Source organism: Micromonospora sp. NPDC048842, assembly GCF_040649935.1.
Classification (GTDB): Bacteria; Actinomycetota; Actinomycetes; order Mycobacteriales; family Micromonosporaceae; genus Micromonospora; species Micromonospora hortensis.
This window is the reverse complement of record NZ_JBEZGK010000004.1, coordinates 341,220-386,112: the sequence shown is the minus strand read 5'-3', so window position 1 is coordinate 386,112 and position 44,893 is coordinate 341,220. Positions and strand designations below refer to the sequence as shown.

Sequence of the window (44,893 nt, the reverse complement as noted above, 5' to 3'; positions counted from 1 at the left end):
AGGGTGTCGGTCTGCTTGGCGTCGGCGTCGGGGGTGCTGATTTCCACGGACCGGTAGGCGTTGGTCTTGCCGGTTTCCTTGTTCAGCACGGGGGTGATGTCGTTGATGGAGTTGGTGCCGGCCTCGGTGGTGCCCATTTCCTTGGCCATGTCGTCGACGTTGATGTTCTTGCCCTGCACGGACAGGGCGTTTCGGGTGGCGGCGGGTCCGCAGTAGTAGAAGTTCGGCTGGGCTTCGTAGCGCACGCCGAGTTCCCGCTCGCCGTGGCTCTTGCGGTCGGTCTGGGTCTGCGTGGCCGGCTTGCTGGTGGTGGGTGCGGCGAAGGCGGTGGTGACGGGGCCGGCGATGGCGCCTCCGGTGAAGGCGAGGCCGGCGGCGGTCAGGGCGGTCTTACGGATCAGATCGGTACGCATGATGGCGTGCTCCTCTGCATCGGGGGTGTGCCCGCACGGCACTCAACGGGGGGTGGTGCGTGCGGGGGAAGTTCGAGGGGTTCTGCCCGGTGACCCCGCAACGGGGGGTCGGCGTCGGGACAGGGTGTAACCATCCGCGGTGGCAGGCCATTCCGCCTACCCGCCCGGGGTCGGCCGTGGTGGTGCTCGGCCGTGCGGGGGATGTAACCGAGGCGGCCTGGCGGGTGTTCCCGGCGGCTGCCGCGCCCCACGACAGGGACTGTTGCGGTGGTCTGCCAGGTATAACGACCCCGCCCGGCCCACGATTCCGCCGCCGGGGTGGCCCCGACCACCCGACACCCGACGTCAGACCCGACATACGGCCCACCCCGCTCAGCCGGCCAACCGGACATGGCGGCCAGGGTGACCTGATCGACTCGGGTTCCTGAAAGTCGCGGTGTCCGGGTGCCGGGGATGCCCCGACGTCATGAAAGCCGAGTGGATCATGCGGTTCAGCGCGGTTCGCGCGCCCCGTACCGGTCCGAGGCGGGGCAGAACGTGACGCCGGATCGGCCGGCAGCGCTCCGCACGGAACCTCGCGTCCCACCAGGTCGTGCTCGATCCGGGGGGATAGTCCCCTCCCGGCGGCACGAGGCCACCAACTCCCGGATCGAGCACGACCAGGGAGGGCGCGATCGCCCATGAAGGGGGCGAGCGGGGCAGCCCAGCGTGAAAATGGTCGGCCATTCCCGGCCTGCGCCGTTGGCGGGGCCTGGGCCGGGCCGGCGCTGGGGCAGGGTGCCGTGTGGACTGGGCCGGTCTCGGGTAGGCGCCCCGAACGGGCCCTTCATGATGTGTGAATTGGTCCCATTGGTGCGGGCGACAGCGGGATTGCGCCACGCGAGGTTGCGGCGGCGACCAATTCGTGTATTCAACAATGCTCTGCTGCCGGAAGAGTCTTCGCCGCATCCCGCGCCACACCATCGGAAACGGTCGAATTCGAGCGATTCGCACTGTCTGGTCGCCGTATGTTTGCTGCGGCACGACGGGAGGGGTTGCCGCCTTCCGGTGGGCGACGCCGCCGGTACGGCCGCTTATCGCGGAGCGCCAGCGGCCCAATCCTGACCATCGTTGCCAACCGACCAAAATGGTATATCTGCCCTGGATTCGGCCTCAATAAATATTGCCAGAATTGCGTATGGTTAAACGCAGTGGATCTATGTATTGTCTGCCGCAAGACTTCTTGGGCTGCTCTACGGGGGTGCGGCTGTGGTTCTACTTCGTCATGCCTGGCTGGCAAAATTTACGGCCGGCACCCTTTTGGCGGGCGCGATAGCGGTTGTCGGGGCGAGCGGTCAGGCCACCGCTGCCCCCGAATCGAACCCTTGTTCCGCAGCCGCCGCCGACGGTGCGGCAATGGCGCCGTCCGAGGACGCAGCCATCTCGCTCGCACGCACCTGCGACACGGCGGTCGAGGTGCTGGCGGCAGCCTCGGAGACCACGAAGGTCTTCGCGCAACCCTCCGGTGAGCTCACGCTTGAGTCGTGGGCCGAGCCGCAGTGGGCGAAGGTCGGTAGCCGTTGGCGGGGGATCGACACGACGTTGGTGGTCGGCGGCGACGGTCGCGTCCGTCCGGTCGCCTCCACGGCCGACGTGGTCTTCTCCCAGGGCGGGCAAGGCCCGTTCGCCGTCATGACCGGCGCTGGCGCGGACTTCTCGCTCGGGTGGCCGAGCGCGCTGCCGCAGGGCGTCATCGATGGCGACACGATCACCTACCCGAACGTCTACCCGGACGTCGACCTGGTGGTGCGGGCCGAACGCGGGGGCTTCTCGCACCTGCTCGTGGTCAAGAGTGCTGTGGCGGCGAAGAACCCGGCAGTCCGGGAGACGCGGTTCGTCCTCGGCGGATCGGCCGACGTGGCGGTGACCGACAATCGCGTCACCATCTCCGGTCCGGGTGGGTTGTTCGCGGCTGCCCCGCCGGCGATGGCATGGGACTCGACGGCGGCGACTGGTGAGCCCTCCGTCGGGAAGCGGGGTGCCGGGACCCTCGACCCCAGCGGGGAACGCCCCGTGACCAGCTCGAGTGTCCGTGGTCCGTCCGACGCCGCTGCGGTGGCTCGGGTCGACGTTCGTGTCGACGAAGGATCACTCACCGTGGCCGTGGACCCGGCGGTGTTGAGCGGGGGCCAGTTCCCGGTCTTCATCGACCCGAGCTATGACATGAAGTGGGCCAGGTGGGCCCCCGTGAACGATTCCGACCCAGACCGTCAATGGACCTCGGGTAGTTCCTGGCCCCGAGAGGTGGCCCGCGTCGGCTCAAATTGGGACAGCCATGGGGACATCTGGCGGTCGCACTTCTACTTCGACATTTCCGCGATGTCAGGCCGGCGCCTCGTGAATACGACTAGTGTCGACGCGTACCTGGTGCACACGGGGAACTGTACTGAGTCTCTCGGTATCTGGCAGACGAACTCATTGGCAAGCGCCACTCCCAGCTGGAATGGCATGGCCAATACGTGGCTGCATGGAGGCCCGCTGCAGACCAAAACCGTCGGGGCCAACTGCGGTCAGTCGGCCAATTGGCAGAGTTTCAATGGGGCGAACGTCGGCTACCACGTCCAGCGGCACGCCAATGCGGGCGCTGCCTCGATAACCTTCGGTCTCAAGATGGGAAGCGAGAGTGGCGGACACTGGGCCAAATTCGACCCGGCCAACGTCAAGCTGAAGGCAACGTACCAGTCCCGGCCCTCCGCGCCGGTGGCGATCCGCACGTCGCCGGGCGGCAACTGCAGCACGACGTCACCGGGGCCATGGGTCAACGTCCCCACCCCGACGCTCTACGGCAAGGCCAACGACGGCGACGGCTCGGTGAAGGTGCAGTTCGACATCAACGGTCCGACCAACCCCGCTGACCACACCTCGGCGTGGACCACCTCCGGCGTCGAGCGCGGATGGGCCGCCCCCGCTCTCGCCGACGGGGCCTACAACTGGCGGGTGCAGGGTTATGACGACGTGGCTGGCGAGGGCAGCGGCTGGACGGGATACTGCTATTTCCGGGTTGACCACACCGCTCCCACCGCGCCAGTGGTCACCCGCGTTTCGGGCACCCCGGTCGCGGGCGCGCCTGTGACACTCAGCTTCACCTCTGCTGACGCCATGTCCGGCGTCAAGCAGTTCGCCTACGGCATCGGGACCGACGCGATGCAGGCCTTCCAGGCATCCACCGGCACGACGACAGTCACCTTCACCCCGGAGGTCGGCCGAACTGTCGTCTACGTCTGGGCGCAGGACAACGCCGGCAACTACTCGGCACGGACCGCGTTCAACTTCTTCACCGGACGGATCACCCAGGCCCAGCCACAGGCCACCTGGCGGCTCGATGGGAACGGACTCGACGACTCCGGACAGGGACGGAACCTGACTCTCGGCGGTGGGGCCAGCTATGGCACCGACCGTAAGGGAGTCCCGGGTACTGCGCTTGCCGTGGACGGCACGGGCTGCGCGCAAAGTGCGCCAGTGATCCGCACCGACGCGGAGTACACCGTCTCCGGTTGGGTGAACCTGGCCGACAAGTCCTCCCTTCGTACCGTTTTCGCTCAGGTCGGGACGGTACGGCCCTCGTTCTACCTCCTGTACCACCACGTGCGGGATCGCTGGGAGCTGGGCCTGACCGCCGGCGACTTCGAAACGGCCGCCTTCACCGGCATCTATGCGCCGACGTCCACCCCGCTTGGCCAGTGGCAGCATGTGGCGGCCACCGTGGACCCGGTCGCGCGGATGATGCGGTTGTACGTGAATGGACAATTCGCGTCCGAGGGTGAGATCCCGTTCACGCCATGGGACGCGAAGAGCCGCTTCCTCGTCGGTTGTTTCGGGAACGCAGATTCGGAGCTGCACCACCTGATCGGCGAGGTCGATCAGGCCGGCGTCTGGCAGGGTCTGCTCTCCGAGGAACAGATCGCTCGCGCCGCCACCGAACTGCCCGCCGGCCTGGTCGGCGACTGGCAGCTGCGCGGTAGTGGCGCCGAGGCCACTGGCCGATCCTCCGACGCTGTGGTGCCCGAGGGTGCGTCGTGGGTCGAGGACCAGTACGGCCGGGTCGCCTCGGCGATGAAACTGGACGGCTGGAAGCAGTGCGCGGCGACGGACGGGCCCTCGGTGCGCACCGACGAGTCGTTCACTGTGGCGGCGTGGGTCAAGCTGGACGCGGCGGGCCTCGGCAACCAGACGGTCATCGGTCAGGACGGCAATCAGTACAGCGGTTGGTATCTCGGCACCCGGGTGGTGGACGGCACTCATTACTGGGCGATGATGATGATGGATGCCGATACCAACGTTTCCTCGGGGCCGTGGCCAAGATCCCCCAACAGTATCGCTGCCGACGTGGGTAGGTGGACTCATCTGACCGGGGTCTACGACGCCACCGCCCGGCAGATGAGCCTGTACGTCAACGGTGTCCTGGCCTCGTCGGCCCCCAGGGTCGCGACCCCGTGGCAGGCCAACGGCCCCACCACCATCGGCTGTGCTATGTGGTTGGGCAATCCAGTGGATCACGTCCTGGGGGCAGTCAGCGGCGTACAGGCCTGGCAGGGCGCACTCACCGCCGCCCAGGTGGCCACCGCGCACGGAGGTAACCCGGGGGTGAAGCTGGAGGGTCTGTGGCCGCTGGACGGCCCGGCCAGCGACACACCGACCTATCTGACCGACACGTCCGGCAACGGCCGCGACCTGACCATCACCGGCCCGTACGCCTGGGCACGCGATCGGGGCTTCGGTCGGGACGGTGCCCTCGGCCTGGAGTTGGCCGAGAACTCCTGTGCGGAGGCCCCTGGTCCTCTCGTGCGTACCGATGCCTCGTTCACACTGACCGCCTGGGTGCTGCTCGAAAGGACCACCGGGCACCACACGGTGATGTCGCAGATATCCAGTGGCAATACCGGCCTTTATCTCGGCTACCACCCGGGCGCCAATCGATGGCACTTCGGAATGCCGGACTCGCCCGCAGCGAATGCCGCCTGGCACAACTCGGAGTCGCAGCAGCCACCGACGCTCGGCAAGTGGACGCACCTCGCCGGTGTCTACGACCTCGGCGCCGGCAAGGTCCGCCTGTACGTCGACGGAGTCGCGCAGGGCGAGGTTGACGGTCCGGTCACTCCTTGGATGGCGGGCGGACCCACCCTGATCGGTTGCGGCGGGGACACCAGCGGGAGCCGTCACTCGCGGCTCGGTGGTGTCGTCGACGACGTACGGATCTGGACCTCCACGCTTGCCCCGGAACGGATCGCCGACCTCGCCGCTGGCTGATCGTGCCCCGACGGGGTGTGACCTGCCGTCCTCATCACATCGCTTGCACCCGAACTCTCCTGCCTCCCCCCTTGTGTCAGGAAGGTGCCATGTCGCAGCTTCGAACGGCCCTGTCCCGTCCACGCCGGATGATCGCCCTGAGCATGGTCGCGGTGCTGGTGGCATCGACACTGACCGTGGCGCAGCCTGCCGAGGCTGCCGAGGTGCCATCGGGTGACCGCGCGGTGAAGGCTGCCAAGGCGGCTTCGGCCCGCCCGGTGCCCATCGACCGCACACCGCTGCCCGACGACGGTGGCAGGTGGACCACGCCGAAGGACGCCGTGTGGCCAGCGGCCGGGCAGGCGACGTTTGCGGTTGCCGGAAGCCCGGGGAAGAGGGCCAAGGGCCTGGCCGGTCACCTACCCGTCACGGTCTCGGCCGCGCCGGACGCCCAGGCTCCGCAACGAGTTCAGGTGCGGGTGCTGGACGAGCGGCACTCGCGTCGATTGGGCGTCACTGGCCCTGTTGTCGTCGTCGACGGCGATGCGGGAGCGGCTGAGGCGACCTTCGACTACGCCGGAATTCGGCAGTTGTACGGGGCGGGCTGGGGCGAACGGCTGACTCTCAAACGGCTGCCGGCCTGCGCGGTGACCACTCCGCAACTGTCGGACTGTCAGCAGGTCGTGGCGGTGGAGACGACAAACGATGGGACAGCGAAAACCCTGTCGACCGAGCTGGCTCTGTCCGGCGCGGCCCCGATGGTGTTCGCCATCACCGCTGAGGACGCCTCGGCGGAGGGTGACTACAAGGCAACGGACCTGAAGGCGTCCGGGTCGTGGACCGCGGGGGATGGTGCCGGGGGCTTCTCGTACGCCAACCAGGTTCGGCTTCCTCCGGCGGAAGGGCCACTCCCGGAGGTTTCACTCAACTACTCGTCCCAGGTCGTGGATGGCCGGATGGCCGGCGCCAACAACCAGGCCTCGTGGATCGGCGACGGCTGGGAGTACGCGCCCGGCTTCGTCGAACGCACCTACGTCACCTGCACTGATGACCGCGACGCTGTCGCCGGTAAGGATCCGAACAACAAGGACAAGAAGACCGACGACCAGTGCTGGAAGGGTGACTCGCCGAACGTCACCATCTCGCTCAACGGCGTCAACGCCTCCCTCATCAAGGACGACACGACGGGTGTCTGGCGCGCACAGAGCGACAGCAACTGGAAGATCCAACTCGCGGGCACCCCGGCCGCAGCGAGCAGCGCGACGTCCGAGCGTTGGACGGTCACCACGCCGGACGGCACGCAGTACTTCTTCGCCAGCGAGGTCACCTCGGCGAACTCCCGGTGGACGATCCCGGTGTTCGGCAACCATCCGAACGAGGACTGCCACGCCAGCGCGTTCAAGGACTCGTCCTGCAAGCAGGCGTGGCGCTGGATGCTCGACAAGGTTGTGGACGTACACGGCAACACGGTCCGCTACTACTATTCGGCCGGCGAGACGGGCTACTACGGTGCCGCGGGCGACAAGGACAACCGGGTGTCGTTCACCCGGGGCGGAAACCTGGCCAAGATCGAGTACGGATTGCACGCGAATCATCCCACTGTCGCTGCCACCGCTCGGGTGCTCTTCAGCACTGCTGACCGTTGCCTCGTCGCGGAATGCTACAAGGACGGCAAGCCGGTCAAGGCGAACTGGCCGGACGTGCCATGGGACCGGGAGTGCGCCGAGACCCCCTGCACGGACAAGCTGGCACCGGTGTTCTTCAGCACCAAGCGACTCACGAAGGTCACGACGCAGGTACGGACCGGCGCCACTTTCACCGACGTCGAGTCGTGGAGCCTGAGCCATGAGTTCAAGGCACCGAAGGTCGCCGGTTCGGCGTCGCTGTGGCTCAAGGAGCTGGTCCACGCCGGGCACGTCGGCGGCACCGTCACCGACCCGCCGGTGCGGTTCACCGGTGTGGAGTTGGCCAACCGCGCCAATGTTCTGGCCGGGGCGCCCCTGTTCTCTCGGTGGCGGATCCAGAACATCCGCACCGAGTCGGGTGCCGACATTCACGTCACCTACTCGGATGCCGACTGCGACCTGAACGACCTGCCGGGCTCACCGGAGACCAACTCACGGCTCTGTTACCCCGTGTACTGGACCCCGGATGGCTACACGGATCCGAAGCGGGACTGGTTCCACAAGTACGTCGTCACCGAGATCTCCGAGATCGACCGCACCGCCGATCAGCCGGCGATCACGACGCGGTACGAGTACAGCACCGCTGGGGGTGGCACGACCGTCCTCTGGGGCTACGACGACGGCGAGTTCACCAAGAAGAAGCACCGCACGTACGGGCAGTGGCGCGGTTACTCCCAGGTGGTCACCAAGGTCGGTGAGCCGGGTCGGGGCGTACCGCTGACCACCCAGAAGCGGTTCTACCGGGGCCTGCACGACCAGCCGCTCCCCAATGGCACCAGGCGCAGCGTCGAGGTTTCTGACTCGGAGTCCAACAGGTACACCGACCACCCGGCGCTGGCCGGCTCCCCACTCGAGGAGGCGACCCTCGACGGGTCGACCGTCGTCGAGGCGTCCACCACGCAGTACTGGACCCGCCAGACGGCCGCGCGGACCCACACCGGGGGCACCGACCGCGCGTACCTCAGTCGCCCGTCTGTCGAGAAGACCCGCAAGCTGCTCGCGGCGAACAAGTGGGCGCGGACCGAAACCCTTACCACCTCCAACTCCGACGGCCTACCAGAGGTGGTCTCCGACCTGGGCGACACCGGCCGGGCGGGCGATGACACCTGCACCCGCACCACGTACGTCACGAACACCGACAAGTGGATCCGCGAGGCCGTGTCCCGGGTGGAGACGGTCGCCAAGGCCTGCGCTGACGCCCCGTCCCGACCGGCTGACGTCATCTCCGACGTGAAGACCTACCACGACGGATCGGACACTCACGGCTCCGCTCCCAGCAAGGGCCTGGTGACCCGCGAGGACACCCTCGACACCTGGGGGACCGGCCCCAGTTATGCGGTCACGTCCCGTAGTTCCTACGACGCGCTGGGCCGAAAGCTGACCGTTACCGACGCGCGGGGCGGCGTGACCACCACCACCTACACTCCGGCTGGTCCCGGGCCGGTGACCGAAACGGTCACCCTCAACCCACTCCAGCACAAGACGACCACCACCCAGCAGCCGGCCTGGGCCGAACCGACAGTGATCGTCGACGCCAACAACAAGCGCACCGTCCTCGCTCATGACCCGCTCGGCCGGTTGGCCAAGGTGTGGCTCCCAGGCCGCGCTGAGCTGACCCAGACCCCGAACATGGAGTTCGGGTACGTGGTCCGCAACGACGGGCCGCTGGCGGTCACCACCAAGCGACTCGGACCCAACGGCACGTACCTCACCGAGGTTGGTCTCTTCGACTCGCTCTACCGGTCCGTGCAGACGCAGGAGGACGCCCAGGGCGGGCAGCGCCTGGTGGAATCGACCGGCTACAACGACCGGGGCCTGGAGGCGTACAAGTCCGGCCCCAACCACATCACGGGAGCGCCCTCCACCGTCTTCATGCTGCCCACTCTCGGCGGGGATCGCGTGCGGACCGTGTTCAGTCACGACGCGCTGGGTCGGGTGATCAACGAGGGCACCTGGTCGAGCAGCGGCCAGTTGTGGGCGACAGCCACCACCTACGGCGGCAACCCCGATGGCTGGCAGGTCGCCGTCACCCCGCCGCAGGGTGGCACCGCCACCGTCACGATCAGCGACGTCGACGACAAAACGACCGAGCTGCGGCAGTATCACGGCGCGACCCCGAGCGGTGGCTTCGACGCCACGACCTACACCTACACCCCGCGTGGCGACCTGGCGAGCGTGACGAATTCGGCGGGGAAGGTCTGGCGCTACGAGTACGACCTGCGCGGCCGGGAGGTGAAGACCACCGACCCGGACAAGGGGGAAACCACCCTCACCTACGACAACGCGGACGACGTGACGTCGTCCACCAACACGTTGGACGAGGTGGTCTCCACCGAGTACGACGCCCTGGGGCGGCAAAAGCTCCGTCGGGTCAACGGTCAGCTGACCGCCGACTGGACGTACGACACAGTCGCGAAGGGGCACCTGACCAAGCAGCGCTCGATCGTCGGCGGGCATCAGTTCACCCGCGAGGTGTTCGCCTACAGCAGCGCGTACCAGGTCGCCGACGAGGAGTCGGTGGTGCCGGCCATGCCCGGCCTGGAGGGTGCCGCCGGCACCTATGTCTCCACCTACACGTACAAGGCCGACGGCTCACCCGACCGGATGAACGTTCCGAAGGTCGGCGCGCTCGAGCGGGAGACGATCGCCCACACCTACGACGACCTGGGCAACGTGACCCGACTGGTCGGCACCTCGTACCCGTCGGGGACGAACACCGTCTACGTCGACACCGCCACCTTCTCGCCCTACGGCGAGGTGCTGAGCCGCAAGCTCGGCGTCGACAACAAGCCGCAGGCCTACCAGACGTACGTCTACGACGACGTCACCCGTCGGCTCCAAGAGTTCTATTTCGACCGCGACGCCACGGTGACCAACGTCGCCGCGCTCAGCTACCGCTACGACCCGGCGGGCAACGTGCTGTCGATGGCCAACCGGCCGCTGGACAACGCTGACAACCCGCGGCCCGCCGACAGCGACGTCCAGTGCATGAAGTACGACTACCTGCGGCGACTCACTCAGGCGTGGACGCAGGCGCTTCCCACCTGCGCGGACGGGGTGACGGCCGGGGACGTGGGCGGCGTCTCCCCGTACTGGAAGTCGTACGAGTACCACAAGTCGGGCTCCCGGAGCGCGGTGACCGACAAGCGCACCGGCGTGACCTCAAGCTACGGCTACGGCCAGGAGGGCGCCGACAAGCCGCAGGCAGTGCGGACTGTGACAACTGGCGAGCGGGTCGATCATTACGACTGGGACGACACCGGCAACCTCACCTACCGACGGGTCGACGGGGTCAGCGAGACCCTCGACTGGAGCCCGCAGGGCAAGCTCACCGAAATCACCGGACCCGCCGGCACCACGCGGATGGTCTACGACGTCGACGGCAACCGGATCGCCCGGATCGATCCGAACGGCCAGGCCACGGTGTTCGTCGCCGGGCACGAGCTGAGCGTCGCGGGGCAGGACAAGACGGCGACCCGCTACTACGACCACGCTGGTGACACTGTCGCCTCCCGCACGTCGTCCACTGCCACCGGTTCAAAGGACGTCGTCTGGCTGGCATCCGACCAGCACGACTCGGCGAACTGGGCGGTCAACTCGGTCACCCGGGTCGACACGATCAGATACTCCGACCCGTACGGCAACTCGCGTTCCGGCGGCGTTGGTGGCACGTGGCCCTCGGGACAGCGTGGCTTCGTCGGCGGTATCAGCGACCCGACCGGGCTGTCGCTGCTCGGCGCCCGGTTCTACGACGCGGCGCTCGGCGCGTTCATCTCGGTGGATCCGGAGACGGACGAGTACGACCCGCAGCGCCTGCACCCGTACGCGTACGCCAACAACAACCCGGTCACGTTCGCCGACCCGGACGGCCTCTTCTTCGGCAAGATCAAGAACGCGGCGAGCCGGGCCGGAAACGCGGTGGCCAGCGCCACCAAGTCGGCGGCCAGGGCCGTGGTCAACAACGCGGGCACCATCTCGACGGTCGCCAGCACGGTGGCGATGGTGGCCGCCGTGCTGCCACCACCGGCGCAGGTGGTGGCGGTCGCCGCCGGTGCGGTGGCCGCGGTGGCGGGGGCGATCGACACCGCCAAGACCTGCGCGGGCGGGGACACCGCGGGCTGTGCCATGGGCATCGCCTCGATGGTCCCGGGAGTCCGGCAGGCCAAGACCGCCGCGCGAGGTGCCGGCGCGGTGAAGAACGCCGCCAAGAACAGGCCGGACCCCCTCGACAGCTGTCTGACCCCCAACAGCTTCCTGCCAGGCACCTCCGTGCTGATGGCGGATGGTACGTACAAGGCCATCGAGAAGATCGCGATCGATGACGTGGTGCGGGCCGTGGACCCGGAGACCGGCGAGGAGGGGGCCCGCCCGGTCACCGCATTGATCACCGGTGTCGGAGACAAGCAGCTCGTCGAGATCAGCGTCGACTCGGACCGGGACAGCAGGGCCGACGGCACCCTGACCGCCACCGACGGGCACCCGTTCTGGGCCGACAACCGGCGGGAATGGCTGAGCGCGGAGGCCCTGCGGCCAGGCGACGTGTTGTTGAATCCCGACGGAGTTCGGGTCAGTGTGATCGCGGTCGTCGCGTACGGTGCTGTCGCGACCGTCCACAACCTCACTGTCGACGACATCCACACCTACCTCGTACGAGCAGGCGACGACCCGGTCCTCGTTCACAACTGCGGGGGCAAGCATCGTGCCAAGGGAAAGTCCAGCCAGGACGCGGACTACGAGCCCACTCACGGCCGGGAACTGCGCAGTCACGGGTCAACGAGTCTCGCCATGCGACTGCTGCCCCCCTGGGTACGCGCAGGGCTCAACGGAGCCGTCGAGGGCGCCTCGGAGGTCTACGACAAGAGCGTCTACAGCAAGCTCCTGGGTTGGCTGCCCTCCAACCATTGGTCCAAGCAGGCGGCGGAGTACGGGGGTCGGGCCTACTACGCGGCCCGCACCGCGAAGAAGAGTTATCGGGCTGGCGGTGGGGGCTACGCTGCACACCGCAAGCCCAAGGTCTATCGCGGGACGCACCGTTACTCTCCGCAGCATCGGGTCACGTACAACCCGTTGAAGATGACGGGTATCTAGCCACGGTCGGCCAGCCAACCAGGCACTTGATCAGGGTGCGGGGGACGGGGGGGATCGTGTCCGTCACGATCGGCGGTGGCCTCTACGCGGTGCTACGCCGTGCCGCAGACGAGGCTGCCCGGCTCAAGCAGGTCAGCATCGGCTCCGACGACCTCCTCTTCGCGCTGTTGGGTCGGTATCCGCGGCTGCGCCCGGCGGTTCCGGTACGGGCACAACCGCGGGAGCCGGCAGCCTCGGATGCCACGGACGACGTGTTCGGGCTGTCGGTCGAGGTCACGTTCGAGCTGGTTCGAGCGCAGCGCGAGGCGTACTGGCGCTCATTCGGGTGGCCGGGTCCGGCCGTTGACCGACTCGCCCGAGCAGTCGGGTGGGAGCTCGAGGCAGAGTCCGTGCTACGGATGGCCGCTCAACTGGCCCTACACCGTCAGGCTCGGTGGGTGGGCAGCGATCACCTGCTGGAGACGCTTCTGGAGGGGCCTGGTGACCGGGCCCAACGTTACGTCGACCTGGATCGTCTGATCCCTGGTCGGCTCGACGACGCGGTGGCGCAAATCTGGCCCCGGGGTGACCAGGAGCCGCCGTGGTTGGGGTTGGCCGCACCACTGCGGCAGCTCGGGGTGCTCACCGGGCCCGGCGCCGGGGCCGTGCGGAGCGGGCGGCTGGCGACGCGCCTGATCTCCTCGGCCAGCCGGTTGTTCAGCCAGACCACGCCCGCGCTTGGCTGGTTGGAGTTGGAGGCGGTGGCCGAGACGGTACGTGTCGGACACGACCGCACCTCGCCGGCCCATCTGATCCTGGCGGTGTTGGTGCTGGAGGAAGAGATGCGCGCGGGGGAGCTGCGTCCCGCAGGACCCTCCGGCAGCGGGAACGAAGCCCTGCTCGATCATGTCGGGCTCACGCGGCAGGAAGCAGGTCTCGTCGTGGCGGCGGCGAGATACGGCGGGGAGTTCGCCGGGCCGCGACCCAAGCGGGCCTGGCGCACCGACCGGACCAACCCGCCGTGGACAGTGGCGGCGGCCCGGATCGCCGAGCGTGCGCGTGAGCTGAGCACCCTCGGCGCCCGACTGCCGGCCGGCAGCATCCACCTGCTGCACGCTGCGCTGACCGACCCGGACGAGGAGGCCCGGCGGTTGCTCACTGAGCTGGGCGTAGACCCGTCAGTGGTTCGCGACCTGGCGGCTCGCCGTCTCGGCCTGGTCCAACCATGAGCTTGCGCTGCCGGTGTCGCTAGCGATCGGACGTCGTCCCGCTGGTCGCGCCGCGCGGTGCGGGAAGTGCCGGCCTCGTGGGCCAGGGGATCTCGGGCGCGCGGTGGAAGGTGATCCCGGCCGTCGTCCAGCGTGGGCCCTGGCCGGCCAGGCGGTCGCGGAAGCCGGCCCAGTCGTGGCTCGCCCGGGGTGACCAGCCCAACTCGGCGATGGCCGGGAGGCGGGGCAGGAGCAGCAGTTCGATGTCGGCCAGCGAGGTGACCGATTCGGTCCAGAGTGGGGCCTCCACACCGAGAACCGCTTCGGCGGGTACGCCGACTACGTGCGTACCCGGATCCCAGTCGTACGCCTTCCGCACGTCGATGAGGCCGGCCCAGTCGTGCCCGATCGGGGTGTCCGGGGCGTACTTCATGTCCAGGTAGGCGTGGTTGCCGGGGGAGACGATCAGCCGAGCGCCCCTGCGTACCGCTTCGGCGGTGGTGTGGTCTTCGCCGCTCGTGCCCCACCACTGCAGGACCCGCCCGTCGAGGTGGGCGGCCGGCGCGAGCTGGTGCCAGCCGACGACGGTCTTGCCGAGGTCGGCCACGATGCGCTGGACCCGCTCGACGAAACCGGTGTAGACCTCGCCCTTCACCTTGAACGCCTCGTCGCCGCCGATGTGCAGCCAGGGGCCGGGGGTGAGCGCGGCAACCTCGCCCAACACGTCGGCGACGAAGTCGTACGTCCGCTCGTCGGCCGGGTCGACGTAGCTGAAGCCGACCTCGGTGCCGGTGTACGGCGGCGGGGCGATCTTGTCCGGCGCCAGCTCCGGGTACGCGACCAGCGCCGAGTTGGTGTGCCCGGGGAGGTCGATCTCCGGAACGACTGTGATGTGGCGGGCTGCCGCGTAGGCGACGATCCGCTGGTAGTCGGCCTTCGTGTAGTGCCCGCCGGGGCCGCCGCCGACCTCGGTCGTCCCGCCGACGGTGGTCAGCCTCGGCCAGGATTCGACGGCGATCCGCCAACCCTGGTCGTCGGTGAGGTGCAGGTGCAGGTGGTTGAGCTTGTAGCGGGCCAGGTGGTCGACCACCCGCAGCACGTCCTCGACGGCGAAGAAGTGCCGCGCGACGTCGAGCATCGCGCCCCGGTAGGGGAACCGGGGTGCGTCGGTGATGGTCCCGCCGGGCAGCGCCCAGCGTTCGGTGACCGGGCTGGGGCTCTCGATCCCCGCTGGCAACAGTTGGCGCAGCGTCTGTACGCCGTAGAAGAGGCCCGCGGCGGTGGTGGCGGTGACGCGTACTCCGTCGGTGGCGATGTCGAGGCGGTAGCCCTCCGCGCCGAGGTCGGCGCTGTAGCCCTCCGCCCCGAGGTCGGCGCTGCCGTCGAGCACGAGCGCGATGCCACCGGCGGGCTCCGGCGTGGTGGCGTCGGTGACCGGCAGCGGGTAGCCGGTGGCCGGACGCAGGAGCTGGGCGAGCTGCTCGGCGACAGCCAACGCGGCGGGGTCGGCGCTGGCCACGACGACCGCGTCGGCCGGGAGCGCCCAGTCGGCGGTCGGGTCCGGCTGGACCTGGTGGGGGGCGGGCACGACGTCGGCCAGCCGGTGCGGGGCCGCCGGGGCGAGCAGGGTGCCCGCTGTCTGCTCGGCCGCGCGGGCCAGCGTGGCCGCGTCCGGTTCACCTGCTGAGAGCGGCGTGGGGACGGCGGTGGGGCCGGGGGAGGAGGTGGTCGACACGGCGGCGACTCCGGGGGGTGTATTCGCGTCGGTTATGGCAAAAGTGAGGTTCACCGGCTGGCGTGGCGTCAAGCGTACGACGCTCGGCCGGGATGCGTGATGGTGCGCATGGAAGCGTTCCCAAAAACCGGTACGAACACGGATAGTCGTGATGGCTGTGCCAATTGTCACCGAACGGTCCCAGGTCACTCGATGTTCGCTTAACCTTCGCCCACCGATCGACGTCGACCCCGGGATTGCCGGCGGTCCGTCCCGGGGAAGAAGAAAACTGAACCTTCGTTAAGTGTCAATCCGGCGCGTGTGTTGTGGAGGCTCTGGTGGCAGCGCAAGAGACCGTCGATCACAAGTACGTCTACGACTTCTCCGAAGGCAACAAGGAACTCAAGGAGCTGCTCGGCGGCAAGGGGGCAAACCTCGCCGAGATGACCAACCTGGGCCTGCCCGTCCCGCCCGGCTTCACCATCACCACCGAGGCGTGCCAGGCGTACCTCGCGACGGGACGGGAACCGGACGGGCTCGCCGGTCAGATCGAGGCGCACCTGGAATCGCTGGAGCGCACGATGGGCAAGCGCCTCGGTGACCCGCAGGACCCACTGCTGGTCTCCGTCCGCTCCGGTGCCAAGTTCTCCATGCCCGGCATGATGGAGACCGTCCTCAACGTCGGTCTCAACGACCAGAGCGTGGTCGGGCTCTCCGCGCAGGCGGGACAGAACGACAGGTTCGCCTGGGACTCCTACCGGCGACTCATCCAGATGTTCGGCAAGACCGTCTGCGAGGTGCCGGGCGAGGAGTTCGAGCACGCGCTCGACGAGGCCAAGCGCGCCAAGGGCACCCACAACGACCTGGATCTGGACGCCGACGACCTGCGTGGGCTGGTCGACGCGTACAAGAAGATCTTCTTGAAGCACACCGGCCGGGAGTTCCCGCAGCAGCCACGCGAACAGCTCGACCTGGCCATCCGGGCGGTCTTCGAGTCGTGGAACGCCGAGCGCGCGGTGCTCTACCGCCGCCAGGAGCGCATCCCGGCCGACCTGGGCACCGCTGTCAACGTGGTGACAATGGTCTTCGGCAACCTCGGCCCGGATTCCGGCACCGGTGTCGCGTTCACCCGTGACCCGGCCAGCGGCGCGCAGGGCATCTACGGCGACTACCTGGCCAACGCCCAGGGTGAGGACGTGGTCGCCGGCATCCGCAACACAGTGCCGTTGCAGGAGTTGGAGCAGCTCGACAAGGCCTCCTACGACGAGCTGCTCGGCATCATGGCCCGGCTGGAGGAGCACTACAAGGACCTCTGCGACATCGAATTCACCATCGAACGCGGCAAGCTGTGGATGTTGCAGACCCGGGTGGGCAAGCGCACCGCCGCCGCCGCGTTCGTCATCGCCGGGCAACTGGTCGACGAGGGCCTGATCGACCTGGACGAGGCGCTACACCGGGTCAACGGCGCGCAACTGGCCCAGCTGATGTTCCCGCGCTTCCAGCTCGACCACGAGTTCCAACCGGTCGCCAAGGGCATCGGCGCATCGCCCGGCGCGGCGTCCGGCACCGTGGTCTTCACCTCCGCCCGAGCCGTCGAGCTGGCCGCCGAGGGCAAGTCGGTGATCCTGGTGCGCCGGGAGACCAACCCGGACGACCTGAACGGCATGATCGCCGCGCAGGGCATCCTCACCTCACGCGGCGGCAAGACCAGCCACGCCGCGGTGGTGGCCCGGGGCATGGGCAAGACCTGCGTCTCCGGCGCCGACGAGATCGAGGTGAACGTCCCGGCGAAGCGCTTCACAGTGGCCGGGCACACCGTCACCGAGGGCGACGTGGTGTCCATCGACGGCACCACCGGCAAGGTCTACCTCGGCGAGGTGCCGGTCATGCCCTCAGAGGTCGTGCAGTACTTCGAGGGCAGCCTCGACCCCGAGCACATCGACAACGCGCTGGTCCGAGCCGTACACCGGATCATGACGCACGCCGACGGGAAGCGGCGGCTCGCGGTCCGCACGAACGCCGACACCGGCGCGGACGCCGCTCGGGCCCGGCGCTTCGGCGCCGAGGGCATCGGGCTGTGCCGCACCGAGCACATGTTCCTCGGCGACCGGCGGGAGCTGGTCGAGCGGCTGATCCTGGCCCGGGCCCCGGGCGAGCGGGAGGCGGCGCTGGCGGCGCTGCTGCCGTTGCAGCGGGCCGACTTCGAGGAGATCTTCCGCGAGATGGACGGCCTGCCTGTCACCGTCCGGCTCATCGACCCGCCGCTGCACGAGTTCCTGCCGCCGTTGGAGCAGCTCGCCGTCAACGTGGCTGTCGCCCAGGAACGCGGCGAGGACGTGGCCAAGGAGGAGGCGCTGCTCGCCGCCGTCCGGCGGATGCACGAGGAGAACCCGATGCTCGGGCTTCGGGGCGTACGCCTCGGCCTGGTCATCCCCGGCCTGTTCGCGATGCAGGTCAGGGCCATCGCCGAGGCGGCTGTCAGTTGCGCCCGCAACGGGGGCGTGGCCAAGCCGGAGATCATGGTGCCGCTGGTCGGGGCGGTCCAGGAGCTGGAGACGGTCCGCGCCGAGGCCGAGAAGATCATCGCCGAGGTGGTCGGGGACAGCGGCGTCGAGGTGCTGATCGGCACCATGATCGAGGTGCCCCGAGCGGCGCTGACCGCTGGGCAGATCGCCGAGGCGGCCGAGTTCTTCTCCTTCGGCACCAACGACCTGACCCAGATGGGCTGGGGCTTCTCCCGCGACGACGTCGAGGGCGCGTTCTTCTGGCGCTACCTGGAGTTGGGCATCTTCGGCATCTCGCCGTTCGAGTCGATCGACCGCGACGGCGTCGGTCGGCTGGTGCGGATCGCCGCCGAGGAGGGCCGGGCCGCCCGCCCCGGGCTGAAGCTCGGTGTCTGCGGTGAGCACGGCGGTGACCCGGACTCGGTGCACTTCTTCCACGAGGTCGGCCTGGACTACGTGTCCTGTTCGCCGTTCCGGGTGCCGGTGGCCCGGCTGGAGGCCGGCCGGGCGGTGGTGGAGACCGGCGGGTCGGACAGCCGCTGACGCACGTCGGCGGCGGCTGGTCACCCGGCCGCCGCCGGCGCTCAGATCGGCGGACGACGCCAGGTCGGCCGGACCGGGCGGCCCAACTGCGTCGGCAGTGTCGCCATCGGGGTACGCACGGCGAGTGGCGCGTGCGCGTCCGGAACAGCCGTGGCGCCGATGCCGCCGCCGCGAACGTCCAGGAACGACCCCGCCCGACGGGCCACCGCCCGCGCCTCCTCGTGCAGCGCCTCCAGGTCACCCGCCGCCGACATGGTGACGAGGGTCAGCAGGGCGCTGCGCCCGGCCGGATAGGTGACCACGCAGCCTGCCGTGGTGCACACGACCGACTCCCGGAACTCACCCTGCCGGACGGTGTCGGCCACCCGGTGCCCGAGCCCGAAACTCGCGGCGGCCAGCGCGGCGAGATGGGTGGCGTCGGTGCTGGGTAGGTCGCTGGAGATGAGCAGGCCGTCGGTGCCCGCGAGCACCGTGCCGGCGATGTCGGGTCGGCGTTGGCGCAGCCCACGAAGCTCCGTTCCCATCACCGTGTCTGCGTCCACGAGCGATACCCCTCACCGGTCGGCTCTGCGTGTCAGTCGGATGGTTACTTTCCGCGCTGGGAACGCTACCGGTGGCGACTTCCGGCCGCGAGCCCGTAACCCTCGGCGATCGGTCGGCAACTGGGGGCCAATCGGTGGTTGTGTGCAGTTCGTCGATGCGTCGTGAGCCTGTCGAGCAGTGGTGGCGGGCGTAATCTTGGCTCGCTCGCACACGGCCGATTGGGCGCCGCGTCGAACGGGAAGAGGTGACTGCATGACCAGTGTCTGGGAGAGCCTGACTGTCGACGCCCGCGATCCGGCCCGGCTGGCCCGTTGGTGGGCCGAGGCGCTCGGCTATCAGGTCGTCACCGAGACTCCGAGCGGCGTGGAGATCCGCCAGTCCCCGGACCAGGTGCCCGCCCTGTTCTTCGGCCCGGTGGCCGAGGGCAAGGAGCGCAAGAACCGGCTGCACCTCGACCTGCGCCCCGCCAATCAGGAGGCCGAGGTCGAGCGCCTGGTCGACATGGGTGCCCGGCACGTCGACATCGGTCAGGGCGACGTCGAGTGGACGGTGCTGGCCGACCCCGAGGGCAACGAGTTCTGCGTACTGCGTGAAAAGTGAGCCGGGGGCGGCGGACGCGCGGTTGGTCGAGGAGCCGCCCAAGGACACCGGACATCGCCGGTCGCCGTACGAGCGCGACCGGGCCCGGGTGCTGCACTCGGCGGCGTTTCGCCGGCTGGCCACCAAGACCCAGGTGCACACCGCCGGCACTGACGACTTCCTGCGTACGCGGCTGACCCACTCGTTGGAGGTGGCCCAGATCGCCCGGGAGATGGGTGCCCGGCTGGGCTGCGACCCGGACGTGGTGGACGTCGCGGGGCTCGCGCACGACCTCGGGCACCCGCCGTTCGGGCACAACGGCGAGGCCGCGCTGGATCTGCTCGCCACGCCGTGCGGCGGCTTCGAGGGCAACGCGCAGACCCTGCGGGTGTTGACCCGCCTGGAGGCGAAGGTGCTCGCCCCGGACGGCTCGTCCGCCGGGCTGAACCTGACCCGGGCGTCGCTGGACGCGATCGGCAAGTACCCCTGGCCGCGCCGGGCGGGGGAGCGCAAGTTCGGGGTGTACGCCGACGACACGGCCGTCTTCGACTGGATCCGCGTCGGCGCGCCCGGTGACCGGCGCTGCCTGGAGGCCCAGGTGATGGACTGGGCCGACGACGTCGCGTACTCGGTGCACGACGTGGAGGACGGCATCCACGGTGGTTACGTCACGTTGCACCCGCTGCTCACCGACGCCGACGAGCGGGCCGCGCTCTGCGCCGACGTGGCGGCCGTCTACTCCGGGGAGTCGGCGGCCGACCTGGCCGAGGTGCTCGTCGATCTGCTGGCCGGTCCGCTGCTCGCCCCGTTGAGCGGGTACGACGGCAGCCATCGCGCGCAGGTCGCGTTGAAGGCCACCACCAGCGGGGTGACCGGGCTGTTCGTGTCCGCGGCGGTGGCGGCGACGGAGGAGCGCTTCGGTCCGGGCCCACACCGCCGCTACGCCGCCGATCTGGTGGTGCCCCGCCTGGTGCGGGCACAGTGCGCGCTGCTCAAGGGCATCGCGCTGCGGTACGTGATGCGTCGCAGTGGCTTCCGGGGCCGCTACGAGCGGCAGCGGACGATGCTGGCGGAGTTGGTGGCCGCGCTGGTCCGGCGTGCCCCGGAAGGGCTCGACCCGATCTTCGCCCCGCTGTGGCGGGCCGCCCCGGACGACAGGGCCAGACTGCGGGTGGTGATCGACCAGGTCGCCTCGCTCACCGACCCGGCGGCGGTGACCTGGCACACCCGCCTGGTCGGCAAGGGGACACCCCCGGCCGACCACGAGGCAGCTTAGGCTAACCTAACTGACATGACGGAACGCTCCAGGAACGTCACCACGGCCCAGGTGCTGCGCACCGAGCGGCCCACCCCGCATCTGATCCGGCTCGTCCTCGGTGGGGACGAACTGGTCGGCCTGCCGGTGGGAGAGTTCACCGACCACTACATCAAGGTGGTGTTCCCGCAGTCGGGGGTCGCGTACCCGCAGCCGTTGGACCTCGCCGCGATCCGCCGGGACCTGCCCCGGGAGCAGTGGCCCCGGCTGCGCGCGTACACGGTGCGGCGCTGGGATCCGCTGTCCGGCGAGCTGACCGTCGACGTGGTGCACCACGGCGACGAGGGGCTGGCCGGCCCGTGGGCCGCCGCGCTGCGTCCCGGCGATCCGGTGCACTTCGTCGGCCCCGGCGGCGCGTACGCCCCGAGCCCGGACGCGGACTGGCATCTGCTGGTCGGTGACGAGAGCGCCCTGCCGGCGATCGCCGCCGCGCTGGAGCGCCTCCCGCTGGGCGCCCCGGCCCACGTCTTCGTGGAGATCGCCGACCCGGCGGAGGAGCAGAAGCTGCTCAGTCCCGGGGCGGTCGAGCTGACCTGGTTGCATCGCGGCGACCGCCCGGTGGGCGAGGCGCTGGTCGAGGCGGTGCGGGCGTTGGAGTTCCCGGCCGGCCAGGTGCACGCGTTCGTGCACGGCGAGGCCGCCTTCGTCCGGGAGCTGCGCCGGTTGCTGCGCGGCGAGCGGGGCGTGCCCCTCGACCGGCTCTCCATCTCCGGCTACTGGCGGCGCGGCATGGACGACGAGGGCTGGCGCTCCACCAAGGCCGACTGGAACCAGCAGGTGGCGGCCGAGGAGACGGCCATTCCGGAGCCCGCCGCGGCGGCCTGAGCGCCGCTCACCCCTCGGGTGTGTGGTTTGCCTCGCCGGCCTTGGCCAGTCGCCGGCTGACCAGGACGGCGTACCCGACGACCGCCAGGGAGAGCAGCGACAGCATCAGTCTCGGTTGGTGCACCGTCGCGGTGATCAGCGAGACCGAGACCACCCCGTAGACGGCGATCGCCAACCGGGCGCCGCTCGGCCGTGTCCACAGCCAGTACAGGGCAAGACCACATAGCGTCCAGATCACCATCGATGCGCCCAGTAGCAGCCGCAGCTCCAGCGGCAGGTGGTTCGCGTTGTCGTCGACCAGCCGGACCACCTGCCCGAGCGCCCAGCCGAGCAGCAGCAGCGCACCGCCGAGCGGTATGTGCAGGTAGCTGTACGCCTGCCCGCCACGTAGCTGGCGCTGGAGCAGCCGGGTGGTGACGAAGGTGGTGTAGACCCACCAGACGGCCGCCGGGATCAGGAAGGCCATCGCTGCGGTGAGGATCATGTGGGGCGGGGGATGGTCCGGCACGGCGAAGAGCAGGCTGGCCAGCGCGCTGCCCAGCACGATGATGGTGAACTGGCCGATCCGTTCCGGCAGGTGCCTGTTGTCCACCGGCCAGCGGTTGAGCCAGCGCACCCCGACCCAGGGCGTGGCCAGTTCGATCACCATCGCGACGATCCACAGGACCGGCCGCAGTTCGGTGGGCACCGTCAGCGACACCAGCCAGATCAACCAGCCCGACCCGAAGCCGATCAGATAGACGGTCGTCACCATTCGGGCCTTCGCGCTGGTCGGCCAGGCACGCAGGTACAGCAGGAGCAGCACACCCCGCACGATCAGGTACCCGACCGGCAGGAGCACGCTCTCCGGGACCTCGTCGACCCCGAGTGTCATCGCGCCCGCGCCGACCAACGCGACAAGCACCAGCACTCGGTGCAACGCGTCGTCCGGATCGAACCTGGTGTCGTAGTACACCTGCCCCATCCAGGCCCACTGGATCACCACGAAGAGCCCGATCACGGCCAGCACGGCCCTCGGCGACGGGGCCGGTTCGTTGCCCAGCCGGGCCACCACCGCCGCCAGCGCGTACACGAAGATGAGGTCGAGGAAGAGCTCCAGCCAGGTGGCGTGCCGGTGGCCGGCCTCGTCCGTCTGCGGGGTCTGCCCGGGTAGCCCCATCCGAACAGCCAGCCATCTCGGCAGGCGGGGGGCTTCGGTCCGTACCCGGCGCATCTGGTCATGGTCCCCGGGCGGACCCGGCCTGCGGGCCGGAACCGCCCAGCCGGCAGCGGCCGCCGCCACACCGGCGTCCCCCGGCCGGCGTGTCGTCGGTCGGGCAGGGCAGGATGTACGGCGAGGGGGTGGCGCATGGCTGGGCGGATCCGGGACGAGGACATCGCACTGGTCCGGGAACGCACCTCGATCGGGGATGTGATCTCCGAGACGGTCACCCTGAAGTCCGCCGGCGGCGGCAACCTCAAGGGTCTGTGCCCGTTCCACGACGAGAAGAGTCCGTCGTTCAACGTGTCCCCGGCCCGCAACGTCTGGTACTGCTTCGGCTGCGGGGCCGGCGGGGACGCGATCAAGTTCCTGATGGACGCCGACCACCTCAGCTTCGTGGAGTCCGTCGAGCGGCTGGCCGGCCGCGCCGGCATCCAACTGCGCTACATCGAGGACGACAAGGGCACCCCGCGCCCTCGCCCGCAGCAGGGTCAGCGGCAGCGACTGGTCGCCGCGCACGCCGCCGCCGTCGAGTTCTACAGCGCGCAACTGAGCACTGCCGGCGCCCGGCCGGCACGGGAGTTCCTGGCGCGACGGGGCTTCGACAGGGCCGCCGCCGAGCGCTACGGCTGTGGTTTCGCGCCGGAGGGTTGGGACCCGCTCACCAAGCATCTGCGCCAGCAGGGCTTCACCCACCAGGAGCTGGTCACCGCCGGGCTGTCCCGGGAGTCCCGTTCCGGCACCCTGATCGACCGGTTCCGTCGCCGGCTGCTCTGGCCGATCCGCGACCTCGCCGGTGACGTGATCGGCTTCGGCGCGCGCAAGCTCTTCGATGACGACGACGGCCCGAAATACCTGAACACCCCCGAGACGCCGATCTACAAGAAGTCGCACGTGCTCTACGGCATCGACCAGGCCAAGCGGGAGATCGCCAAGCAGGGGCGGGCGGTGATCGTCGAGGGTTACACCGACGTGATGGCCTGTCACCTGGCCGGGGTGACCACGGCGGTGGCGACCTGCGGCACCGCCTTCGCCGCGGACCACATCTCCGTCCTGCGTCGGCTCCTGTTCGACAGCGACGAGGTGGCCGGCGAGATCATCTTCACCTTCGACGGCGACGCCGCCGGGCAGAAGGCAGCGCTGCGCGCCTTCGAAGACGACCAGCGCTTCGTCGGGCGCACGTTCATCGCGGTCAGCCCGGACAACATGGACCCGTGCGACCTGCGGCTGGCCAAGGGCGACCTTGCGGTGCGTGACCTGGTCGCCCGCCGCGAGCCGCTCGTCGACTTCGCGCTGCGACACGTGATCAGCCGCTTCGACCTGGACACCGTCGACGGCCGGGTCGAGGCGATGCGCCACGCCGCGCCGCTGGTCGCGCGACTCAAGGACCGGGAGAAGCGCCCGGAGTACGTCCGCAAGCTCGCCATGGACCTCGGCATGGAGATCGAGCCGGTGCAGCGGGCGGTGCTCGCCGCCGCCAACACCCCGCCGCCCGGCACCCGCGACGCCGCCCCCGCCGCCCGGCCAACCTCGGCCCGCCCCGAGCCGGCGGTGGACAGCCCGCAGTCGATGGTCGAGCGGGAGGCGCTCAAACTCGCCCTCCAGCAACCGGTCCTGGCCGGGCCGATGTTCGACGCGGTCGAGGCCACCGAATACCGCCACCCGGTGCACGTCGCGGTGCGCACTGCCATCGCGGCGGCCGGTGGTGCCGCGTCGGCGACCGGCGGCGCGGTCTGGATCGAGTCGGTCCGCGACGCCTGCGACGACCTGGCGGCCGCGGCGCTGGTCGGTGAGTTGGCAGTCGAACCACTGCGGATCGACGGCGAACCGGACCCGCGCTACGTGTCGATCACCATGGCCCGCGTGCAGTTCGGGTCGGTGACCGCGCGGGTCCGGGACCTCAAGTCACGCATCCAGCGCATCAACCCGGTCAACAACAAGGACGAGTACTTCGCCGCCTTCGGTGAGCTGCTGTCCCTGGAGCAGCACGCCCGGGCGTTGCGCGAGCAGGCTGCGGGAGGCCTCTAGATGGGACTGTTCAGCCGCAAGCCGAAGCTGCCGCCGGCCGACCGGCCGCCGCTGACCGCCGACGAGCGGGTGCTGGCCTGGGCCGCCGCCGGCAACGGCGAGGGCGACGGGGTGGTGGTCGCCACCAACCTCGGCCTGTGGCTGCCCGGTCGAGGGCACCGGTTCGGTTGGCACAGCATCCTCAAGGCGGTCTGGTCCGGCCGGGAGTTGACAGTCACCCCCGCCGAGCCCCTCGTCGAACGGGACGGCTACACGGTGGTCGCCGACGGTCCGGCCGAGACGTACCTGCTGCTCGACCCGGGGGAGTTGCCGCACCAGGTGCGGGCTCGGGTGACCCGTTCGGTCGCGTACACCGAGCACCAGCCGGTGCCCGGCGGCGCGGCGCGGGTCGCGGCCCGGCGCGTGGCCGGGGTCGACGGTCTGACCTGGACGGTTCGACTCGACCCCGGCACTCCGGCGGACGACGAGGCACTGCTCGCCGAGACCGACCGGCTGGTCGGTGTGGCCCGCGCCGCCACCGCGCCGGCCGACGTCTGACCGGCCGGGTCAGTTCGCCCCGAGGTCCGTCAGTGCCTTCTCGGCGCCGCGGTGCAGCGGCACCGGGTCGGTCTTGCGGGCGGTCTCCAGCGAGATGCCCCGGGCCGCCGGGTTCGCCTGGGCCAGCGTGTCCCGCTTGTCGAAGACCGTCCGGGTGATCGCGCAGGCGACGTTGGCGTCCAGGTCCTTACGGACCAACAACACATTGGGTACGACGATCGTCGGGGTGTCGGTCGCCGTCCGGTACGCGTCCCGTCCGATCGTCCCGGCCTGGTAGGCGGGGCTCAACGCTGTCATCTTCGGCAGCAACGGCGAGATGTCGACGAACTTCACCGAGTCGCCGGCAGTGGTGAACAGGTCGGTGAGGCCCCCGGTGGGCAGACCACCGGACCAGAAGAAGCCGTCGACGCTGCCGTCCTTGATCCCCTCGACGGTCTTGGTCAGGTCCAGTCGCTGCGCCCTGATGTCCTTCGCCGGGTCGAGGCCGGCGGCCTCCAACAGCCGGTTGGCGATCACCTCGGTACCGGACTTCGGTGAGCCGGTGGAGATCCGCTTGCCCCGCATGTCGGCCACCGAGGTGATCCCGGAGTCGTTGCGGACCACCACCTGGGTGTAGTTGTCGTAGATGCGGGTCAGCGCTTCCACCGGCTGCGGCGCGGTGAAGCTGCCCTTGCCCTGCACCGCGTTGACCGCCGTGTCGAACAGCGAGAACGCCACGTCGTACTGGCCACCGACCAGTTGCTCGACGTTCTGCACCGAGGCGCCGGTCTCGGCGGCGGTGCCGGTGAGCTTGCCGCCGGTCGCCCCGGACAACTGCCCGGCCAGGGCGTTGCCGACCACGTAGTAGACGCCTGTCGCGTTGCCGGTGGCGATGCCGACGCGGGTCTCCTTCGTCACCTCGCAGGTGACCTCGCTGGCCGTGTCGTCTTTTGCCGCGCCGCCCTGCTGACCTCCGCAACCCGCGGCACCGACCGTGACGAGGGCGAGCACGCTCAGGCCGGCCGCGAGCCGTACGTCGATTCGTCTCACAGGTGTTCCTCCACAGGATTGGCTGGTGATCCGGACGATGACCGGTTGGCGGCGCCGCGTCGGATGAACACGCCCGCCGCCGCGACGACGGCCAGCGCCACGCCGACAGTGACCGGCACGGGTTCGAGCCAGAGCAGAATCACGCCGGCGAGGGCACCCAGGACCCGTTCCGGGGCGCCGGCCGGCCCCACGCCGGGCAGCCAGCCACCGGCGGCGACGGCGAGCACCGCCACGCTGAGAGCTGTGACTGCGGCGGCGAAGGCGATCCGCTGGACGCCACCGATGCCGAGCAGACCGAGCCCGGCCGGCGTGATGACGAACGCGATCGGGGTCAGGTACGCCGGCAGCGCGTACCGCAGGGTCTGCCACATGGTCGGCACCAGCCGGCCGCCGGTGACCGCGGCGGCGGCCACCGCGGCGAGCGCTGTCGGCGGGGACACCTCGGACAGCACCGCGAAGTAGAAGACGAACATCGCCGCCGCCGGCGCGGTGACGCCCAGGTCGAGCAGGGCCGGACCGACGATCACCCAACCGATCACGAACGACGCGGTGACCGGCACGGCCAGGCCCAGCAGGCTGAGTGCGACGGCGGCGAGCAGCGCGGTGAGCACCAGCACCAGCGTCGGGTCCGATGTGGCCGCCTGCGCCCCGCCGATCAGCAGCGCCGCCGCCTGCGGCCCGAGGCCGGTTTTCGTCGTGGTCGCCGTGATGATGCCGGCGGCGGCGCAGACAGCGGTGACGGCGAGGACGCCGCGCACGCCGGTGACCAGCGATGTCACCAGCCTGCCCGGGGTGAGTCGGTGCGCGCGGTCCTCGTTCCTGGGAGCCAGGAACGACAGCGCGACGGTGAGCACGATGGCGAAGACGACAGCCCTGGTCGCTGACACACCGATCGCGAGGAACACGATGATGGCGATCAGCGAGGCGAAGTGGTAGCCGAACCGGGCCAGCAGCCGCCAGGGCGAGCCGACGTCGATCACCACGGGGCGTACGCCGGAGCGGCGGGCGTCGATCTCCACGGCGAGCAGGATGCCGAGGTAGTAGAGCACCGTCGGTACCGTCGCCCAGCCCAGCACCTGGAGGTACGAGACGCCCAGGTACTCGGCGATGATGAACGCCGCCGCGCCCAGAGTCGGCGGGGAGAGGATGGCGCCCACCCCGGCCGCGGCCAGCATGCCCCCGGCCCGCTCCGGCGGATAGCCGGCGCGGCGCAACAGCGGCCAGGTGACCGCGCCGATGCTCACCGTCGTCGCCGCGCCGGAGCCGGAGACGGTGCCGAGCAGGAAACCCGAGGCCACCGCCGTACGGCCGGCGGCGGTACGGGAACGTCGGAACGCCGCGGCCGACAGCTCGACGAAGAACCGCCCGGCCCCGGACAACTCCAGCACCGCGCCGTAGATGGTGAACAGCACGATGTACGAGGCGGCCACGTCGAGTGGCGTGCCGTAGAAGCCGCTGTCGGAGTTGTAGAACGCATCGACAAGCTGACTGAAGTCGAGCCCGGCGTGCGCGACCGGCCAGGACTGCGGCAACAGCCCGCCGTAGTAGCCATAACCGAGGAACAGCAGGCAGACCGCCGGCAGGATCCAACCGGTGGTACGTCGACACGCTTCGAGCAGCAGGAGCAGCAGGACGGTGCCCAGCACCAGATCCGTCGGCGCCAGCAGGCCCTGCCGGTCGAGGAACGCGTTGTAACCGCCGCCGCCGCTGCCGATCCGCATCGGCAGGACGGGGTAGAGACAGGCCGCGACCGCCAGGACGACCAGAACCCAGTCGGCCACTGTGGGCCCCGACGACGCCGGTGCCGGGGCACGCCTGTCGCTGTCGCTGTCGTCGGCGCGGTTGGTGGCGTCGGCGCGGTTGGTGCGTCGTCGCCGGGCGCGGAGGCGGGCCGGCAGCCGCAGGTCGGCCGGGTAGGCGAGGAAGACCAGCGGGAGTACGCCGGCCAGGAAGATGATCAGGTAGTACTTGCTGCCCTGCGACAGGGGGCGGAACACCTGCCACAGGGCGAGAGCGCCGACCGCCAGCGCCGCAGTGGTGAGGAGCGGACCCGCCGGCCCGGAGAGCACCCGTCCCGGTTTCTCGTCCTCGAACTGGGCGGCCAGGTCCCGAGTCGCCCGCTCGGCGACGCCCGGGTCGGGCGTGCCCGGGTCGGGTGTGCTCGGGTCGGGTGTGCTCGGGTCGGGCTTACTCGGGTCGGGCTTACTCGCGCCGGGCTCTGTCGGCTCGGCTTCCGGTCGTGGCCGGGGTGGCCCGCCGTCGGGGCTCGCTGCGGACCCACCGGCGGGAGAGTTGGCTGGTAGGGCAGGTGAAGGCGAACCATCGGGCGAGCTGATGGGCGACACGAAAGGACGATACACGTCGATTGGCTGACGGGTGGGGCATCGATCGGCGTTTCGCTGCCCGTGGTTGGGGTGACCGGAGGGTCGCGGGCGTGGTCGCCCTGCGCGGTGCGCGTCGCAGGTCCTGGCACGTCCAGCGTATTTGCGTGGAGGGCTGTCGGACTCGGCGGTTAGGGTCGGGCGGTGACTTCGGAGCGGCCACTGATTCAGGCTCGCGGGCTGGTGAAGCGGTTCGGCGATTTCACCGCCGTGAACGGCATCGACGTCGACGTTCGCCAGGGTGAGGCGTTCGGCTTCCTCGGGCCCAACGGCGCGGGCAAGTCGTCGACCATGCGGATGGTCGGCTGCATCTCCCCACCCAGCGGGGGTGAGCTGCGCATCCTCGACATGGATCCGGTGGCTGACGGGCCGGCGATCCGGGCGCGTCTCGGGGTGTGCCCCCAGCTTGACAATCTCGATCCGGAGTTGACCGTCCGGGAGAACCTGACCGTCTACGCCCGCTACTTCGGCATCTCTCGCCGGGCGGCCCGGGAGCGCGCCGCCGAACTGCTCGACTTCGTCCAGCTCACCGAGCGGGCCGACAGCAAGGTCGAGCCGCTCTCCGGTGGCATGAAGCGTCGGCTGACCATCGCCCGCGCGCTGGTGAACGATCCGGAGATCGTGCTGCTCGACGAGCCGACCACCGGGCTGGACCCGCAGGCCCGGCACCTGGTGTGGGAGCGGCTGTTCCGGCTCAAGCAGCAGGGCGTCACGTTGGTGCTCACCACGCACTACATGGACGAGGCCGAGCAGCTCTGTGACCGTCTGGTGGTGATGGACAGCGGCCGGATCGTCGCGGAGGGCTCGCCCAGGGCGCTGATCGAGCAGCACTCGACCCGTGAGGTGGTCGAGTTGCGCTTCGCCGCCGAGTCGCAGGAACCGTTCGCCGGCAAGCTCGACGGGCTGGGGGAGCGGGTCGAGGTGTTGCCCGACCGGGTCCTGCTCTACGTTCCCGACGGCGACGCCGCGGTCGCCGAGGTCGCCGCGTTGGGGCTTCAGCCGGCGAACGTGCTGGTCCGGCGCAGCGGCCTGGAGGACGTCTTCCTGCACCTGACCGGCCGCACCCTTGTCGACTGACCGGCCCGAATGATCGACTCGGCTTCCGGAAGGTCGGGGTGACACGGCGAAGTGGACAGTCCGACTTCCTGAAACCCGAGTCGATCAGGCACCAGCCAGGACCGTAGGGTGACGGCGGTCTGTCGTAAACCGGGGGAGTTTCATGTCTGATCTGGTGACCGCCAACCGACGTCAGGCCGGGCTGACCGCCCTCTACCTGGGCATCTTCGCGATGGTCTGGTTCAGTGTGCCGGCGGCGGAGCAACCGCTGCGTGCCCTGCTCGTGGTGGGCAGCATCGTCGCACTGCTCACCGCCGTGCTGGGCGGTGTGCTGTCCTCCCGCCTGCGGGGTGCCGGCAGCCCTCGGGACCGGGCCGCCGACCGTCCGTACCTGCTCATCGTCGTGGCCGAGTTCGCCGCCGCCGGGCTGGGTGCAGCCGTGCTGGTCGCTGCCAACTGGTCCGAGTACGTTCCGGTGCTGGTCTGCCTGGTGGTCGGTCTGCACTTCTTCCCGCTCGCCCCGCTCCTGCGGGATCCGTTGCTTCGCCCGCTCGGTGCCGCGCTCTGCCTGGTGGCGGCGGTGGGCCTCGTCACCGGCCTCGCCTCGGCGGTCTCCGCCGGTCTGGTGGTCGGCATCGGCGCGGGAGTGCTGCTGCTCGCCTACGCCGTGCAGGCGCTGGTCCGCGCGTACCGACCGGCCTGACCGGCTGCCAACGAATCGCCGTTCAACGGGCTCTGGCCCAGGTGATGAATCGGTCGGTCAGTCGGTCGTGACCGGCCTGGCCGGCGAGGTCCCCGGCCGCCTCGTAGAGCAGCGTGGCGAGGTAGATGAGCAGGCCGATCCGGTCCTCGCGGTACTCGCCGAGCAGCGCCAGGCGGGCCGGCGAGCAGGGCCACGCCGCGCCGCAGACCCGGCAGCGCCAGGACGGGCGTGCCGCCACGTGTGGGCGGTACCGCGGCATCAGTGCCCGCCGCCGACATCAGCCGACCAGGTGAGTCGCACGAGGGAACCTCCATCGGGTGGTGGGGGAGCGCCCCGGATCGGGGGTCACGGGGCGCTCCCGGCCTGGTTCCGCCCGCCGTCTGGATCCCGTGAGCGGTTCCGCTGCGTGACAGTCTGGTGAAGACCCGACTACGGTGGGAGGTTCCGCGCGCCGACGACCAGCGCGTACGGCGATCGGCCCGGCACGGTACGGGAATGTACGGAGGGTGTCCGTGGAGAGTTCGTCCATGCTGGAGCACTTCGCCGAGGAGTTGCGACTGGCCCGAGCCGCCAACGGGATGTCACAGGCCGCGCTGGCCGAGGCGTTGAGCTATTCCGGGGCGCTTGTCGCCAAGGTGGAGACATCCGAGCGCCGGCCAAGTCTGGACTTCGCCCGCCGGTGCGACGCCGTGTTCTCAGCCGACGGTCGGTTCGAACGCATCCAGCGGCGGATCAGCCGGGAGGCAGTGGTGCCGTGGTTCCGCGACTGGGCCGGCATCGAGCAGGAAACCACAGCGCTGCGCTCGTTCGAGCCGCTGTGTGTGCCAGGACTCTTGCAGACCGAGGGGTACGCCCGCGCGCTACTGACCGGTGGCGGCTTGTTCGCGGCGGACGAGGTCGAGCAGCAGGTGGCAACCCGGCTGGACCGTCAGAGACTGCTCACCCGAGACCGGCCTCCGCTGCTCACTGCCGTGATCGACGAGCACGTGCTGCGCCGATCGGTCGGTGGGCCGGAAGTCATGCACGAGCAAGTTCAGCACCTCGTGAAGCTCGGCACGGCGTTCCCGAGGGTCCGAATCCAGGTAGTGCCGACTCCCGCCGGTGCTTACGCTGGGCTCGGAGGGCCGTTCGTGATCGCAAGCTCGTCGCAGGGGGAGGACCTTGTGTACCTCGCTGGACAGCGTCACGGGCAGGTCATCGACCGCGCCGATTACGTCCGTCAGATGGTCGAGGTGTGGGAGTCGATCCGGGGTGAGGCACTATCGCACGGGCAGTCCCTCGATCTCATGGCGGAAGTGGCGGAGACATGGATTTAACCGGTGCCCGGTGGCGCAAGAGCATTCGTAGCGGCCCGGATGGCGGCAACTGCGTGGAGGTTGCCAGCAACCTGCCTGGGCTGGTGGCCGTCCGCGACTCCAAGGACCCGACCGGTCCCGTGCTCGTCTTTCCGCCCGCCGCGTGGCGCACGTTCGTCAAGTCCGACGCCGCTGGCCGGTAGATAGCGGCCACGCGTCTAGATCAACTCGGTCTTCAGGAAGTCGGGCCGTTGGGGCGGCTCCGACACCGCGACTTTCAGGAAGCCGAGTCGATCAAGGGCGACGCCGCGACCGGGCGACGCCGCGAAACCAGGGCGACGCCGCGAAACCAGGGCGGCGCGGGGAAACCCGGGCGACACGTCGGCGGGGTCGTCGTAGGGTGACCGGCGGTCTGTCGTACCCCGGGGGTAGACAGGTCGTGATGGCCGGCGCGGTGGGCGGGGTGGTCGGGTGAGTGCGGCGGGATCGGCGCGGTTCCCATGGGTGCCGGCGTACGCGGTGTTCGAGCACTACCTGGTGGGTCTGCGGCGCACCTGGCGGGCCGGGGTGTTCTCGTCGTTCCTGCTGCCGGTGCTGACGGTCCTCGGGTTCGGGGTGGGCGTCGGCGCCTACATCGACCAGGGCGTCGGCGGGGTGCGTTACCTCGACTGGCTGGTCCCCGGGCTGATCGCCTCGACAGCGCTCCAGGTGACAGTCGGCGACTCGACCTGGCCGGTATTCAGCAACTTCCAGTGGGTCAAGACCTACTTCGCGCAGGGCGCGTCACCGCTGCGGGTCAGTGACATCGTGGCCGGGCACCTGGCCTTCGTGCTGTTCCGGGTGCTCACCACTATCGTGGCGTTCCTGCTGGTCACCGGGCTGTTCGGGGCACTGCGGTCGCCGTGGGCGTTGGCCACCCTGCCGGTGGTGGCGTTGCTCGGGCTGGCCGTCGCCGCGCCGACCTTCGCGTACGCCGCGTCGGTGTCGAGCGACAACTGGCTGGCGATGCTGTTCCGGTTCGCTGTCATCCCGATGACGCTCTTCGCCGGGGTGTTCTTCCCGGTCGAGTCGTTGCCCGACGCGCTGCGGTGGCTGGCGTACGTGACGCCGTTGTGGCACGCCGTGGACCTGTGCCGCGCGGCCACGCTCGGCGTCGCCCCACAGTGGTCGATCGTCGGGCACCTGCTCTACCTGGCCGCCTGGGCGGTCGTCGGCTGGTTGCTGGCGGTGCGCGCGTTCCGTCGCAAGCTCGTCGTCTGAACAGCGACCCGTCCCCTGAACAGCAACCCGAAGAGCAAGCAGAGAGGGTGTCGTGGTCACGCTGATCCTGCCCCGGCTGGTCGACGTCTCCGCCGCGTCCCGACGGTCGGCGTCGGTGTTCGAGCGCAACGTCGCGGCGCTGAAGCCGGTCTACTGGCTGCTGCTGCTCTCCGGCTTCGTGGAGCCGCTGCTCTACCTGCTGTCCATCGGGGTGGGCGTCGGCGCGCTGGTCGGCGACCTGCCGTTGCCCGGCGGGCGGCTGGTCTCGTACGCCGAGTTCGTGGCCCCGGCGATGCTCGCCTCCTCGGCGATGACCGGGGCGATCTCGGAGACCACATTCAACTTCTTCGGCAAGATGAAGTACATGAAGCTGTACGACGGGGTGATCGCCACCCCGGTACGGCCGTTCGAGATCGCCGTGGGCGAGTTGGGTTGGGCGATGCTGCGGGGAAGCGCCTACTCGGCGGCGTTCCTCGGTGTGATGGTGGCGCTGGAGTTGACAAGCGTCACCCGCGCGCTGACCACTCTCCCGGCCGCAGTGCTTGTCGGGTTCGCGTTCGGGGCGCTCGGCATGGCGATCTCCACCTTCATGCGCAGTTGGCAGGATTTCGACCTGATGGCCTCCGCGCAGTTCACGCTCTTCCTCTTCTCCGGCACCTTCGTTCCGGCGCAGGCCTATCCGACGGTGCTGCACTGGCTCGTCGAGATCACCCCGCTGTACCGGTCGGTGCACCTGATCCGGGGGGTCGCGCTGGGCAGTGGTGGTTGGCTGTGGCTGCTCGACGTGCTCTACCTGCTGGCGATGATGGCGGTCGGTCTGCTGGTGGCCTCTCGTCGAATGGCGAGGTTGCTCTACAAGTAGGGGTTATCCGCGCCCGTCGACGGGGCATGTCCGGAGGTGACACCGCGACCAGGAGGAGGGGCGATGGCCTCGGACGAGTCTTCCGCCCAGCGTGAGCGTGAGCGTGATCCCGCCACCACGCCGGTCGGGCCCGACGCGGGCCCGGACAGCCCCACCGATCTGCCCGGCAGCGGCTGGAAGGCGGCGATGCGCCGGACGATCACCGAATTCCAGGACGACAGCCTTACCGACTGGGCCGCGGCGCTGACCTACTACGGGGTGCTGTCCATCTTCCCCGGCGTGCTGGTGCTGATCTCCCTGCTCGGCCTGCTCGGCGAGAGCGCCACCGAGGGTGTCAAGGACACCGTGAACCAGGCGGTGCCGAACGACAGCATCCAGAAGATCATCGAGGGCGCGATCGACACCGCGGACCGCAACGGTGGCCTGGCCAGCATCGCCGCGATCATCGGTCTGGTGGCCGCGTTCTGGTCGGCCTCCGGTTACATCGGCGCGTTCATGCGCGCCTCCAACACCATCTACGACGTGCCGGAAGGCCGGCCGATCTGGAAGACCCTGCCGATCCGACTCGGCGTGACAGCGGTGATCGGCGTGCTGCTGCTGGCCAGCGCGGTGATCGTTGTCTTCACCGGCCGCCTCGCCGAATCGGTCGGTGATGTGATCGGGCTCGGCTCGACGGCTGTCGCGGTGTGGGACATCGCGAAGTGGCCGGTGCTGCTGATCCTGGTCAGCCTGATGTTCGCGATCCTCTACTGGGCCTCGCCGAACGCGCGGCACGGCGGCTTCCGCTGGGTCAGCCCGGGCGGGGTGCTGGCCGTGGTGATCTGGCTGGTGATCTCCGGCCTGTTCGCCTTCTACGTGAGCAACTTCAGTTCGTACGACAAGACGTACGGGACGCTGGCCGGGGTGATCATCTTCCTGGTGTGGCTGTGGCTGAGCAACATCGCGATCCTGCTGGGGGCGGAGTTCGACGCCGAGTTGGAGCGTGGCCGCGCCATCTCGGCCGGACACGCGGTGGACGACGAGCCGTACGTCGAGCTGCGCGACGACCGCAAGCTCAAGAAGAAGCACAACCAGCGCGGCTCGGTCGGTTGAGGCGACGCGTCGGTGGCTGCCGGACCCGTGCCGGCCCGGCAGCCACTGACGCGCCTATTCGGAGCCGATCGTTAACTGCAGGCTGAAGTGAGGCACCAGCCGTTGAGCGTGACCACTTGCAGGTCGTTCACCTTGTGCCAGCCGGGGTAGTATTTGTTACCCACGCTGTCGTAGTAAATGTAACCGCTGGGCACCTGGAATCCGTCGGTGTCCCGGAATTCGTAGTAGTACCTCGAGTCGGATGCGCTGCCCTGGCCAGCCGGCAGCCACATCGTCTTGCTGTTGGTCGGCCAGTTTCCCGAGAGCTTGATGGATCGGCCGAGCCGGTTCTTCACCTCGCCGCAGAAGATCCCGGCGGTGCAGTTCCCAAGGGTGCCAAAGTCGCCCTCAGCAGCGCTGGAAGCGGCCTGCCGGACGGGCGCCGCAGCGGCGACACCAAGCTCGGAGCCCTTCGGGGATGGTGCCGCCTGGGCTGCCGATGGCGAGAGCAGCGCGACGAACGCTACTGCGGACACGGCCGCGACAAAGCGCGTCGGTCGATTCATTGGGGTCCTTCCCGTCGGGGTGTTCGGGCACGACAGAACGGAAGGTCATCGCGATTAGGGAATTGCGGTGCGCGACTCGCCCCGTAGCTGTCGATGCCCAGGAACGTTAACGACCACGTAGACGACTGTCAACGTCCTTTGCAATTGCCGCGACGGTGGAGTCGACGATTCGGGCGGGCTGCGAGTGTCCGCCTCGATGGCGTAATCGCTGCTCGAGGGCATCGATACCGATTGACACCGATGATGGCCGATGGCGACGACACTCGCCCGTCGGGAGGGCGTGGAGGTCGACGTCGCCGCAGTGCGGGTGGGGGCGGGGCTCGCCCGGTCGGTGGGTGCCGGTACGGCGAGGGTGCGCAGCGAAGCCGGTCCATCCCGTCGCAAGCGCGACCGAAACTTCTGTCCGTTTGAGCAAAAGTTAGCGTCGGAACAGCCGAAGCTCTGGACAGGCGATCCGACCGCTCTTACTGTGTCGGACACAACACATCGACATTGCGTCGATGTGAACGCTGCCAAAGAAGAGGGGGCTCCGGGTGCGCACCGTCGACCCCCTACACGTGCGCCTGTTGCGGCTGCTCCGCGACGAGGGCGCAGTGTCCCGGGCGGAGCTGGGCGACCGGCTCCAGATGCCGCGTCCGCGCATGCTGGCCGAGCTGGATCGCCTGGTGACGCTGGGCTATGTGGCCGAGGCCGGGCTCGCCGCATCCCGAGGTGGGCGTCGCTCGACTCTCGTCGAGCTGAACCCGAAGCTGCGCTTCGCCGCCGTCGACCTCGGTGCCAGTTCGATGGACGTCGAGGTGGTCAACGGCCGCCTCGAACCGGTGGCCCACTACGCCGAGACTGCCGACATCCGCAACGGCCCGAAGGTGACCCTGCAACGGGTCAACGAACTTCTGCACAAGGCCCGGGTCGACGGCGCGTACGAGCGACTGGACGCGGTCGGCATCGGCGTACCCGGCCCGGTCAGCTTCCGCGACGGCACGCCGGTCTCACCACCGATCATGCCGGGCTGGGACCGGTTCCCGGTGCGTGAGCTGCTCAGCCGGGAGCACGGCTGCCCGGCGGTGGTCGACAACGACGTCAACATCATGGCGATCGGCGAGCGGCACGGTGGGGTCGCCCACTCGGTGGACGACTTCCTCTTCGTGAAGATCGGCACCGGCATCGGGTGCGGCATCTACCTCACCGGCGAGGTCTACCGAGGCACCGACGGCTGTGCCGGCGACATCGGCCACATCCAGGTCGACTCGCACGGTCCGATGTGCTCCTGCGGCAACGTCGGTTGCCTGGAGGCGCTGTTCAGCGGCGCCGCGCTGGCCAAGGACGCCGCGGCCGCCGCCCGCAGTGGGACGTCGCCGGCGCTGGCCGAACGGCTGGCGCTGCGCGGTGTCGTCACTGCGCTGGACGTCGCCGAGGGCGCTGTCGAGGGCGACGTGACCTGCATCCAGTTGATCCGGGACGGCGGACGGCGCGTCGGCGGAGTGCTCGCCGGCCTGGTCAGCTTCACCAACCCTTCCATGATCGTGATCGGCGGAGGGCTGGCCCAGCTGGGCCACATCCTGCTCGCCGAGATCCGCAGTGTGGTCTACCGCCGGTCACTGCCGCTGGCGACCGGCAACCTTCCCGTCGTCCTGTCCGAGCTGGGCGGCCGCGCCGGTGTCACCGGCGCGGCGGTCCTCGCGAGCGACGTCGCCTTCGGGGAAGCCGCATGAAGCTGTTCGAGATTCCGTCGTGAGCGAGGAGGAGACTGTGGCTCTGCCCGAGGATGACCCCGCCACCGCGTCGGCCGAGGCCGTCGCCGAGGCGCCGCTGGTCGAGGCTCCCGCCGACACCGTCGCGGGCGAGGTGGTCCTGCGCCTCACCGATCTGGTGAAGACCTTCCCCGGCGTACGCGCGCTCGACGGCGTGCAGCTGGAGGTGCGTGCCGGCGAGGTGCACTGCCTGCTCGGGCAGAACGGCGCCGGCAAGTCCACCCTCATCAAGGTGCTCGCCGGGGTGCACCAACCGGATTCCGGGCAGGTGGAGTGGCGCGGTGAGCCGGCCACGTTCGCCAACCCGCAGGCCGCCATGAAGGCGGGCATCGCCACGATCTACCAGGAGCTCGACCTCGTCGAGGATCTGTCGGTGGCGGAGAACGCGTTCCTCGGGCACGAGTACCGCAACTTCGGTTTCGTCCGGCGCGGCCGGATGGCCCGGCACACCCGGCAGATCCTCGGCCGGCTCGGCCACGGTGAGATTCCGCCGGGGCGGATGGTCCGGTCCCTGCCGGCGGCCGGCAAGCAGATCGTCAGCATGGCGCGGGCGCTGTCGCACGAGGCCCGACTGATCATCATGGACGAGCCGAGCGCGGTGCTGGCCCACGACGAGGTCGGCAACCTGTTCCGGATCATCCGAGAGCTGACCGCGCAGGGCATCGCCGTCATCTACATCTCCCACCGCTTGGAGGAGATCCGCGAGATCGGCGACCGGGTCACCGTCCTCAAGGACGGCCGGACCACGGCGGCAAACCTGCCGGCGCGTGACACCCCGACCCGCGACCTGGTGAGCCGGATGACCGGCCGCACCATCGAGTACGTCTTTCCGGACCGGCCGACCGACGACTCAGCGGGTGCCAACCTGCTCCAGGTGCAGGGGTTGACCCGCACTGGCGAGTTCGCCGACGTGTCGCTGAATGTGCGTGCCGGGGAGATCGTGGGCATCGCGGGGCTGGTCGGCTCCGGTCGCTCCGAGCTGCTGGAGACGATCTACGGTGCCCGCCTCCCGGAGGCCGGCACTGTGCAGATGGACGGGAAGGTCCTCCGGCCCGGCGTCGGCGCGGCGGTTCGCGCCGGCATGGGAATGGCCCCGGAGGAGCGCAAGAGCCAGGCGTTGCTGCTCGGCGAGCCGATCTACCGCAACGTCACGCTGGCCACCTTCGGCCGGTACGCGCGGCTCGGTTTCACCAACGCCGCCAAGGAACGCGCCGAGGCGGACCGGATCGCGGAGACCCTGGAGCTGCGGCCCCGGGACGTGGACCGGCCGGTGCGCACGCTGTCCGGCGGCAACCAGCAGAAGGTGGTGGTCGGGCGTTGGCTGCTCGGCGGCACCAAGTTGCTGCTTCTCGACGAGCCGACCCGAGGCGTGGACGTGGGCGCCCGGGCCGAGCTCTACCAGGTCATCCGGGCATTGGCCGCTCAGGGCGTGGGGGTGCTGCTGGTCTCCAGCGAGGTGCCCGAGGTGCTGGGTCTTGCCGACCGGGTGCTGGTGATGCGGGAAGGGCGGGTCGTCCGCGAAGCCGCGGCCGGCGAACTCGACGAGAACACTGTGCTTGACCTCGTGATGGCGGGGTCCTTGATGGAAGGCGCACCGGCATGAGCGACGCGACTCCCACTCCCACCGCGACACCGGAGCGCCCGCAGCTTCCGGCGCAGTCGCCGCCGGTGGACCCGGCGGAGACGGCGGTGGCCAATAACAAGGCAGGATCCGGGGGCAAGCTCTCCTGGTGGCGCGGTGACGGTGGCGACGGCGCCAAGCGCAACCTCGGTCTGATCGGGGTGCTCGCCGCGCTCATCGTGGTCGGCGCGGTCACCAAGCCCGACCTGTACGGCGACCCGAACTGGGTCTGGAACAACGTCCTGGCCATTCTCCAGTTGGCCTCGGTCGTCGGCGTGGTCACTGTCGGGATGACCTTCGTGATCATCGGTGGTGGCATCGACCTGTCGGTCGGCGCGATCGTCGCGCTGGCCGGGGTCTGGTGCACCACCGTGGCCACCCAGAGCTACGGCGCCGGCGGCATGATCTTCGCCGCCCTCGCGGTCGGCGTCTGCGTCGGCCTCGTCAACGGTGTGCTCATCTCGTACGGGCGGCTGGTCCCCTTCATCGCGACGCTCGCGATGCTGGTGGCCGCGCGAGGGCTCGCGGCGTCGATCTCCAACAAGCAGACCCAGGTGTCGAGCAGCACCTTCATCAACGACATCGCCGCGCGCAAGGTGATCGGGATCCCGATCCTGGTCTACATCCTCGGCGCTGTCGTGCTGGCCGGTTGGGTAGTGCTCAACCGCACGACCTTCGGCCGGCGGACCATCGCCGTCGGTGGCAACCCGGAGGCGGCCCGGCTGGCGGGCATCAACGTCCGGCGACACACCATGCTGCTCTACGCGCTCTCCGGTCTTTGCTGCGGTATCGCCGCCATCATGCTCACCTCGCAGGCGACCTCGGCGCAGGCGGCGATGGCCAACCTGTACGAGTTGGACGCGATCGCCGCGGCGATCATCGGCGGGACGCTGCTCAGCGGCGGCCGGGGCACGATCGTCGGCTCGCTGCTCGGCGTCATCATCTTCGCCACCATCACGAACCTCTTCGCCATCAACGGCCTCTCCATCGAGGCGCAGAACATGGTCAAGGGCGGCATCATCGTCGCCGCCGTCCTGGTCCAGCAGTTCCAGTTCAAGTCAGTCACTCGGCTCCTCGCGCGGAACAGGGTCACCACCGCAACCTGACGCACCGCACCGTTGTCCTGGCGACGTCGAGAACGTTCGACGCTGGCCGGGCCTCGCACACCCTCAATAAGTCAAATCCCGCTCCCAGGAGGTCATTCATGACCCAGCACAGTCGCGACCTGTCGCGCCGCCGGTTGCTCTTCGGTGGAGCCGCAGTGGGCGCTGCCACCCTTCTCACTGCCTGCACCAGCAACGAGACCCCGGCCGCCAGCACCCAGACCAAGGCCGCCGGAAACACCGAAGGCAACAACGCCCCGGGCAAGAAGGTCGTCATCGGCTTCTCCGCCCCGGCCGCCGACCACGGCTGGATGGGCGCGATCCACGCCAACGCCAAGGCCCAGGCCGCTGCCTACTCGGACGTGGAGTTCAAGGAGGTCGACGGCGGGTCGAACTCCGAGGCCCAGCGCTCCACGCTCGGCACGCTGGTCGCCCAGAAGCCGGACATCATCGTCGTGCTGCCGCACGACGGCAAGGAGGTCAACGCCGTTGCCCTCCAGGCGATGCAGGCGGGCATCCCGATCGTGAACCTCGACCGGGCGTTCCCCGACGCGCTGGCCTCGCGGCTGGTCATCAAGGGCGACAACTACGGCATGGGTGTCTCGGCCGGGCACTACATCGGCAAGATGCTCAAGGACAAGGGCGTCGCCAACCCGGTCATCGGTGAGATCGCCGGTCTGGAGATCCCGCTGACCGTCGAGCGCAGCGAGGGCTTCAAGGCCGCCCTGGCGACCTACGGGTTCACCGTGCGGAACCGTCGTTCGGCCGAGTTCACCTCGGACAGCGGTCAGCGTGAGGCGTCCCAGCTGCTCCAGGCGCTGCCGAAGATCGACGCCATCTGGAACCACGACGACGACCAGGGCATCGGTGTGCTCGCGGCCATCAAGCAGGCCAACCGGTCGGAGTTCTTCATGGTCGGCGGCGCGGGCTCCAAGCTCGCGATCGACGCCATCAAGGCCGACAACACCGTGCTGAAGGCCACTGTCACCTACAACCCGTCGATGGCCTCCTCGGCGGTCTCGCTCGCGCGGCTCATCGCGCAGGGTCGTGGCCTGGGCGACCTGACGGAGCTGCAGGTGCCCAAGGAAGTGACCCTGGCCTCGGAGACGATCACCAAGGAGAACGCGAGCAGCTACGACAAGCTCGGGTTCTGACATACCGGGGGGAGACCCACCTTGTCCACGACAGACAAAGAACTGCGGGTCGGCATGGTCGGCTACGCGTTCATGGGCGCCGCGCACTCACAGGCGTGGCGCACCGTGAACCGCGTCTTCGACCTGCCGGCGCGGGCCCGGATGGCGTTGATCTGCGGCCGAGACACAGCGAAGGTGGCTGACGCCGCCGACACACTCGGCTGGGACGCGTACACCACCGACTGGCGTGACCTGATCAACCGGGACGACATCGACGTTGTCGACATCTGCACCCCGGGTGACAGTCACGCCGAGATCGCTCTCGCCGCGTTGGCCGCAGGCAAGCACGTTCTGTGCGAGAAGCCGTTGGCCAACTCGGTGGAGGAGGCACGGGCGATGACCGCTGCGGCGGACGTCGCCCGGGCCGCCGGAGTGCGGTCGATGTGCGGGTTCAACTACCGCCGGGTCCCCGCGGTCACGATGATGCGCCAGTTGGTCGCCGACGGACGGCTCGGGGTGATTCGACACGTCCGTGCGACGTACCTGCAGGACTGGATCGTGGACCCGCAGTTCCCGCTGGTCTGGCGGTTGCAGAAGGACAGGGCGGGCTCCGGCGCGCTCGGTGACATCGGCGCGCACATCATCGACCTGACCCAGTTCGTCACGGGTCAGCGGATCAGCGGCGTCAGCGCGGTCACCGAGACCTTCGTCAAGGAGCGGCCGTTGCCGGCCGAGTCGAGCGGTCTGGCGGCCTCGGTGGACGGCCACACGGCGCCCACCGGGACTGTCACTGTCGACGACGCCGCGGTCTTCGTGGCGCGGCTCGACGGTGGCGCCCTGGCCACGTACGAGGCGAGTCGGTTCGCGACCGGCCGTAAGAACGCGCTGCGCGTCGAGATCAACGGCTCGCTGGGCAGTGTGGTCTTCGACCTGGAGCGCCTCAACGAGCTGGAGTTCTACGACGCGACCCGCCCGGCCGTGGAGCAGGGCTTCAGCCGCATCCTGGTGACCGAGGGCGAGCACCCGTACATGTCGGCGTGGTGGCCCCCGGGCCACATCATCGGCTACGAGCACTCGTTCACGCACGAGATGCGCGATTTCATCGAGGCGGTCGCCACCGGTGTCGACCCGACTCCCTCCTTCGCCGACGCGTTGCAGGTCCAGCTGGTGCTGGACGCGGTGGCCCGCTCGGCGGAGCTCGGCTCCTCCTGGGCCGAGGTGGAACCGACGCTGACAGCGGCGGCCGTCTGACCATTGACCATCCGCGACGGCGGTGATCGCACCGCCGTCGCCCGACCGGCTTTCCGAAGCCGACCGGCGAGGGACCAGCCACGGATTGCGCCCCGTGGCCGGGACAGAGGTCGGCGTCGGAGAGCGTGCAGCCGGGCCCTACGGCCCGGTGGCGCACGAGCAGGACGGTCGTCCGGTGCGACCGGACCGGGATTCCCCGGCCGCACCGGAGGACCGCCACCACCGGGAAAGTTCCGGAGCACCTGATAGCACCGCCCGTCGCGGCGGCCTGAGACGCCCGGCCGGGGCATGCCAATGCCCCGACCGGCCGGATGCGGGGGAGGCAGGGTCGAGACGCCGACCCGACCCTGCCTACCAGCCCCGTCTGCTCGCACCTGCCGGGATCCGGTCCGGCGTCGTCGCCGCCGACGCCGACGTCGGAAGCCGGTGCTGTTCCGGTGCGGGGCGAGCGGACGGGGCCCATCCACCCGGCCCGAAACTTTCCGAAACCTGGCCGTATCTTTCCGAAACATATTCTGATATTCCTATATTTAGCGGTACCGACGGTTCCTCGTGATTGGGGAAGGAGCACCATGCGAACAGGTGTCTGGCTGGTAGGAGCGCGAGGTTCCGTCGCGACCACCAGCATCGTCGGGGGGCTCGCGCTGCGGGCCGGCCTGGCCGGGCCGACCGGCTGCGTCACCGAGCTTCCCGAGCTGCGCGGCCCAGCCCTGCCGGCCTTCGCCGATCTGGTCTTCGGCGGACACGACCTGGCCACCACTCCGCTGTGCAAGCGCGCCGAGGCCCTCGCTGACGCCGGTGTCATCCCCTGGCGACTGGTCGCCGCGCTCCGCGACGAACTGGGCGTGGTCGAGCAGGAGCTGCGCCCCGCGCCGGTCGGCGACACCCAGGCCGACCGGGCCGAGGCCGTGGTCCGCGACCTGACCAGCTTCCGCGAGCGGCACGAGCTGGACCGGGTGGTCGTGGTCAACGTCTCCGCCACCGAGCCGGCCCCTGAACAGCACCCCGCGCACGCCGACCCGGCCGCGCTACGCGCCGCCCTCGACGGTTCGGACGAGGTGCTGCCGGTCAGCTCCCTCTACGCGTACGCCGCAGTGCTCGCCGGCTGCCCGTACGTCGACTTCACCCCGTCCACCGGGCTGCGGCTGCCGGCGCTGGCCGCGCTGGCCGAGGAGGCCCGACTGCCGTACGCCGGGCACGACGGCAAGACCGGGGAAACCCTGGTCAAGTCGGTGCTCGCGCCGATGTTCGCGATGCGCAACCTGGCCGTGGGCTCCTGGTCCGGGGTCAACCTGCTCGGCGGTGGCGACGGCGCCACCCTCGCCGACCCGGCCGCGAACGCGGCCAAGGTGCAGAGCAAGCAGCGGGTGCTCGGCGAGACGCTGGGCTACGTCCCGCAGGGCGGCACCCGCATCGAGTACGTCGAGGAGCTGGGCGACTTCAAGACCGCCTGGGATCTGATCACCTTCAGCGGATTCCTCGGCACCGGCATGCGGATGGAGTTCACCTGGCACGGCTGTGACTCGGCACTGGCCGCGCCGCTGGTCCTCGACCTGGCCCGACTCACCGCCGCCGCACACGCCGCCGGGCAGGTGGGGCCGCTGGCCGACCTGGGCTTCTTCTTCAAGGACCCGCTGGGCACGCCCACCCACTCGCTGGGCGAGCAGTGGGCCCGGCTGACCGCCTTCACCCGGCAACTGAACGACGGCGAACGGTGACCATGACAACGTTGGCTGATCTGGCCGAGTTGGTCCGGGCGCCGGCCGCGCTCTCGGTGCCCGGTGACGTGATCGCCGGGGCCGCGGCGGCCGGCGCGCTGAGCCCGCGTACCCCCGCCCTGGCCGGCGCTTCGGTGCTGCTCTACTGGGCCGGCATGGCCGCCAACGACTGGGCCGACCGGCGTCTGGACGCCGAGGAGCGGCCCGAGCGGCCGATCCCGAGCGGGAGGATCACCCCGGCCGCCGCTGTCGGTCTCGCGGCGGGCCTCACGGCCGCTGGCGTGGGCCTGGCCGCCGCCGCGGGCGGTCGCCGCGCCGTCGCGCTGGCCGTGCCGCTGGCCGCCACCATCTGGGGGTACGACCTGCTGGCCAAGAACACCGCGGCCGGCCCGGCCGTGATGGCCGCCTGCCGAGGGTTGGACGTGCTGCTCGGCGCGTCCGGCGGCCGGATGACCCGGGCGTTGCCGGCGGCGGCCACCGTCGCCGCGCACACCTGGACGGTCACCGCGCTGTCCCGCCGGGAGGTCACCGGCGCCGACGCCACCCTGCCGATGCGGACCCTCGCTGGCACCGCGTTGGTCGCCGTCAGTGCCGCCGTCGCCGTGCCGGGCGCCCGACGCGCGGCCCTCCGCACGACGAACCAGGCCGGGGCCACCGACCGGGCCG

Annotated in this window: 30 protein-coding genes and 1 pseudogene (1 of these 31 running past the window's edge); 23 read left to right on the top strand and 8 right to left on the bottom strand. The window is 69.8% G+C overall.

Annotated features, from left to right (window positions below; genetic code table 11):
• On the bottom strand, positions 1–413 hold a 413-nt coding region (locus tag AB0C19_RS08865), incomplete at its 3' end, for a C39 family peptidase (RefSeq protein ID WP_357181590.1).
• 1,248 nt (positions 414–1,661) lie between these two features.
• Between AB0C19_RS08865 and AB0C19_RS08860 the strand changes: the two genes are divergently transcribed.
• The 3 genes from AB0C19_RS08860 (at position 1,662) to AB0C19_RS08850 (ending at position 13,659) form a co-directional block, all read left to right on the top strand.
• Positions 1,662–5,699, top strand: a complete 4,038-nt coding sequence (locus tag AB0C19_RS08860; RefSeq protein ID WP_357181587.1) for a LamG domain-containing protein — start codon at positions 1,662–1,664, stop codon at positions 5,697–5,699.
• 89 nt (positions 5,700–5,788) lie between these two features.
• Positions 5,789–12,451, top strand: coding sequence for a polymorphic toxin-type HINT domain-containing protein (locus tag AB0C19_RS08855; RefSeq protein ID WP_357181583.1), 6,663 nt, complete (start codon positions 5,789–5,791; stop codon positions 12,449–12,451).
• Positions 12,452–12,507: 56 nt separating this feature from the next.
• Positions 12,508–13,659, top strand: a complete 1,152-nt coding sequence (locus AB0C19_RS08850; RefSeq protein WP_357181580.1) for a Clp protease N-terminal domain-containing protein — start codon at positions 12,508–12,510, stop codon at positions 13,657–13,659.
• Between the two features lie 19 nt (positions 13,660–13,678).
• Here AB0C19_RS08850 and AB0C19_RS08845 read toward each other — a convergent pair whose 3' ends face one another.
• Positions 13,679–15,373: a beta-N-acetylhexosaminidase gene (locus tag AB0C19_RS08845; RefSeq protein ID WP_357181577.1), complete on the bottom strand. Its 1,695-nt coding sequence runs from the start codon at positions 15,371–15,373 to the stop codon at positions 13,679–13,681.
• A 317-nt stretch (positions 15,374–15,690) separates the two neighbouring features.
• Between AB0C19_RS08845 and ppdK the strand changes: the two genes are divergently transcribed.
• Positions 15,691–18,399, top strand: a complete 2,709-nt coding sequence (ppdK, locus tag AB0C19_RS08840) for a pyruvate, phosphate dikinase (protein WP_357181574.1) — start codon at positions 15,691–15,693, stop codon at positions 18,397–18,399.
• Positions 18,400–18,440: 41 nt separating this feature from the next.
• Here ppdK and AB0C19_RS08835 read toward each other — a convergent pair whose 3' ends face one another.
• Positions 18,441–18,941: a roadblock/LC7 domain-containing protein gene (locus AB0C19_RS08835; protein WP_357181571.1), complete on the bottom strand. Its 501-nt coding sequence runs from the start codon at positions 18,939–18,941 to the stop codon at positions 18,441–18,443.
• Between the two features lie 253 nt (positions 18,942–19,194).
• On the opposite strand from AB0C19_RS08835, the gene AB0C19_RS08830 reads away from it, so the two are divergent.
• From AB0C19_RS08830 to AB0C19_RS08820, 3 genes are read left to right on the top strand one after another with little or no spacing between them, the layout of a single operon-like run.
• Positions 19,195–19,542 carry a VOC family protein gene (locus tag AB0C19_RS08830; protein ID WP_357181568.1) on the top strand — a complete coding sequence of 116 codons (348 nt, stop codon included), beginning with the start codon at positions 19,195–19,197 and terminating at the stop codon, positions 19,540–19,542.
• Complete coding sequence (locus AB0C19_RS08825; RefSeq protein ID WP_357181565.1) at positions 19,532–20,797, top strand: deoxyguanosinetriphosphate triphosphohydrolase; 1,266 nt, start codon at positions 19,532–19,534, stop codon at positions 20,795–20,797. Before AB0C19_RS08830 ends, AB0C19_RS08825 begins: the two co-directional genes overlap by 11 nt.
• Positions 20,798–20,812: 15 nt before the next feature.
• Positions 20,813–21,661: a siderophore-interacting protein gene (locus AB0C19_RS08820; RefSeq protein WP_357181562.1), complete on the top strand. Its 849-nt coding sequence runs from the start codon at positions 20,813–20,815 to the stop codon at positions 21,659–21,661.
• Positions 21,662–21,668: 7 nt separating this feature from the next.
• Here AB0C19_RS08820 and AB0C19_RS08815 read toward each other — a convergent pair whose 3' ends face one another.
• Positions 21,669–22,820: a low temperature requirement protein A gene (locus AB0C19_RS08815; protein ID WP_357181559.1), complete on the bottom strand. Its 1,152-nt coding sequence runs from the start codon at positions 22,818–22,820 to the stop codon at positions 21,669–21,671.
• A gap of 167 nt (positions 22,821–22,987) precedes the next feature.
• Here AB0C19_RS08815 and dnaG point away from each other — a divergent pair.
• Positions 22,988–24,890, top strand: a pseudogene (dnaG, locus tag AB0C19_RS08810) (DNA primase).
• Entirely contained in the window at positions 24,891–25,427 is a 537-nt protein-coding gene (locus AB0C19_RS08805) for a hypothetical protein (protein WP_357181557.1), read from the top strand.
• A 9-nt stretch (positions 25,428–25,436) separates the two neighbouring features.
• Here AB0C19_RS08805 and AB0C19_RS08800 read toward each other — a convergent pair whose 3' ends face one another.
• Together AB0C19_RS08800 and AB0C19_RS08795 are read right to left on the bottom strand one after the other, a co-directional pair.
• Positions 25,437–26,456: a TAXI family TRAP transporter solute-binding subunit gene (locus AB0C19_RS08800; RefSeq protein WP_357181554.1), complete on the bottom strand. Its 1,020-nt coding sequence runs from the start codon at positions 26,454–26,456 to the stop codon at positions 25,437–25,439.
• Positions 26,453–28,801: a TRAP transporter fused permease subunit gene (locus AB0C19_RS08795; protein ID WP_357181551.1), complete on the bottom strand. Its 2,349-nt coding sequence runs from the start codon at positions 28,799–28,801 to the stop codon at positions 26,453–26,455. The genes AB0C19_RS08800 and AB0C19_RS08795 overlap by 4 nt, the downstream gene beginning before the upstream one ends.
• Before the next feature lie 180 nt (positions 28,802–28,981).
• Between AB0C19_RS08795 and AB0C19_RS08790 the strand changes: the two genes are divergently transcribed.
• Both AB0C19_RS08790 and AB0C19_RS08785 read left to right on the top strand, forming a co-directional pair.
• Complete coding sequence (locus tag AB0C19_RS08790) at positions 28,982–29,914, top strand: ABC transporter ATP-binding protein (protein WP_357181548.1); 933 nt, start codon at positions 28,982–28,984, stop codon at positions 29,912–29,914.
• Between the two features lie 142 nt (positions 29,915–30,056).
• Entirely contained in the window at positions 30,057–30,596 is a 540-nt protein-coding gene (locus tag AB0C19_RS08785) for a hypothetical protein (RefSeq protein WP_357181545.1), read from the top strand.
• A gap of 22 nt (positions 30,597–30,618) precedes the next feature.
• Here AB0C19_RS08785 and AB0C19_RS08780 read toward each other — a convergent pair whose 3' ends face one another.
• Entirely contained in the window at positions 30,619–30,834 is a 216-nt protein-coding gene (locus AB0C19_RS08780) for a flavin reductase (RefSeq protein ID WP_357181542.1), read from the bottom strand.
• A 274-nt stretch (positions 30,835–31,108) separates the two neighbouring features.
• On the opposite strand from AB0C19_RS08780, the gene AB0C19_RS08775 reads away from it, so the two are divergent.
• From AB0C19_RS08775 to AB0C19_RS08755, 5 genes are all read left to right on the top strand, one after another.
• Positions 31,109–31,912 (top strand): helix-turn-helix transcriptional regulator, encoded by an 804-nt coding sequence (locus AB0C19_RS08775; protein WP_357181539.1) that lies wholly within the window; start codon positions 31,109–31,111, stop codon positions 31,910–31,912.
• Positions 31,903–32,094 carry a DUF397 domain-containing protein gene (locus AB0C19_RS08770; RefSeq protein ID WP_357181535.1) on the top strand — a complete coding sequence of 64 codons (192 nt, stop codon included), beginning with the start codon at positions 31,903–31,905 and terminating at the stop codon, positions 32,092–32,094. The genes AB0C19_RS08775 and AB0C19_RS08770 overlap by 10 nt, the downstream gene beginning before the upstream one ends.
• A 268-nt stretch (positions 32,095–32,362) precedes the next feature.
• Positions 32,363–33,151, top strand: a complete 789-nt coding sequence (locus AB0C19_RS08765) for an ABC transporter permease (protein ID WP_357181532.1) — start codon at positions 32,363–32,365, stop codon at positions 33,149–33,151.
• A gap of 52 nt (positions 33,152–33,203) precedes the next feature.
• A complete protein-coding gene (locus tag AB0C19_RS08760) occupies positions 33,204–34,013 on the top strand; it encodes an ABC transporter permease (protein WP_357181529.1) in 810 nt (269 codons plus the stop codon).
• Between the two features lie 63 nt (positions 34,014–34,076).
• The gene (locus AB0C19_RS08755) at positions 34,077–35,105 is read left to right on the top strand and encodes a YihY/virulence factor BrkB family protein (protein ID WP_357181526.1); all 1,029 of its coding nucleotides are present in this window, start codon (positions 34,077–34,079) and stop codon (positions 35,103–35,105) included.
• A 71-nt stretch (positions 35,106–35,176) separates the two neighbouring features.
• Here the strand turns inward: AB0C19_RS08755 and AB0C19_RS08750 are convergent, their stop codons facing one another.
• The gene (locus tag AB0C19_RS08750; RefSeq protein ID WP_357181523.1) at positions 35,177–35,650 is read right to left on the bottom strand and encodes a hypothetical protein; all 474 of its coding nucleotides are present in this window, start codon (positions 35,648–35,650) and stop codon (positions 35,177–35,179) included.
• A 533-nt stretch (positions 35,651–36,183) separates the two neighbouring features.
• On the opposite strand from AB0C19_RS08750, the gene AB0C19_RS08745 reads away from it, so the two are divergent.
• The 7 genes from AB0C19_RS08745 to AB0C19_RS08715 form a co-directional block, all read left to right on the top strand.
• A complete protein-coding gene (locus tag AB0C19_RS08745; protein ID WP_357181520.1) occupies positions 36,184–37,362 on the top strand; it encodes an ROK family protein in 1,179 nt (392 codons plus the stop codon).
• 133 nt (positions 37,363–37,495) lie between these two features.
• Positions 37,496–39,004, top strand: coding sequence for a sugar ABC transporter ATP-binding protein (locus tag AB0C19_RS08740; RefSeq protein ID WP_357181635.1), 1,509 nt, complete (start codon positions 37,496–37,498; stop codon positions 39,002–39,004).
• On the top strand, positions 39,001–40,128 hold the full coding sequence (locus tag AB0C19_RS08735) for an ABC transporter permease (protein ID WP_357181517.1): 1,128 nt from the start codon (positions 39,001–39,003) through the stop codon (positions 40,126–40,128). The genes AB0C19_RS08740 and AB0C19_RS08735 overlap by 4 nt, the downstream gene beginning before the upstream one ends.
• 98 nt (positions 40,129–40,226) lie before the next feature.
• Positions 40,227–41,279 carry a substrate-binding domain-containing protein gene (locus AB0C19_RS08730; protein ID WP_357181514.1) on the top strand — a complete coding sequence of 351 codons (1,053 nt, stop codon included), beginning with the start codon at positions 40,227–40,229 and terminating at the stop codon, positions 41,277–41,279.
• A gap of 21 nt (positions 41,280–41,300) precedes the next feature.
• Positions 41,301–42,509: a Gfo/Idh/MocA family oxidoreductase gene (locus tag AB0C19_RS08725; RefSeq protein ID WP_145792442.1), complete on the top strand. Its 1,209-nt coding sequence runs from the start codon at positions 41,301–41,303 to the stop codon at positions 42,507–42,509.
• A 572-nt stretch (positions 42,510–43,081) separates the two neighbouring features.
• Positions 43,082–44,227, top strand: a complete 1,146-nt coding sequence (locus AB0C19_RS08720; RefSeq protein WP_357181510.1) for an inositol-3-phosphate synthase — start codon at positions 43,082–43,084, stop codon at positions 44,225–44,227.
• A 2-nt stretch (positions 44,228–44,229) separates the two neighbouring features.
• On the top strand, positions 44,230–44,893 hold the 5' portion of the coding sequence (locus AB0C19_RS08715) for an SCO3242 family prenyltransferase (RefSeq protein ID WP_357181507.1). It continues 296 nt past the right edge of the window; only the first 664 of its 960 coding nucleotides appear in the window; its start codon is at positions 44,230–44,232; the stop codon falls past the right edge of the window.

Bases quoted from the DNA above. Each gene is read 5' to 3' on its own strand.
- AB0C19_RS08755 (WP_357181526.1), top strand. From the start codon at position 34,077: ATGGCCTCGGACGAGTCTTCCGCCCAGCGTGAGCGTGAGCGTGATCCC.
- AB0C19_RS08820 (WP_357181562.1), top strand. From the start codon at position 20,813: ATGACGGAACGCTCCAGGAACGTCACCACGGCCCAGGTGCTGCGCACC.
- AB0C19_RS08855 (WP_357181583.1), top strand. From the start codon at position 5,789: ATGTCGCAGCTTCGAACGGCCCTGTCCCGTCCACGCCGGATGATCGCC.
- AB0C19_RS08750 (WP_357181523.1), bottom strand. From the start codon at position 35,650: ATGAATCGACCGACGCGCTTTGTCGCGGCCGTGTCCGCAGTAGCGTTC.
- AB0C19_RS08805 (WP_357181557.1), top strand. From the start codon at position 24,891: ATGGGACTGTTCAGCCGCAAGCCGAAGCTGCCGCCGGCCGACCGGCCG.
- AB0C19_RS08815 (WP_357181559.1), bottom strand. From the start codon at position 22,820: ATGGGGCTACCCGGGCAGACCCCGCAGACGGACGAGGCCGGCCACCGG.
- AB0C19_RS08785 (WP_357181545.1), top strand. From the start codon at position 30,057: ATGTCTGATCTGGTGACCGCCAACCGACGTCAGGCCGGGCTGACCGCC.
- AB0C19_RS08735 (WP_357181517.1), top strand. From the start codon at position 39,001: ATGAGCGACGCGACTCCCACTCCCACCGCGACACCGGAGCGCCCGCAG.
- AB0C19_RS08830 (WP_357181568.1), top strand. From the start codon at position 19,195: ATGACCAGTGTCTGGGAGAGCCTGACTGTCGACGCCCGCGATCCGGCC.
- AB0C19_RS08730 (WP_357181514.1), top strand. From the start codon at position 40,227: ATGACCCAGCACAGTCGCGACCTGTCGCGCCGCCGGTTGCTCTTCGGT.
- AB0C19_RS08720 (WP_357181510.1), top strand. From the start codon at position 43,082: ATGCGAACAGGTGTCTGGCTGGTAGGAGCGCGAGGTTCCGTCGCGACC.
- AB0C19_RS08770 (WP_357181535.1), top strand. From the start codon at position 31,903: ATGGATTTAACCGGTGCCCGGTGGCGCAAGAGCATTCGTAGCGGCCCG.